The sequence below is a fragment of the Nocardia miyunensis NBRC 108239 genome (assembly GCF_001613065.1).
Lineage (GTDB): Bacteria > Actinomycetota > Actinomycetes > Mycobacteriales > Mycobacteriaceae > Nocardia > Nocardia miyunensis.
In genome coordinates this window covers 401694-458219 of sequence record NZ_BDBQ01000001.1, presented here as the reverse complement: position 1 = coordinate 458219, position 56526 = coordinate 401694, and the positions used below count along the sequence as shown (strand labels likewise).

The window sequence follows — 56526 nt, the reverse complement described above, 5'->3', positions numbered from 1 at the left end:
CAGGATCGACGATAAATACAGCTGTCGTGTCGGTCCGCGGTAGACCAGATGCGGCGCATTGTCGGACCGGTGGTCGATCCCGCCGATAAGGCGCACACATCGACCGAAATGGCGGGCGCGATAGACAGCGAATTCCGCGAACGCGATATCTACGCGGACGAACACGCATTCTCGGCCGCGAACGTCGACGCTTTCCTGTGTGAGCACGTCACACTGCACATCGCGAATTCGAGACGGACGGGATAGCCGAGTGTGACCTGTGCAGAGCGTTCGGAGAACTCGGAATCGTAGGTCTACAGATCCCCGAGGTATCCGGCGGCGATGGTCGATGACGGCGCCGGGCGGATTCGAGCTGCCCATTCAATCTTCTCGGCCGACGATGGTCGAGAGCTGCAAGAAATGAGTGAGGGAACAAGATGCGGAAGAAATACGCGGATGAAGGACGGTCGGCGGGGACACACAGGTCGTGGATGGCGAGCGGTGTCGTGATTACTGCGACGTCCACGGTGTTGGCTGCGGCTTTGGGCGTGGTTGCCGGTCCCGCTCATGCTGATTCGGTGTCCGACGGGGTGGTGAATTACCAGGCGACCAGGACGGATCGGTCTTCGATCGTCACCACCGATGCCGGGTCGATGGCGGTCGAAGACGGGGTGTTCAAGATCAAGGCTGCCAATGGGTCGGTGGTTGCCGGTACTGAGTTGTCGTTCCGAGTCGATGATTTCGTGTTCCCGATCGCGGCAGCCGTTGGTGGCCGTACCGCGACGCTTACTCCGCTGTTCGACTTGGCGCACGCGGAATACAAGCCGGTGGCATTGCCGTATGAGGACAGTGCTCCGTGGAAGACTCCGTACGACCGTGAGCAGGCTGCTTGGTCGCGTATGGCGAGCACGATCACGACGGGCGCTTCTGTCGGCGCGGTTGTCGGTGGTCTCGGTGGTGGAGCGGTGGGTTGCCTGCTCGGTGGTATCGCGGGTGCGACGATCGCGGCCGCAACGATTGTGGGTCTGTTCGGTCCCTTTATTCCCGCCGCTGCGATCGGCTGTCTCGGGGGGATCGTCGCGGTGGGTGCGCTGGGGACTCTTGCCGGTCAGTTGTTGGTGACCGCCCCACTGACGATTCTGGCGGTGGCCCAGTATTTCACCACGATCAACCAGCCCATGCCCGCTCCGGCGAAGTGAGCGAGTTCGGGTGGGCGTGCAACGCCTGACCCGATTCGCGGCATCCAGGCCACGTGGTGGCGCCGGGTGTGCTTCGTCTGGATTCTGTTGACGCCCAACCGAGATCGCCTGCGACAGGCCCGGTTTGCCCGATCCGCTCCGGATCTCCGGATCTCCGGTTCTCGGTCGACCGGTGGATGACGTGAGGGCAACCAATGCCAGGCCCACGAATCGCGGGCCTGGCGTTCCCGCGTCATCAGCCGGGCGACATTCGTCGCGTTGTTCGTCATTGGTGACACAAACGCCAGACATGACTGCTCATGTGGGAGCATTCTCTGTCCTGTTTCGGCGTATTCGGAGCAAAAGGCTGGCTCGAGCTGTGATATTGACAAGTGGTTTGTGTCACATTACTGTTCACTAGTGTCAGATGGTGCACCTCGGACGGCCGATCGGTGGCTCTGCGCACACCCTCTTGGAGGCGACGTCTATGCGATTCGACGGCAGAGTTGCCCTGGTCACCGGGGCCGGCAATGGAATCGGTGAATCATGCGCCAAGACACTGGCGGCCCAGGGCGCAGCCGTCGTGGTCTCCGATATCGACGACGACGCGGGCAGGCGTGTGGTTTCGGAGGTGATCGGTTCGGGTGGGCAAGCGTCCTACATCCACGCGGAGGTCTCCGATCACGCTGACACCGAGGCGTTGGTGGCGCATGCCGTCGAGACGTTCGGTGGCCTGCATCTCGCGGTGAACAATGCCGGAATCGCGCACTCGCTGAAGCGAATTCACGAATTGGATCCGGCAGCTTTCGACCGGGCCGTCGCGGTCAACCTCCGTGGAACATTCCTCTGTATGCGCGCCGAACTCGCGCACTTCGTCGAGCACGGCGGTGGATCGATCGTGAATATCACCTCGTGCGCCGGGCTCAAGAATGCCGACTTGATGCCCGGATATGTCGCGTCGAAACATGGGGTCGTGGGACTGACGCGAAATGCCGCTGTCGACTACGCCCTCGACGACATCCGCGTCAACGCGGTCGCACCGGGAACGATTGCGACCCCCGCGATCCTGTCGTATCCCGATGAGTTACAGCAGAAATGGGCTTCACTCATCCCCATCGGACGGATGGGGCGTCCGCAGGAGGCCGCGGACCTGGTCGCATTCCTGCTCTCGGACGAGGCGACGTTCATCACCGGCAGCACCTACGAGCTCGACGGCGGCATGATGCAGGCCTTGCCGAAGTAATCACTTTCTCGCGCGAAGGAACCTGCTGCGTCCGAAAGCGAATTCGTCGACTCCGGGGAGCTCGAAGCCGCACTGACCAGGTTCGCATAGGTGAACCGGCGGGATTCAACGCTCGAAATCGGTGACATTCGAGCCGGGTCTACTCAGAACACTGATTAGCAAGCCCCTCCAAGGATTCTGTTGGAGCACTGGATGAACGGTAAGGACGGAAGATCATGAGCAGAGCTATTGTGCTGGTCCACGGTGCGCAACATTCGTCGACGTGTTGGACTCCGACGGTCGCGGCCCTGGCCGCTCTGCGACCGGACATCGAGGTACTCGCTGTCGATCTGCCAGGGCGCCGAACGAATCCGGCGGATCTTCGGACGGTGGGGATTGCGGATTGTGTTGCCTCGGTGGTCGCCGATGTCGAACGAATCGGGGCGGACGAGGTGATTCTGGTCGCCCATTCCATGGCCGGTGTGACCGTGCCCGGTGTAGCGGAAGCCCTTGGTGCGCAGCGGGTATCACGAATGGTGTACATCGCGGCGGCAATGCCGCCCAACGGTGAGTCGGTCCTTCAGGATCTGGTCGGTGATCTCCAGCAGGATGTGACGGACAAAGTGGCGGACCCGGGCGAACCGGCGCCGTTCCCCAGAGAGTTCGCGGAGCGAATGTTCTGCAACGGGATGACGCCGGAACAGCTCGAGTTCAGTGTTGCCGGATTGTGCGCGGACAGTGACCTTCTGGCCACGACGCCTGTGGACCGCAGTGGTATGCCGACATCGATTCCGCGGTCCTGGATCCTCACCGGTCAGGACCGTGCCGTGACGCCGGACCAGCAACGGGCGCACATCGACAATCTCGGTGGCGTCGAGGACGTGGTCGAGATCGACACGTGTCACAACGTGATGATCAGTGAGCCGGAGATGCTGGCAAAGGTGTTCGCCGAATACTTCGATCGCTCCTGAACCGACGCCGCCACGGCAGCTGCTGCTGTCACGGAATCCCGCCGTCCGAACGGACGATCGTGCCGGACGTGTAACTGGATGCGTTGCTGGCGAGAAACAGTGCCGCACCGACGATCTCGGGAGGTTCCCCGATTCGTTCCAGGTGCAGCCGCTTGGACGCCTCGATGGTCTGGTCCATGTCCCAGGCCGCGGCGATATCGGTCAGGTACTGGCCGGGCATCAGTGTGTTCACCCGCACCTCGGGGCCGAGGAGGTCGGCGAAACCTTCCGTCATCGCGTTGAGTCCGTTCTTGGCCGCGGCGTAGGGGATGATCGACCCCATCGGGCGCAGCGAACCCGTGCTGCTCACGTTGATGACGCTGCCGGAACCCTGTGCCTTCATGCGGGTTCCGACGAGTTGGGTGAGTCGAAACGGTCCCTTGAGGTTCAGCCCGAGAACGCTGTCGTACATCTTCTCCGTGACGTCGGTGATACTGCCGTACGTCGGTGACATGCCCGCATTGTTGACCAGGACGTCAACGGTGCCGAAGGTGTCGTATGCCGCGTCCACGAGGCCTTCGATCTCGTCCCAATGCCCGAGATGGCAGCTGTAGGCAAGACCTCTGCGCCCGATCGCCTCGATCTCAGTCACGACCTTCTGGCAGTTCTCCAGTTTGCGGCTGGCGACGACGACGTCGGCGCCGGCTCTGGCGAATGCGAGGGCCATCTGTCTGCCCATGCCGCGACTACCGCCCGTCACCAGTGCGACCTTGCCGGCGAGGCTGAACAGGTTGAACGGCGAAACGGTGTCGGCGGCTGCGGAGTTGCTGTTGTCGTCCATACTGGTAGTCCTAAGTGTCCTATAAACAGAATCGGATTACTCAAGATGCAGAACGATACATCAGATCCGCGGCCGCCGGCAGTGGGCACCCGTGCCGCACAGGCCGCTGCCCGGCGTACCGAGCGGCGACGCAAGTCGGCCGAGGAGGAAATCGATCGACTGCTCGAGGTCACCCTGGGGCTGATCGAAAAGTCCGCTCCGGCAATGCCATCGGTGTCCGACATCGTCGCGGCGGCCGGGATCTCGAACCACACGCTGTACCGCTCGTTCCCGAGCAAGGACGACCTGGTGCTGGCAGTCCTGGAGAAAGGAGTGGCGCGGGTCGTGGAGGTCATCGACGCACGCATGAGCTGTCTGGCCGACCCCGAGGAACAAATTTCCGCATGGACACGCGGAGTCCTGCGTCAGGTCAGCAACGCCGAGGCGGCGAAGACCAGTCGCACCGTGCTCGGTCACCTGAGTCAGTCCGGCTCTGTGTCCTCGACAGGTAGTCAGCACGAGTTGCTCAGGCCGATCTCCGATCTGCTCATCGCTCCGCTGGAGGCGCTCGGCGGTGATCCGGTGCGCGATGGAGCTTGCATCTCCGATCTCGTATTCGGCGCCATGCGCCGTCACCTGTGGGATTCGACGGCGCCGAGCGACGAGGACATCGAGTGGATCAGCGAATTCGCTCTCGGCGGACTGCGCCGCGAACGGGCAAAAACCGGTCCTGGTAAGCAGACTCGGAACTGACGAAAGGACCGGCCATGGCTGTGGGTATACCGGATCTGAGCGGAAGGACCGCGGTTGTCACCGGCGGTGCAGCCGGCATCGGCTATGCGATCGCCGCCTCCCTGATCGCCCGCGGAGTCGCGGTGACGATCGCGGACGTAGAGGTGGACGCGCTCGAAGCGGCTGCGGCAGAGCTCGGGGTTCCCGGAATCGTCGCGGATGTGAGCCAGGTCGAGGACGTGCGACGCCTCGCGGATGCCGTGCTCGCCCGACACGGTCGAATCGACATCGCGATCAACAACGCCGGCGTCGCGAAGGTCGCACCGTTCACCGAACTGACGCTCGCCGATTTTCGCTGGGTGATCGACGTGAACCTGTGGGGTGTCATCAACGGGATGAACGTCTTCCTGCCGATCATCGAATCGACGTCGAGTCGAGGGTTCATCGTGAACACCGCATCCATCGCCGGGCTGCGAACGGGCCGGGGCCTGGCAGCCTACGGTGTATCGAAGTTCGGCGTGGTCGCCCTGACGGAGACGGTGAGTGATGAACTCGCCGAACGTGATTCGCATGTCGGGGTCGGAGTGCTCGTACCCGCAATGGTGCGATCCAACATCGCCGACAGTGAACGGAACCGGCCAGGTGCCCAACCTCTGGCGACCACGCGTCGGCAACCGAGCGGAATCATGGCGGCGGAGGTGGTCGGGGAGGTCGTTGCCGACGCGGTCGAGCGCGGCGACCTCTACATCGTGACGCATCCTGATTCGCTCGAATCACTGAGAACTCGGCACCGGCGAATCGAGGACGCATTCGTCGCGGCCGCACAGCGACGTGTCGATGCCAACGGATCGCATTGACAGTTGTGACAGCTGTCACTAACGTACATGACTGTCAGATTTAGTCAGGTGGACTGGCTGTCGTGCCCAGTCGGTGTCATGCGAGAGATGCCTGGCGGCGCATTCCAGTCTCGATCGAAAGCAATGGTGTCGACATGGCCGAACAGAAGGACATCGACGCAGCAGACTGGACCGATCAGGATCTGTTGACGCGCGACGAGGCCGGTGAACGGTTGGTGGCCGAAATCGAGTCGACACGAAAGCGCCTGAGCGACTTGGAATCCCGCGCCGGAGACGCGAACGTCGCTGCTTCGATCGAGATGAACCGACGTCGCCTGATCGCCATGCAGGCGCTGCAGGACTCACTGTGAGCGAGATAGAACCGGCTGGGAGCACATTGATGGGAACGAGACTGACCGGCAAGGTGGTGTTGATCTCCGGATCCACGCGCGGTATCGGCCGCTCGATGGCGGAGCACTTCGCCTCGGAGAGTGCGAAAGTGGCCGTGACGGGGCGTACTGCCGACCGCGGCAACAAGGTTGTCGCTCGGATTCGGGACGCGGGCGGCGACGCCGAGTTCTTCCCGCTGGACGTCACCTCGGAAGAGAGTATTCGTTCCGTGGTCGAATCGACCGTCGAACGCTTCGGCTCGCTCACCACTCTCGTGAACAACGCTGCCCCCACGGAGGCGGTCGCGACGACGATCAAGCCGATCTACGAGTATTCGAACGAGGAATGGCAGTCGATCATGACCGGAACCGTCACCGGCAACGTGTTCTGGGCGTCGAAATACGCCTGGCCGCATCTGGTTTCGGCGGTAGGCGCATCGATCCTGAACATCTCGTCGGGTCAGTCGGTCGCCGGATTCAAGGGCTTCGGCGCATACGGTGCAGCCAAGGCCGCGGTCAACTCGTTGACGCGTTCGCTGGCGGTCGAGGGCAGTGCCGACGGAATCCGCGCGAACTGCATTCTGGTCGGTCGAGTGGTCTCGGGTCGGGGTGACTCCGGACATCACACCGGTGGCGGCCGGCTGACTCGAATCGGAAACCCCATGGATATCGCTTATGCCGCAACGTATCTGGTCTCGGACGAGGCGGCGTTCACAACGGGCTCGCTGGTCACTGTGGACGGTGGTTTCTCGATCAACGGGGATGCTGTTCAGGACGCGGAGAATGCGGCCGCGGCCGCCGTCGGCTGATCACTCCCGTTCGCCGGATCGCCCCGGCAGCCGGCCGATGATGTCGGCTGCGGGGGTTACCCGGGTGAGCATTGCCAGCATGTTAGCGACCATGAATTCGTGTGTCTCCGTTGAAGATCCGGCGGTGCAGTCCTCCGCGAGCACGACCGAGTAGCCGCGGTTCACGGCCTCGAGCGCCAACCCCGGCAGCGCGACGTTGGTGGAAATGCCGGCGAGAACCAGCGTCTCGACTCTCTGGAGCCGCAGCATGGCGTCGAGATCGGTGCCGTAGAACGCGGTCAGCCCGGTGGCGCGCGAGCTGACGATGTCGCCCGGCTCGGGACCCAGTTCGGCGGGGATCTCGACGTCGGTCGTGCCGGCCGTCATCGATTTGTGCCTGAGCGCCATCGCGCCCAGCCACGAGTTGGCCAGCAGGCCTTTCTGGTCGTCGCGGTGCTCGATGATGCAGTGCACGACGGGGAGTCCGCGGGATCGGAACTCGCCCGCCAGCTCGGCTGTGCGGGGGACTATCCGGCGGGCGGCGGCCAGCCGTGCGAGTCCGGCCGAGATCGAGCGGCCGGGTTCGAGGATTCCGCGTTGACACTCACTGATGATCAGGGCGGGGGAGGCGTAGGGCGCATTGCTCACGAGGGGTGCGGCCTTTCGGATCGAGGTGCGTCGCCGGTCGGTACGCAAGGTGACGATAGAGCCAGTTATTCGATCGCGCATCGTTATCAATGTTCCATCATTCCCCTGCTCGGGGCACTTGCCAAATAGTGACACAACTGCCAGAATCGCGAAGGTGGGTTACCGGGAGCACATCACTAGGCGGTTCCAATGATCGAAACCGAAGAGGTCGCAACGCCTCTCAACGACCTGAACTGGTGGCAGAACAACCCTGCCGAGCGTGACGAGGTGTTCGCAGACCTGCGACGCAATCACCCGCGGGTCTTCGTTCCCGTGGGAGCGCCCGGCGCCGAGCCCGTCAAGGGCTTCTACGCACTGACCCGCCACGCCGACATTCTCGAGGTCAGCCGTCGGTCGGAGGACTTCGTGTCGGGCGAGGGAACCCAGATCTTCGATCAACCGCAGCAGCTCCGAGACTATCGCGGGTCGATCATCGATATGGACAACCCGGAGCACGCGCGCATGCGCAAGATCGTCTCGCGCGGATTCACGCCACGGAGTCTCGAAGCTCTGCGCGACGAGGTGGAAGGCACCGTCCGGGAGATACTCGACGAGATGCCGTCCTCGGGGGAGTGCGATTTCGTCAGCGATTTCGCCGCGTTGCTTCCGCTGCGCATCATCGACAACCTGCTGGGCATCCCGCGGGAGCACGAGAAGTTCATCCTCGAAGCAACCAACACGATCCTCGGTGCATCCGACTCCGAATACATCCAGGATCAGACTGCCGTCGGCATCGGCAAGGCGGTCACCGCTGCCAGCGAGGGTTTGATCACCTTGCTGCGGACCCTCGCCGAAGAACGTATCGCCGACCCCCGCGACGACCTGATCACGAAACTGGTGGCCGCGACCGAGGGGGACAATCTCACCCCGCAGGAGATGGCGAAGTTCTTCATTCTGCTCGTCGGAGCCGGAAACGAGACCACTCGAAACGTCATCACCCACGGACTCTCGGTACTCACTCGAAATCCCGATCAGCGTGATATGTGGATGAGTGACTACGAGGACTACTCGGCCGGAGCGATCGAGGAGATGCTGCGCTGGGCGAGTCCGGTGGTGCATATGCGCCGGACGGTCGCCCGTGACGGAATTCGACTCGGCGACAAAGAGTTCTCGAAAGGCGACAAGCTCGTCCTGTGGTACACATCGGCCAATCGGGACGAGACGGTGTTCGACGATCCTTACACATTCGACATCGCCCGGGATCCCAACCCACATTTGGCTTTCGGTGGGCCCGGCCCGCATTTCTGTCTCGGCGCCCATTTGGCGCGGCTCGAGTTGGCTGTCGCCTTCCGTGAGCTGTACACGCGCTATCCGGACATTCGCGCGGTGGGGGAGCCGGCCATGCTGCGCTCGAACTTCCTCAACGGCGTCAAGCATCTCCGGGCGACGTACAGTGCGGGCTGAGCAGCTAAAAATGACGACTATGTCAGATATGTGTATTCAACGAGTCCGTTCCATCGGCTCGGTAGGGAGACTGCGATGACCGGGACGGTCGCCGACCAGAGCCGGAGCACAGCGATCCTGTCGGCGTTGTCCGGCGGGATCTTGACGATCACCCTCAATCGGCCGGATGCCGCGAACGCGATCCGCCCGGACGACCGCAATGCCTTGATCCGGCTGTTCTCGGACGCGGACGGCGATCCCGACGTCCGGGTGGTCGTTCTTCGGGCCAATGGTCGTCACTTCTGTGCCGGCGCCGATGTAGCCGTACTCGCCGACGGTCACGCCAGGAACGTCAAGCGCGTCACCGGTCCGATGCGGACGATCATGACCGGGGCGCAGAGACTCGTTGCCTCCGTGCTCGACTGCGGCAAGCCGGTGATCACGGTGGTGCAGGGCGCCGCGGCCGGTATCGGGGCACATCTGGCCTACGCCTCGGATCTCGTGGTGGCCGGCGATGCTGCCTACTTCGCCGAGTCCTTCGTCAAGCGCGGCCTGGTCGTGGACGGTGGCGGTGCGTACCTGTTGCCACGTCGAATAGGTATGCAGAAGGCCAAGGAGATGGTGTTCTTCGGTGAGAAGCTCACGGCGAGCGAAGCGTTCGACCTCGGACTGGTCAATCGGGTCGTGCCGGCCGCTGAACTCGATGCAGCCGTCGCCGATTTCGCGGATCGGCTTGCTGCCGCTCCCACCAGTGCGATCGCGTTGACCAAGCGGCTGTTCAACGACTCGCCTGATTCGGATCGCAGTGCGTCGTTCGTTGCCGAGGCGATGGCGCAGGAGATCCAGTCGTACGCGCAGGACTCGAAGGAGGGCGTGCGCGCCTTCGTGGAGAAGCGCCGCGCCGATTACGTGGGATGGTGATCGGCCATGGCTGAGAACGCGACCGCCGGGCCCGCGGTGGATAAGCCCCGCGCCGATCTGCCGACGATCGAGGACGCGAGCCGGCCGTATTGGGACGCCGCGAAACAGGGCAGGCTGCTGATCGCGAAGTGCGAGGACTGCTCCGCGGTGCATCACTATCCGCGCCCGTTCTGCCCCTTCTGCTGGAGCGAGAATGTGGTGAGTACCGAGGCCAGTGGTCGCGGCACCCTGTACACGTACTCCACCGTGTTCGTGAACGACCTGCATCCCTTCGCATCGCGTTTGCCCTATGTCGCGGCGGTGGTCCAACTCGACGAGGGTCCTCGGTTGATGACCAACATCGAAGGTGTCGCGCCGGAGGATCTCGAAGTGGGGATGGCCGTCGAGGTCTTCTTCCGGCCGATCACCGACGACATCTCTGCCACGGTGTTCCGCCCCGTCGTGTCCTGATCCCCGAGGGACGCACGGCTGTGGTTGGACAAAGCATTTCGTACGAAACAAGGAGACGGGAACACATGAGCGGACTGCTCGACGGCAAGGTTGCGCTGGTCACCGGTTCCGGGCACGGCATCGGACGTGGACACGCGCTCGAGCTCGCCAAGCACGGAGCCACCGTCATCGTCAACGATCTGGGTACTTCGCTCGCTGGTGAGGGTACCGGCAAGGTCGCCGATGACGTCGTCGCGATCATCGAATCGCGTGGCGGCAAAGCCATTTCGGACTTCTCGGATGTCGGCGACGAGGCGCAGGTCGACGCCCTGGTGGAGCGCGCGTATGCCGAGCTGGGACGACTCGACATCGTGGTCAACAATGCCGGCATCGTCCGCGACCGTGCGATCTGGAATATGAGTGCCGACGACTTCGACCTCGTCATGCGCGTTCACGTTCGCGGCAGTTGGCTCACTACCCGAGCGGTGGCACGCAGGTGGCGCGACGAATCCAAGGCCTCGGGTTCGAAGGTGTACGGCCGAATCATCAACACCACCTCCGGTGCGGGATTACTCGGCCACTTCGGTCAGACGAATTACAGCGCAGCGAAGGCAGCGATCGTCGGTCTGACACAGACGTCGAGCCTCGAACTCGCCTCGATCGGCGCGACGGTGAACGCGATCAGCCCCGGTGGACGTACTCGGATGTCCGCGACCATGGCCGGTAGTGCGCCTGCCATCGAGCCGGACGAGCGCGGCGAGGACGAGTTCGACCCCAAGGATCCCTCGCTCGGCTCACCTGTCGTCGCGTGGCTGGCGAGTCCGGAGGCAGGGCATGTCAGCGGACAGGTCATCAAGGCCCTTGGTGAGAACATTCAGCTGTTGAAGGCGTGGTCGCCGGTAGCCGTGGTCTCCAACGGCGGAAAACGCTGGGATGCAAACAAACTCGGCGGGATTTTCGCCACCGACGTGTTCGGCACCCGTGCAGCCGGATTGCGCATGGGCGGATAGGGCCGACGTTTCCGCGCACGCTGCTCGAGGCCTCGGCCGGGCATTTTCGCGCTCGATCTGATCGCCACCGAGAGCCCGCTCGACGATCTGCCGATCGGCATGGTTGAGGACTTCGAGACTTGTACACCGTCCGGCAGTGGGCAGCCGGGGTCCTCGGCGACATCGGATCCGCCGACGTGGTTCTCGCCGCGCACAGTCTGGGTGGGAGTGTGGCCATTGCTGTTGCGGCCCAATACTCTTGACGCATCGCCTCGGTCGTGTTGCTGGATACTCTCGTCGCCGGACCCACGAGTCCGCGTCCGGAGATTCCCGAGCGGCCACCGGGCCGGACGAGTCCCTACGCTACCCGTGACGAAGCGCGATCGCGCTTCCAGTTGTTGTCATCGCAGCCTCGGCTGCCGGACGAGTTGCTCGGTCCGGTGGCCGAGAATTCGTTGCGCCGGGTAGACCGCGCATGGACGTGTAAATTCGACCGAATTGGCAGACTGGTCTTCGACTTCGACTTCGTCTTCGATTGTGCGAGAGCGTTGGATATCCCTGTTCTGTATGTGTACGGCGAGCACAGCGCTGTGGTCACCGATGCCGCAATCGCCGAGATCACAGATGTTTTCGCGCCATCGACCGCATTCGTCGAAATCGCCGGTGGACACCACCATCTCGTGCTCGACCAAGCACAGCGGTGCGCGGCGTTGATCGACGAGTTCGCGGGCGGCACGTCCGAACCGCTGACATGATGCGGCCATCGATCGACGTCGGTCCGGAATCGCCGCTTGCTCGGAATGCGGGTCTATGAGGTGGCGGATTCGCTGCGCCCATGTGTAACTACACTTTTCGCGCGGCCCGCCACTTCGTCCCCGGCAACACTCCATCCCCGGTTGACGACCGCTTCGCGTTCGACGGCGGTGGCTATGCCATCAGCGGAGACGGCGTCGTAGAGGTTCCACACGGCTGCGAGCGTCCGCGCGTCCGCGGTGAGCATGGCCTCGGCAACGCTCCATCCGCGGTCGTGCAGCTGCGCGGGCGGCACGATCTCGTTGACAACACCCCAGGCGAGTGCGGTGTCGGCATCGAGATACGCGCCGGTGGAACTCATCTGGCGGGCTCGGCGTACCCCGACGGCCTCACTGAGTCGCGCCGTCAGTCCGCCGCCGGGAACGATGCCGATCCTGCTGTGTGTGTCGGCGAACCGGGCGTCGGGTGTCGCGATGAGAAAGTCGCACGCCAGTGCCAGTTCGAATCCGCCCGTCACGGCCGGTCCCGACACGAGCCCGACGACGGGCGTCCGCACGTCCGCCAAGTGCGTGATGCAATTACCGTCGACGGATTCGGCCCCGTCGAATCCGTTCTCGGAAAGATCCTTCAGATCGACGCCGGAGCAGAAGGCACCGCCCGCCCCCGTCAGCAGGATTACCCGAGTGTCCACATCGTCGTCCGCCGAATGCAATTCGGCTACCAGCGTGTTGCTCAGGGCGACGCTCAACGCGTTGCGAACATGCGGCCGATTGAGCGTCAGCATCCGGGTGTGGCCCCGCTGCTCGATCAGTACCAGCGCGTCCTTCGGATCGGTCATGGCAGTATCTCTGCTTTCCTTGTCGGGTTTCTGGTCGCGGAGAGGGCTTCGCGACGAGTCATCGCACGAAGGCGCCTTCGCACCGTGCGGGAGGCAGCGAGCGCGTCGCCGGCGATGATGGACTCGACGAGCTCGGTGTTGCGCTGGTGCATCCATCTGCGTTCTTTGTCGGTGGGGGTGAGGCCGTGCAGTCGGGCAAGGTTGTTGCCGACGTGGATGAACAGCTCGAGTACGGAATTTCCGGCCAAACGAGCGATCTCGGTGTGCACGGTGACGGCACGTTCGCGGAAGTCGTCGGCGGCGGCTTCCTCTGCCAGGACTTGGCGGAGCCGGTCGATCCCGGCTGAATCTATTGTCGCCGTGAGGGTTTCCACGGCAGACACCTCGAGCACCTCCATGACCGCATAGACGTCGTCGGGGGCGAATCCGGCGTACTCGAGGTACAGCGACGCGTGATCGAGCACGCCCGAGCGATCCGGCGCCGTCACCACGAGGCCACCTCCCGGCCCGCGGCGCGGCTTGGCGACGTGGCGACTCTCCAGGATCCGGCAGGCCTCGCGAATCAGCGACCGGCCGACGTCGAACCGTTTCATCAATTCTGTCTCCGAACCGACGGCATCACCGACGCGCCAACCCGCGGCAACTATCTCGTCCTCGATCTGCCGTGCGACATCCGAGGCGCGGGGCCGGACACCGTTACCTGTCGTCGTCATGGCAACTCCTGAAGTTGAGATAGATCCGTGGACGGAATAGAGGATATCTGGTCTACTCCCTGGAAGGAAGTGGCTCGACTGCCGTCGATGGTCACGTATTTCGTTGCAGGAATTGGAGTAGAGGCTGATGGCTGGAGACAGTTTCCCCTTCGATGTTCTGGTCGATCCGGGTATGGGAACCGTGGCGAGCATCGCAGCCCGAGCGGAGGCGGTCGGATTCGACGCGATGTGTCTGGGCGAGACGAACCACGACCCGTTGGTGCTGCTCGCCGCCGCCTCGCAGAGTACGACCGATATTCGGTTGACGACCAGCATTCTCGTAGCCTTCGCTCGAAGTCCGATGGTGACGGCCATGGCGGCCAACGATGTCCAGGCGCTGTCCGGTGGCAGACTCCAACTGGGATTGGGCAGTCAGGTCAAAGCGCATATCACTCGGCGTTTCGGGATGCCATGGTCACGGCCGGCGGCCCGGATGCGCGAATATGTTCAGGTACTCGACGCCATCTGGGATGCGTGGGAATCGGGTATCGACCTGAGGTTCGAGGGCGAATTCTATTCGCACACGTTGATGACTCCGATGTTCGATCCAGGGCCCAATCCGCACGGGCGCCCTCCGGTTCTGATCGCCGGCGTAGGCGCGGGCATGTCCAAGGTGGCCGGCGAGGTGGCCGACGGATTCCAGGTTCATTCGTTCGTCACGGAGAAGTATCTGACCGAGGTGATCCTCCCGAGTGTCGAAGACGGTTTGGCCGCGTCGGGTCGCAGTCGTGCGGACTTCATCGTCGGTGTCACTCCCATGCTGGCGACCGGGGCCTCCGAGGACGAGATCGCACGAGCTCGCGAGTATGTGCGTGGGCAGATCGCGTTCTACGGATCCACTCCCGCCTACCGCGGAGTGTTCGAGTTGCATGGATGGTCAGGACTGCACGAGAAGCTGAACGAGTTGTCGAAGGCGAGACAGTGGGACTCGATGCCAGCCCAGATCGGGGACGACGTGCTCGCCGAGTTCGCAGTCGTGGGTCCGATGGGGGAGGCGGCGAACGAACTGCGACGCCGATGGGGGCCACTGTCGGATCGCATCAGCGTGGCAGCGCAGACGATGGACTCTCTCGAGAGCTGGCAGCCGATCCTGCGCACGCAAGGAACGTGACTCCGGCCCCGGTGCGTGTGAGCGAAACTCACCGAGCGGTACCGGGAAGCGTGCTGAGCGGTCCGGTGGACGACAAATATCTGACATTTGTGACGCTATATATCTCGATAAAACAGATGTATGCAGCGTTTCTCTACGGCATTCAGATCAGTAATCTAACGTAGTGTCACCGTCTGCGGACGTGCTGCGACGGTGATGCGCAACGGATCATGCTCGAGGAGCAGTACATGCTTGTCACAGACCAGAAAATTCTGATCGACGGCGAACTCGTCGGGGCCACCGACGGCCGGACGTACGAGGTCTTCAATCCTGCCACCGAAGAGGTAGCCGGAATCGCACCGGACGCACAGGTGGCAGATGTCGAACGGGCCATCGCGGCGGCGCGTCGAGCGTTCGACGAGACCGACTGGGCCACAGACGTCGAACTGCGGCGTCGATGTCTGACGCAGTTGCAGGACAATCTGCGCAAGATGGCCGATGAGGTGCGCCCGTTGCTGACCGCGGAGAGCGGTATGCCGCTCGCGTTGTCGTTCCCGATGGGATTGGACGGCCCGGTCGAATCGTTGGGATTCTGGCCGGATCTGTTGTCCACGTACGAGTTCGAGCGGACGCTGGCCCCGAAGCAGATCATGGGTGGTGAGTCCGTCCGCACCGTTCGCAAGGAAGCGGCCGGAGTCGTCGCCGCGATCACCCCGTGGAATTTCCCCTTCCAGCTGAACCTGACCAAGATCGGAGGAGCGCTCGCTGCCGGGTGCACCGTGGTGCTCAAGCCGGCGCCGGATACCCCTTGGTCGGGAACGGTACTTGCGGCAGCGGCTGTGGACACCGACATCCCGGCCGGGGTGTTGAACATCGTCACCACCTCGGACAACCGGGTAGCGGAGGTCCTGACGACGCATCGCGACGTCGACCAGATCACGTTCACCGGGTCCACCCGAACGGGGCGGTTGATCATGCGCAACGCCTCGGAGACCGTCAAGCGGGTCTCGCTCGAGCTGGGTGGGAAGTCTGCCGCGATCATTCTCGACGACGCCGATCTGGCATCGAGTGTCGCGATGGCAGCCGCAGCGGTGTGCATGCATGCCGGTCAGGGCTGTGCGTTGGCCACCCGGCTGCTCGTTCCGAACCATCTGATGGACCAGGTCGCGGCCATCGCCGAACAGGTTCTGTCCGGATTGCCCTGGGGCGACCCGACCGATATGGCGAACATGATGGGGCCCTTGATCAATCGCGCACAGTTCGACAAGGTGCTCGACTACATCGAGGTCGGCAAGTCCGAGGCGCGACTGGTGGTCGGTGGCGGCCGGCCCGAGAAGTACACCAAGGGGTACTTCGTAGCGCCGACTCTTTTCTCGCACGTTCCGCCCGACAGCAGGATCGCTCGCGAGGAGATCTTCGGCCCTGTCGTGGTTCTGATCGGATTCGCCGACGACGAGGACGCGGTGCGCATCGCCAACGACTCGGAGTTCGGTCTGAGCGGATCGGTGTACAGCGCAGATGTGGAGCGCGCCAAGCGAATCGCACTGCGGTTGCGCACCGGAACGATCGCCCTCAACGGAGCGCAGTGGTTCGATGTGGAGTCCCCCTTCGGTGGGTACAAGCAGAGCGGTCTCGGGCGTGAATGGGGCGTCGAAGGACTCGAGGACTTTCTGGAGACGAAGACCTTCAGCTATCCGGTGAGCTGACCGATGGCGTCGTGCGATCCTCGTCGTCCGGCTGCCCAGGCCGTCGGACGACGAAGAACGGGCTCGACGCCGAATCGATCTGCTCGCAGAGATCGATGGCGATGATGTCGGCACCCCGGCGCTATTCGGTGACGAGACGAATGGCCCTCATCGGACACGCGGACACGCCGGATTCGGCTTCGCCGAGCATGCCTTCGGGAACGTCCAGATCGGCCTCGGCGGCGTATCCGTCGTCGTCGAGGTCATACAGATCGGGCGCAGTGGCCGCACAGAGTCCGTGGCCCTCGCACTGATCGAGTTCGATGTGTATTCGCATGGTTTTACTTCCGCCGTGTTTCATGTCAGTAGTCGGTTGCGCCACAGGTCCAGGTCCGATCGTGTCGCGCCGTGGTCGACGAGCCATCCGGCCGCTCCGCCCGGCCGATCGCACAGTCGCCGGACGACCGAGACGATCGCGGCCTCGGGAGCTGTCAGCCACGCCGCCGGTAGCGGGCGCCGATGAGAACTCTTGTTGGCCTTGGCTTTCCAACGTCGACCGAGCGCGGGCATGTGGCTTGCCGTCAGCAGATAGTCGCCGATCACCGCCGCCGGCTCGACGTCGGCGGCCAGCAGCAAGGTCGCGACCGCGACACCGGTGCGATCCTTACCGGCAGCGCAGTGCAGCAGAACCGGACCGTCGGCATGCGCGACGATACCGAGCAGCGAGGCGACCCGATCCGGTGCGGAATCGAGAATCTGTCCGTACAGACCTGCCAGGTCCTGGGGGATTTCTTCGGTGGGAGCGGCACCGTCGTGCAGTGGCAGGTGATGACGTAATGTCTCCGATGACCAATCGAACGGATTCCTGTCCACCTCGGCCAGGGACCGAAGGTCGACCACCACGGTCGGCGGCCACTGTTCTACGGTCAACGGGTTCGTATCACCCATGTACGGAGCATCACTGCGATAGAGAACTCCGGTCTTCGTGGTGCGGCCGTCGATACATCGCAGTCCACCGACGTCGCGCAGATTAGCAAGCGTATCTGTATCGGTGTCGTGACTCATCGGGCCGCCGGAGGATGCGTGACGGCGAGTTCGCGCAACTTTGTTCGATCGATCTTGGACATGGCGGTCAACGGAATCGCATCGATGACGACCATATGATCGGGTGCCTTGTAGTCGCCCAGTCGCTCCTTGGCCCATGCACGCAGCTCGGCCAGTGTCGGCGGCGGCGCGTCGTCGTTCGCGACGACGAACGCCACCCCGATCTCACCGATCACCGGCATCGGATGTCCCACCACCGCAACGGCATTCACCGCGGGATGCTCGGCGAGGACGTTCTCCACCTCGACGGGATGGACGTTGAACCCGCCGCGGATGTACATGTCTCCGGTACGTCCGGCGAGTGTCAGATTGCCCTCGGCGGTGAAGCTGCCCAGGTCGCCGCTGATGAAATACCCCTCGTCGTCGAAGACGTCCCGGGTCACGGCCGGATTGTTCCAATACCCACGCATGACGCAGCCGCCGCGCACGCGCACCCGGCCGATTCGACCGACCGGCAGCGGCGTGCCGTCATCATCGGTGACGCGAACGTGCATGCCGGACTGAGGTTTTCCCACCGTGCGGAAGGCCACCTCGGGAGGATCGCCGATGTCGGTGCCACACACCGTCGGTGACTCGGTCATCGCGTAGCGCACCACCAGCGGTACCCCGATCAGCTGTGCGGTGCGTTCGATGAGTTCCGGTGCTGCCGGTGCGGTGGCGACCACACCGAGCCGCAGGTCGGGAAACGAGTTGCGCTCCAGATTCGGCAGGTCCAGCAGCTTGGCCCACTGTGTCGGCACGCCGCCGGCCATCGTGATGCGTTCACCGATCAGAATGTCGCGCATCTGCGCTGCCGACCACGGCACCGGCGAGATGACCACCGTACTTCCCCAGATGAGCTGGTCCCACAACTTGGCCATGTACCCGGCATGGGAGAACGGCGTCGAGGACAGTCGTCGGTCGTACGGCGCGCTCATCACGCCTGACGCCGCGGCGGATGCGGCCAGGTTGGCGGCATCGAACCAGGCGCCTTTGGGCATGCCGGTGGTGCCGCTGGTGAAGATGATGGTGACGGGATCGTGCGAATCCATCTCGGCGGCGACGAAATTGTCGTCGTTCGAGCTGTAGCAGGTGGCAAGTTCGGCGCGTGTGAGCACCGCGATACCCGGATCCACCTCCGGCAGACCGGCATCGGAGTCACGAATGACGAGCGCGGGCGCTGCCTGGGCCAGAATCGAATGGGTTTCTCGGGGGCCGAGTCGTGGGTTGATCCCGGTGGTGACGGCACCGACCAGTGCCGCAGCGGCGTAGCAGACCGCGTAGTCGATGGTGGACGGCAGCATCAGCGCCACGACGTCACCCTGGGCGATACCGCGTGCACGCAGGTGCGTGGCCAGGCCCCGGGCGTGTCGGTACCACTGCGCGAAACTTATTCGGGTGCCGTCCTGCTCGACGTAGGCGTCACGGTCACCGTGCGCACGCGCTGCCGCCGCCAGGAGTTCACCGGTGTTGGCGAACCTGCCCGGTAGCGGCGGCCGCGTGAACGACCTCGACGTCGTCACGGTTGTTCCGATCCCAGAAGGACGGTGCCACTGGAGCAGAACCATCCACCGGTGCCGCTGACACAGGCGATTTTCGCGTTCTCGACCTGACGGACCCCGGACTCGCCACGCAACTGCCGCGCTGCTTCGACGATGAGGAACAGACCTCGTTGGCCCGGGTGGCACGCGGACAGTCCGCCGCCGTCGGTGTTGGTCGGGAGGTCGCCGCCCAGCCTCAGTGCTCCGGATTCGACGAACTTCCCGCCCTCGCCCTTCGCGCAGAATCCGAGGTCCTCCATCGTCAGCAGGAGCATGTAGGTGAAGGCGTCGTAGATCTCGGCGACATCGACATCGGCGGGCTTCAGTCCGGCCCGTCGGAACGCCAGCGGTCCGGTGACCGAGGCGGGGCCGACGGTCATGTCGTCCCACTGACTGGTGAGCATGTGTGAGGTGGCTTCGCCGGATCCGAGTACCCAGACCGGGTCGGACTTCAGATCCTTGACACGATCCTCCGCGACGAGCACCACTGCCGCCCCGCCGTCGGAGCGGATGCAGCAGTGCAGCTTGGTGAACGGGTCGGCGATCATCGGCCCCGACAGCACATCGTCGACGGTGATCGGATCGCGGTACATCGCCTCCGGATTGTCCGCGGCGTTGAACCTGGCCGAGACGGCCACCTCGGCCAGTTGTTCGATGGTGGTGCGGTACTGGTACATGTGCCGCCGCGCTGCCATGGCGTACTTGGAGATCAGCGTGTGCCCGTATGGCGCGTCCCATTGCAGCGGGCCGCGCGATCCCCAGTTGATGTTGGCTCCCCGCAAGCCTTTTCGGATGTCTGCCCGTGCCGTGGAACCGTAGGTCAACAGCACCACATCGGCGTGCCCGGCCGCGATCGCATCGGCGGCGTGCGCGAGCATGACCTCCCATGACGCGCCGCCGACGGAGGTGGAGTCGATCCACCTCGGCCGCAGACCGAGGTACTCACCGACGTCGGTGGGCGGCAGGGTGCCCTGGCCTGTTGATCCGAGTCCGTCGACATCCTCGGGTCGAAGTCCGGCTTCGGCGAGTGCTCGCCTGCTGGCTTGCGCCATGAGTTCGTAGGCGTTCTTGTTGTCGACTTTGCCGACGTCGGACAAGGCCACGCCCGCGATGGCTACCTTCCGGCTCACTGGGCTGCGCCTTCCTCGAGAAGTTGGGCGAGCACTTCCGTCGGCTCACCGAAGAGGTGGGCATACACGTGTGCCCGTTTGAGAACGAGGTGTGCGTTGTGCTCGTACGTGTAGCCCATACCGCCGTGCACCTGAATTCCGTGCGCCGCGTTGTCGATCGCGGCGCGGGTGGCGACCGATTTGGCGGACAGGATCTGGAACGTTCTGTCGGCGCGGCCGGATTGCAGTGCGATCGCGGCGAACAGGGTCTGGGAGATCGACGCGTCGGCGGAGACGGCCATATCGGCGCACATGTGTTTGATGGCCTGGTTGACCCCGATGGGCTTGCCGAACTGGATTCGCGTGCCCGCGTGTTCGGTCGCCATGTCCCTGGCAGCCTCGGCGAGCCCGGCCAGGGACGCCGCGGCGAGGACCTGGGCTCGACTCCAGGTGGGATCGGTGTCGTCAGGAAGCCAGTGCGCGACTCGTCCGGAGACCACCGTCGAGGTGGACAACCGGATGCCGGGGTCGATCGGCGCGACGGGTGTGATGTCGGGAAACTCGCCGATTTCGACGACAGCCGCGCCGTGCCGGGCGACCAGCAGGACATGGGAGGCACCGACACAATCGATCAGATCGAACGATCCCTTGAAGCCGTCGGCATCCAGAGCGCCGTCGCCACGAAGTTCGCCCAGGCCGACCATCGCTGTGCCACTACCGATTCGCTCGGTCAGCTCCGTGTCGCCGCACAGGGCGGCGATCCGCACTGCCAGGGTCGATGCCAGGAACGGCCCGGTGGCCAATCGCTTCGTGAGCGCCGAGAACAGCAGCACTTCGTCGTCGAGCTGCCGACCGGAGCCGCCGTGCGCCTCGTCCAGTCCGAGAGTGAGGAGCCCGAGCTCGGCGCCTTCGCGCCAGACGTCGGGGTCCACCGCGCTGTCGAGTTCCGCGCGATCCCGAATGTCGGACATCGGCATTCGGGAATCAATGAAATCGACTGCGGCGGAAATGATTTCGAGCTGTTCCGCAGAGGGAAGTAGGTTCATGGTCGTTTCTCTCTCACCGTGGGAGACCGAGGACGCGTTCGCCGATGATGTTGCGCTGGATCTCCGAGGTTCCTCCGCCGATCGACTGGGAGAACGAGTACAGGTAATTGCCTACCCACCCGTTCCGGTCCCACCGGGACGAATCCCGCAGCGCGTCGACTCCGACGATGTCCATCGCCACCGCGGCCACCTCTTTGCACAGGTCGGCGTAGTGGAGCTTGAGCATCGATCCCCGCGGGCCGGGGGTATCCGACTCGAGGTTCTCGCAGATGCCGACGTAGGTCATCGCGCGCAGTGAGGCCACCGACGCTCGCACTCGGGCAAGTCGACGGGATACCTCGTCGTCCTTGATGGCGGCGCGGCGCCCGTCCGGGCCCACGTGATCGCGGGCGAACTCGATCAGGTCCTCGACGACATTCGCCAGGCGCACCTGGTTGGCGGTGAATGCTGTTCCGCGCTCGAAGGAAAGCGTGGACATCGCCACGCTCCATCCGGATCCGATGTCGCCGACGACGTTGGTCAGGGGAATTCGGACGTCGTCGTAGAAGACCTCGCAGAATTCCTCGCCACCCTCGATCGTCCGGATCGGGCGCACCTCGATGCCAGGGCTACGCATATCGCAGATCACCCAGGTGATGCCCTGGTGTTTGGTGCCGGTGTTGTCGGTCCGTACCAGCAGTTCCTGATAGTCGGCGCTCATCGCGAAGCTGGTCCAGATCTTCTGCCCGCTCACCACGAGCGAATCGCCGTCGACGATCGCCTTCATCTTCAGCGCGGCCAGATCCGACCCGGCTTCGGGTTCGGAGAATCCCTGACACCACACCACTTCACCCTGGAGGATCTTCGGCAGGTGAAAGGCCTTCTGATCTTCGCTGGCGCGGGTGATCAGTGTCGGTCCGGCATGGCTGAGTCCGACGAAGTTCGCGTCGATGCCAGGGAATCCCTGGGCGGCGTACTCCTCGTACCAGATCAATTGCTGCAACAGCGTCAGGCCACGGCCGCCGTACTCGGTGGGCCAGGCGATGCCCGCCCAACCGCCCTTCCACTGCGTGTGTTGCCATGCCATGTCGTATTCACGAATCCCCGCGTGGTCGCGCGGGCGCACCTCGCGCGGCTTGTTCTCGACCAACCATGTACGTACCTGGTCGCGGAACTCCACTTGTTCGGTCGTGAAGTCCAAATCCATCTTCGGGCCTTCCCTAGCGGCGAATCGGGTGCGATCCGCGGTCGTCTGCACTCGAGTGTAAGTGACACGACCGTCAGATTGAAGTGTTTGGCGAGGTATCTCCCGTGGTGCGGTAGCGCCGCGCCAACGCCTCGCTGCCGCGGGCGAGGATCGTGACGTCGGCGCCGACGAGAACGAACCGAGCCCCGGCGGCCAGGTACCTCCGGGCGATCGGCTCGTCGAACGCGTTGACGCCCGCCGCGGTGCCACAGGCGGCAATATCTGAAACAGCTTGCTCTACAGCAGCGATAACCTCGGGATGCTGTGGTCTCCCGAGATGTCCCATAGACGCGGCGAGGTCGGCAGGTCCGATGAACACCGCATCGACTCCCGGGGTCGACGCGATGTCCTTCAATGCGTCGAGTCCGGCGACGGACTCGACCTGCACGGTCAGCGAGATACTGTCGTCGGCGATGTTCAGATAGTCAGAAATGCGATTCCAGCGGGAGGCGCGCGCGAGAGCGCTACCGACCCCTCGGATGCCGTTCGGTGGGTAACGCGTCGACGCCACCAGCGCAGCGGCCTGCTCGGCCGACTCGACCATCGGCACGATCAAGTTGGTGACACCGACGTCGAGCAGTTGCTTGATCACCACCGGGTCGCCCGATGCCGGCCGCACGAGCACCTCGACCGGGTAGGCGGCGACGGCCTGCATTTGGGCGAGCGTCGAACGTAGATCGTTGGGTACGTGCTCCTGATCGAGCATCAACCAGTCCACCCCGGACCCCGCACAGATCTCGGCAGTGTAGGCATTGCCGGAGGCGATCCACATGCCGATTTGTGGCGCACCGCCCTCGAGTGCGTCGCGCCACCGATTCGCCGATGTCATCGGTCCTCGCGCTCGAAGTAGATCGACACCGTTCCGAGTGGGCCGTAGTCCGCCACGAACGTGTCCCCGGGCTCGGCGAACACCGGCTTGGTGAACGACCCCGCGAGGATGATCTCGCCCGCTTGCAGCGTGACGTCGTGCGGTGCCAGGCGGTTGGCCAGCCAGGCCACACCGTTCGCCGGGTGATTGAGCACGGCGGCCGCCAGTCCCGACTCCTCGATCGACGCGTTCCGCAGCAGCAGTGCTCCCACCCACCGCAGGTCGACATCGAGTGGACGAACGACGTTGCCGCCGAGCACGATTCCGGCATCGGCGGCATTGTCGGCGATGGTGTCGACGATCGTCCGGAGATGGCCGGTGGCCGGATCGCTCATCTGGACCCGTGCGTCGAGGATCTCCAGTGCCGGGGTCACGTATTCGCTCGCGCGCAGTACGTCGTACAGCGTGGCTCCCGGGCCCTTCAGCGTCTCGCCGAGCACGAAGGCGAGTTCCACCTCGACGCGCGGACGAATGAAGCGCCCGGCGGGGACCACACCACCGTCATCGAAGAACATGTCGTCGAACAACACGCCGTAGTCCGGCTCCGAGATCGAGACCGCACGCTGCATGACCTTGGAGGTGAGTCCGATCTTGCGTCCCCGAACGGTGCGTCCGTCCGCGATCTTCAGATCGACGAGCGCGCGTTGCACGGCATACGCATCCTCGATCGTCATGGCCGGATATTGCAGCGACAGTTGCCCGATGGGCGAACGGGTCTTCTCGGCGTCGTAGAGACGTACTGCGGCGTCGGCGACGGCGGACTCGTCCAGCGTCTCACTCATCGGCTTGTGCCGACTTCGCGAGGAAGGCGAGAGCTGCCGGGTTGAAACTGTCCGGATCCTCGAAATGCGGCCAGTGGCGAACGTCGGCCATTTCGAAGATCTCGGAGTTCGGGATCAACCGTGCGACCGTTCGAGCGGTGCTCTGGTACTCGCCGTGGTCCTTGCCCGACGCCACGATCATGGTCGGAGCGGTGATGTTCGCCCACTTCTCCTCGGGGATCAGGTTGCGATCGCGGGCAGCCGCGTCTTGCAGGATCAGCAGGTGCTCGATCGTGGTGCGCGTGTCCTCGCGGCGATAGATGGCTTGGCGCAGAGCGATCAGGTCCGGAAGACGGCGCGACTCGTCCGCGATGAGATGTTCGAAGACCTTGTGGATGGACTCCCATGTCGGATTCTCGACGGCCGCAGTGCGTTCGGCGCGAATTCTGGCCATGTTCGACGCAGTGGCGACCAGCCCCGCGGGAGACATCAGAATCAATGTGTTCACGCGAGCGGGGTGCTGGACGGCGACGGCGGCGGATACCCACGCGCCGAGGGACATGCCGATGAAGTGAGCCTTGTCCATACCGAATCGATCCATGACGGCCACGATTTGGCGGACGTACACGGCGATCTCGTAGTCGTAATCGGGTTTGTCGGAAAAGCCGTTGCCCACCAGATCGACCGCGACGCAGTGATAGTGCTCGCTGAGCGCGGCAAGGTTGGCTGCGAACGTCTCCCAGTGTCCACCGGTGCCGTGCAGCAGGATCGCGTGTGGTTTGTCCGGCGATCCGGCTTCGGCGTATCGGGTCCTGACGCCGTCCACAACGAGGAAGCCCTGACGGAACTCGAGTTCGCGGAGGTAGCTCCAGATGCTCTGGTATTCGACGGTGCCCACCGCGGAGTCCGGTGTGGCTGGAGGGTCGATCGTGGTCTCTGTCATCGGGAGCCTTCCCTGTTGTCGAGTTCGTCGCCAGCGGTCGATGTGGTCTGACGCTCTGTACCCGTTGGATGCGAAACTATTCATAGTGTGCATCTTCGTTGTCCGTCAGTCCAATGCGCTGAACTGGGGCTGTATCCTATGTGTCGGCGGATTATCATCGATCATCACCATTGTTTCTGACACTCGCATACGATATGCATATGAGGGTGGGCACGTCGATCGACATGCCGCTGCGTGAGTTGGTCGACCACCTGCTGGTCATCGAAAGAGTTGAGGTCAATGTCCGAGGAAGTAACGGCTCGCCGTCCGGCCAGGCGGCGGCAACTGGCGCAGTTGTCCAACGAGTTCGCGGTGGTTCGCGTCTCGCTCGATGACACGGGTAACGGTCCGCGCTTGCTGGTCGAGGATGCCGAGACCGGCGACCACGTCTTCCTGTCACCGCTCGAATTGGCAAGTCTGTGCCTGGCCACACCGGAGGATCGCGAGGAATGGATCCGGGTGGGCAACTACCGGGACGAGCGTCGGGATCGGTCACTGGGCCCGATCCGGGGATCCGTACGATGACCGCTCCCGCGATCGTAGGCTTCGGAATGACCGAGATGTCATTGAAACCCGGCGCGTCCCCGCTGGCGCTCGCCTGCATCGCGACTCGCTCGGCGGTTGCCGACGCCGGTCTCGACCTCCCCGACATCGACGGCCTGCTGGTCGGCTCCTCACAGGGCATTCGCCCGGACCGTCTCGGAGTGGCGTTCGCCGCTCAGGGCGGATTCGCCGACCTACGACTGCTCGAACACATCGAAATCAAAGGCGCGACAACCATCGCGATGATTCAGCACGCGCGGGGCGCGGTTGCGTCCGGAGCGGCTCGGGCTGTGGTCTGCGTGTTCGCCGACGCGCCCCTCGTCGCGGGCAAGGCAGCGGGCTCGACGTATGCGCACAGCGGTGGTCAGCTCGGTGCCCGCGGCCTCGAACGCGCATCAGGGGTACTCGGCTCCGTGCCGACCTATGCGCTGTTGACCAACCGCTGGATGCACACCAGCGGGGGAAGTGCCGACGATCTCTGCGCCGTCGCCACCACCACCCGCTACTGGGCGCAGCGCAACCCCGACGCCGTCGTGCGTTCCCCGCTCGACCGCGACGGGTACTACGCCAGCCCGATGATCGCCGATCCGCTCCGCCGACTCGACTGCGCACGGCCGGTCAACGGCGCCGTTGCGGTCGTCGTCTCCGCGGACCCGGCCATCGGCACCGGCCCCCGCGTCGCGATTCGGGGAGCTGGGCGTGATCATCCGGTTCGGCACCGACGATCCGGGCGTGAATCCTGGTTCGGCGGTGGCCGCCGTGCGGTGGACGACGCCCTGGCCGAAGCCGGTATGACCCGCGACGATCTCGACACCGCACAGCTCTACGACCCCTTCTCGGCGGTGACGCTGATGTTGCTCGAGGAATACGACCTGATCGGCGGCGCCAGGGCCGGTGATTTCGTTCGAGGCGGCGAAACCGGCCCGGGTGGTGCACTGCCGACCAACACCGGCGGCGGCCAGCTCTCCGGCTTCTATCTCCAGGGGATGACGCCGTTGTCCGAGGCTGTCGTGCAACTGCGCGGCCGGGGCGGCGAGCGTCAGGTGGACGGCGCGAATATCGCCCTGGTCGGAGGCATCGGCGGCCGCGTCGACCACCACGCCGCACTCGTACTCGAGCGTGCCGCATGACCGTTACCACCGGAACCGGTACGTCGACCGACTGGCTTCTGGACGACGGGCTGGCGCCGCAGTCCGACGGGGATCCGATGGCCCCGCTGTATGACGGAGCGGCTCGCGGAGAGTTGGTGCTGCCCTTCTGTGTCGGCTGTGACGTCCCGCTCGATCTCGAACAGCAGGTGTGCGATCGGTGTGGCTCGTTCGAAAAAGACTGGCGATCAACCGAACTCGTGGGAACTGTCCACTCGTCCACCGTGATGCACCGTCTGGAAACCGGATTGGTCAAGGCGACCACGCCGTACCCGATCGTCGATGTGGAACTGGCCGGTGGTCACCGGCTGATCATGACGACGATCGACCCCACCTCGACGGCACCCCGAATCGGTGATGCCGTGGTCGTCGGATTCCGCAAGCTCGGCGGCGTATCGATTCCCGCTGCCAGCATCAATCCCGCTCCACTCGATACGGAGGCCCGCTCATGACCACATTCGAACCGACGGTGGCTCGTCCGGCGCCGCTGCACGCTGCGAAGGACTCGGACACGTTCGACGTCGCAGACGTTGTACAAGGCGACCGGGTACACGGATCGGTGTACACCTCGCCGGAGATCTTCAGGCGGGAAATGGACACCATTTTCCGCACCGGCTGGGTGTACGTGGCCCATGAGAGCGAGGTGAGTGAGGAAGGGGACTATCTGACTCGCGTCATCGGCCACGATCCCGTCGTTGTGGTGCGCGGCAAGGACGGCGTCGTGCGCGTCCTGCTGAATCGTTGCACGCACCGCGCCAACAAGCTGTGCAACGCGGAATCGGGTAACGCCAGCAACTTTCGGTGCCCCTACCACGGTTGGACCTTCTCCAACGACGGCTCGTTGGCCGCGGTCCCCATTCGTAACGGTTACGGGGACGCATTCAAGAAGGTGCGCTCGGAACTGGGGATGGCCGAGGCGCCACGCGTCGACAGCTACGGCGGTTTCCTGTTCGCATCGTTGTCCGCTGACGGCGTGTCGCTGAAGGAACATCTCGGCGGGGCCACGAGAGCGATCGACCGTGTCCTGGACTTGTCTCCCACAGGCACGATCGACCTGCGGTCGAACTGGATGAAGCACCTGCACCACGCGAACTGGAAGATGGTGGTGGAGAACAACGTCGACGGCTATCACGCCCTGTTCACGCACGCGTCGGTCTACGACGCCATCAAGCCCGCCAAGGTCTCGCACATTCCCTCCAAGGTCGAGGTGGTCGTGCGCGATATCGGCGACGGGCACTCCGAGATCGACTACTCCGCCGAATACCGAAAGCTGGACGAGGAATTCGTCTGGTACGGACGTACGCCACGGGAGAAGCTGCCGGAATACGTTGCCGCGCTGGAGAAGGCGCACGGCGTGGAGAAGGCGCACGACGCGCTCGTGGTGGGGCCCGCGCACACCCTCATCTGGCCGAATCTCTTCCTGGCCGAGATGAACGTGATGTACGTCGAGCCCATCGACGTGGACCGGACGATCGCGTACACCACCGCGGTGATGATCCCCGGACAGGACAAGTTGAACGAGCGCACGCTGCGGCGCTCCGAAGGCGCAATGGGGCCCGCCGGTTTCCTCATCGCGGACGACGGCGAGATCGGGATGCGCAACCAGGCCGGACTGGCCGCGCGGAAACCCGAATGGCTACGCCTTTCGCGCGGCCTCGAGACCGACGAGACCGACGAGACCGGCATCGTCAACAGCGACAAGAGTGCGGAAACGCCCCAGCGCGGGTTCTACCGCCAGTGGGCCGCCGTTGTGGGACAGGAGATCTGACCGTGGTGACCACCGAAGACAGCACAGCGACCCCCGCGGCGGCCGATGTCGCGAGCACGTTCACACCGCTGCCGCTGCCCGCGCCGGACGCCGACGTGGCCAGCTTCCTGTATCTGGAGTCCCGTCTCGCCGACGAGGGACGATACTCCGAGTGGGAATTGCTGTGGGCCGATGACGCACTCTACTGGGTGCCGATGCATCCGGATACCGATCCGCGGACCCAGCTGTCCTACATCTACGACAACCGTCGGCGCATCAAATCTCGTGTCGCGCAGCTCAATACCGGAAATCGGCACTCGCAGACGCCACCGTCGGTCATGCGACGCATATTGAGCAACATGGAGGTGCTGGAGTCCACCTCCGACACGGTGACGGTGGGTTCCAATTTCGCGGTGTTCGAGTATCGCCACACCCAGCGCATCTGGGCCGGACGGGTGATCCACACCGTGCGCCGCATCGGCAGCGGGTTCGAACTCGTTTCCAAGACAGTGCATCTCGTCGGTGCGGGGGGACCGCTCGACACCCTCGCCTTCCTGATCTGACCCGATTACCCGATACACCGAAGGTGCGAACCTTCCTGAAATATTTGCGAGGAACTGTGCTGGTAGGCGACATTCCGCGGAATAACGCGCGACGTTATCCCGGCAAGACCGCAGTCGTCGAGGGCGGACGCACGCACACCTGGTCGCAGGTGGACGAGCGGTCCGGCCGGTTGGCCCGATATCTCGTCGGTCAGGGCTTGCGGAAGGGCGACCGCGTGCTCGTGCTCGCCCGGAACTGTCTGGAGTGGCCCGAAGCGACGTTCGCGTTGGCCAAGGCGGGATTGGTCGCGGTGCCGGTGAACATACGGCTGGCGCCCGACGAGTTGGCGCATGTGCGCGACGATTCCGGGGCACGCGTGGCAATCGTGCACACCGACCAGATCGAGCGGTTCGGCGGTGAGCTCCGCGACCTCGACCTGATCGTCAGGATCGGGAGCGACGACGACGCGAATACCGCTGTCGGACAGGAATACGACGCCGCCCTCCGCCAGGGTCAGCATGCTGTGTTGCCGTCGGTCGACCCGGACGACATCTTGTTCCTGCTCTATACGAGCGGTACCACCGGTAGGTCCAAGGGTGTGGTGAACACGCACCGCGCACTGCTCGCGCAGGCGGTCGACACCAATCTCGTCACCGAGGGGAACCGGTCGGACGTCTTCCTGGCCACCACACCGTTCTTCACGGCGGGCGGGATGGTCCGGACCGTGTCGTGGACGTACCTCGGTCAGACCATGGTGATCCACAAGAAGTTCGACCCGCAGGCGGTCATCGACGAGATCGAGCGCAGCGGAATCACATTCACCACATTCATTCCGACCATGCTCCAGCGCACACTGCGCATCCTCGAGGACGGCCCGCCTCGCGACATGTCGAGTCTGCGCCGGATCAGCTACGGCTCGTCACCGGTACCTCCCGGACTGGCGCGTAAGGCGATGGACCTGCTCGGTTGCGAACTGCAGCAACGGTACGGGCTCACCGAATGCGGTGGCCAGGCGACGATCCTCACGCCGCAGGACCACAGAGACATGGTCGCGGGCAAGACGTCGATCCTCACCTCCTGCGGTCAGGAGACGCCGATGGTCTCGATACGCATCGTCGATGCCGAAGGCGAAGAGGTCCAGGCCGGCGAGATCGGTGAGATTGTCATCGAATCCGACGCCAACGCGGTCGGTTACTGGAACCGGGCCGAGCAGACCGCGCAGACCTTCCGGCCCACCGGTCTGTGGTCGGGCGATCTCGGATTCCTCGACGAGGAGCGGTACCTGCACATCACCGGTCGTAAGACGGACATGATCATCTCGGGCGGATTCAATGTCTATCCGGCGGAGATCGAACGCGTCATCGGACGCCACGGCGCCGTGGAGATGGTGGCGGTCGTGGGTGTTCCGGATCCCGAATGGGGCGAAACTCCCGTCGCGGTCGTGGTTCCGCGCGGCGACATCGACACCGATGTGGTCACCGGCGAACTCACCACGCTCTGTCGAGCCGAACTCGCCGGCTACAAGCAGCCTCGGCGTTTCGTGTTCCGAACCGAATTGCCGCTGGGTCCGGCGGGCAAGATCCTCAAGCGCGTCATCGCCGACGAACTTCGCGCGATCGCAGCCGAATAGGGGCACGCGATGAGTGATGTGGTGGACAGTGTCGGCCGTGCCGCACACAACGAGATGCTGCGCGCGGCGACGGTGTGGGAGTTGGTCGCCGAACGAGCCGAGGTGAGTCCCGAGGCGGAATTCGCCGTGGACGAGCACCGTCGGCACTACACGTTCGGTGGCTTCCGGGAACTGGCCGACGGTATCGCGGCGACGCTGTACGCGCGCGGGGTTCGGCCCGGAGACGTGGTGTCGTGGCAGCTGCCCAACAGCGTCGAGACCATGGCGATGGCCGCCGCGCTCTCCCGTCTGGGTGCGATACAGAACCCGATCATTCCGGTTTTGCGCGATGCGGATGTCGAGTTCATCACCGACCAGGTGCGGGCGTCACTGTTGATCGTTCCGCGCGAGTTCCGTGGATACGCGCACGGCGAGATGGCGCAACGGGTGCAGGCCTCGGTCGAGGGGCTCGAGGTACTGATCGTCGACGATGCCTGGGAACTGGGTGATCCGGCACAACTACCGCCACGCGAGCAGTCGGACCGCGTCGGGGACGAGATCGATTGGATCTTCTACACGTCAGGAACCACGGCCGCTCCGAAGGGGGTCAAACACACCGATCGCGGATTGATCGCTGCCGCAAGGACATTCGTGTCCAACCTCGAGGTCGGACCGGAGGACCGCTGTGCGGCCTTCGTGCCCATCGCCCACGTCGGGGGCATCGCGCACATTCTGCACGCGTTCCTCATCGGGCATGCGCTGATCGTGAGCGCTGTATTCGATCCGGAACGCAACGCCGATCAACTCATCGAGGGCCGCGCGACGCTGGTGGGGTCGGGTCTGCCGTTCACCAACGAGTACCTGCGGATCGCCCAGGAGCGCGGAGCAGCGCCGCTGTTCCCGTATTCGCGAGCCACCCTCGGAGGTGGTTCCGGTAGGCCGGCATCGCTCAGCGACCAGGCGCGGGAGTTGCTCGGGGGTGTGGGAATCATCTCCGGCTACGGGATGACCGAGTGCCCCTACATCACGTGGGGCACTCCACACGACACTGCCGTCCAGCACGCGGAATGCGAGGGCATCCCCGGTGCGGGCGGCGAGGTGCGCATCGTCTGCGATGGCGAGCGGGTCGCGGACGTCGGTGAGATCGGCGAAATCCGTGTCCGCGGGCCGCAACTCTTCCGTGGGTACGTCGACAGTGCACTGGATGCGGATGCACTGGACGCACACGGTTTCTTTCGCACCGGCGACCTGGGCTATCTCGACGGCGACGGCCGGCTGGCGGTGACGGGACGGATCAAGGACATCATCGTGCGGAAAATGGAGAACATCTCCGCCCGTGAGGTCGAGGAGACGTTGATCGATGATCCGATGATCGCGGATCTCACCGTGATCGGCCTTCCGGATGCGGTGTCGGGGGAGCGGGTGTGCGCGGTCGTGGTCGCGGCCGATCACAGCAACCCGCCGACGCTGGAGTCGGTACAGAACTACCTGCGGACCACCCCGTTGAACATTCGCAAATTCCCCGAACAGGTCGAAGTGGTGGATGCCATTCCCCGCAATCCGCTGGGAAAGATATCCAAACCCGCGCTGCGACAGCGATACATCGCCCGGAACGCCGACGAGAAGGTGGCCGCCATGACCTCCGAGAGTGACCTCACCGAGTTCACCACCATCGAATTCGATGTGGCCGACCACATCGCGACGATCACCTTGAACCGGCCCGATCGCATGAACTGCTTCAACGAGGTGATGGCCGGGGAGATGGTTCGGGTGTGGGCGCGAGTCCGGGACGACGACGACATCCACGTGGCAGTACTGCGCGCCAACGGAGAGCGCGCGTTCTGCACCGGAGTCGATCTGAGCGCGGGTGCGTGGTGGGCGGATCGCAACCGGTGGATTCAGGAAGATCCCGGAGTTTCGCTCGGGCCGCGGCAGCATCGCGTCTGGAAGCCGGTGATCTGCGCGGTGCAGGGCATGGCCGCGGGTGGGGCGATGTATTTCATCAACGAATCCGACATCGTGATCTGTTCCGACGACGCGACGTTCTTCGATCCGCACGCCAACGGTGGCATGGTTTCCTCGTTGGAGCCCATCGGAATGCTCGCTCGCGGCGTCGCGCTCGGCGAGGTGATGCGATGGGCGCTGCTCGGTAGCGACGAACGGATGACCGCGGACACCGCACTGCGGGCCGGGATCGTCACCGAGGTCACGCCGGCATCCGAACTGAGAACCCGTGCGCATCAGCTGGCCACCGAGATCGCCGCGCGTCGCCCCGAGGCGATTCAGGGAACTGTGCGCGCGATCTGGGAGTCCATCGACATGACGCCCTCGATGGCACTGCGAAACGGCTTGTCGTACACGCAGATCGGCAATCGGGGTGAAGGTCGCACCGACTCGCGCAAGAACAAGCGCGCGCCTCGTTTCCGGTGAGTTGCGATGAGCGTGAGGTCTATCAAGGAGATTCGAAGTGAGCAGCAGTAGAAGTGGATCCCCCGCAGCAATCTCGACCGAGACCGAGCTCGCTCGATTCTCGTTGCTGATCGGTGGAGTGGACGTCGAGTCGGAATCCGGGCGCACCTACGACAGCACCGACCCGTATACGGCGTCGCCGTGGGCCAGAGTGTCCGACGGTTCGGCCGCGGACATCGACCGTGCGGTCGAGGCCGCCCGTGCCGCGCTGGACGGGCCGTGGGGTCGATTGACCGCAACAGCCCGCGGAAAACTGCTGTGGAAACTCGGCGACATCATCGCTCGCGAAGCCGAGAACTTGGCCGAGCTCGAGGTCCGCGACGGCGGAAAACTGTTGCGCGAGATGTCCGGTCAGATGAAGAGCCTGCCGGATTACTATTACTACTACGCCGGCATGGCCGACAAGCTCGAGGGCGCGGTTGTTCCGACCGACAAGCCGAACTACCTTGTCTACACCAAGCATGAACCGGTGGGGGTCGTCGGCGCGATTACGCCGTGGAACTCGCCACTGCTGTTGCTGAGCTGGAAATTGGCCGCGGGCCTCGCCGCCGGGTGCACTTTCGTGGTCAAACCGAGCGACTACACACCGGCCTCGACGGTTGCATTCGCGAAACTGTTCGAGGAGGCCGGTTTCCCGCCGGGCGTGATCAACGTCGTCACCGGCTGGGGGCCCGAGACCGGAGCCGCACTGGCCGCGCACCCCGGCGTCGACAAGATAGCGTTCACCGGATCGACCGAAACCGGAATCAAGGTGGGGCGAGCCGCTCTGGGCAACATGACCCGGTTCACCCTCGAGCTCGGCGGAAAATCGGCTCAAGTGGTCTTTCCCGACGCAGACCTCGACGCGGCCGCCAATGGAGTGATCTCCGGAATCTTCGCGGCTACCGGCCAAACCTGCCTCGCCGGTAGTCGCTTGCTGGTGCACGAAAGCGTTGCCGAGGAACTGGTCGCCAAGATCGTCGACCGGGCCTCGACGATCGTTCTCGGCGACCCGAAGGATCCGAAGACAGAAATGGGCCCGGTATCGAACGAGCCACAATATCGAAAGGTGCTCTCGCACTTCGAATCCGCCAGGGAGCAGGGCGCCACGATCGCCTACGGCGGTGAGGCATCGAGTGAACTCGGCGGATACTTCGTCGAGCCCACGGTGCTGACGAACGTCACCTCGGACATGCGCGCGGTCGTCGAGGAGATCTTCGGTCCCGTGCTCGTGGTCTCGACGTTCACCGACGAGGACGAGGCCGTCGCCGCTGCGAACGGAACGGAATTCGGCCTGGCAGGGGCGGTCTGGACCAAGGACGTCCATCGTGCGCACCGGATCGCCGGTCGGCTGCGCGCGGGAACCGTCTGGGTCAACGCGTATCGCGCGGTCTCGCCCAGTGTGCCGTTCGGCGGCGTCGGATCCAGCGGTATCGGCCGCGAGAACGGCATCGGCGCAGTCCAGGACTTCACCGAAACCAAAGCCATCTGGGTGGAACTGACCGGCGCTACGCGCGATCCGTTCACGCTCGGCTGACATCACCACTGCGAAGGGTACAACTATGGCGGACAAGATCAATGCGGTCATCGTGGCCGGTGCGCGCACCGCGATCGGCACGGCGTTCAAAGGCGCGCTGCGCGATACCAGCGCGATGGAACTCGCCGAAGTAGTGATCGGAGAGGTGCGTAAGCGCTCCGGTCTCGATGTCTCCCAGGTCGACGACATCATTCTCGCCGAGTCCAACTACGGCGGCGGCGACATGGCCCGGCACGCGGCCGTGGTCCTCGGCATGCCGCAGGTGCCCGGCCAAGCCGTCAATCGGCACTGCGCCGGTGGCCTGACCGCGATCGGTAACGCCGCCGGCCAGATCGTTTCCGGTGCCGAGCGGGTGATCATCGCCGGAGGTACGCAATCGACATCGACGAGCCCGATCCAGACGTGGCGTACGCCGGGGCGAGTCGACGAGTTCACCGAGAAGTGGATGCCGCCGACGCACCCCGATACGGTCGAAGCGCCGAACATGGACATGTCCATCACGGTCGGCTGGAACACTGCCAAGGAAGTCGGCCTCACGCGGGAAGAGTTGGACGCCTGGGCATTCCGGTCACATCAGCGTGCGGTCGCCGCCATCGATGCGGGCACCTTCGTCGACGAGATCGTGCCCGTGCGGGTACGCCAGGCCGACGGCACCCACACGGAGTTCAGTGTCGACGAGCATCCTCGACGCGACTCCAGCCTGGCGAAGCTTGCGAGCTTGAAGGTGCTGCACCCCGAGATCGAGGGCTTCTCGATCACCGCCGGCAATGCCAGCGGCGTGAACGACGCGGCCGCCGCTGTCATGGTGGTCGGCAGTGACCTTGCCGCCGAACGGGGACTACCGGTGCTGGCGACGGTCGAGGCATGGGCCGCGACGGCGATCGACCCCGCGCTGACGGGACTGGCTGTCCTGGATGTCATTCCCAAGGTTCTCGATCGCGCGGGTATAGGCGTCGCCGACGTAGCTCTGTGGGAGATCAACGAGGCGTTCGCCTCCGTGCCGGTGGCAGCGTGCAAGAAGCTCGGCATCGATGAATCGCTCGTCAACGTGAGCGGCAGCGGTTGCAGCCTCGGACATCCGGTGGCCGCGTCGGGCACTCGAATGGTCATCAGCCTGATGCACGAATTGGGACGCCGCGGTGGCGGATACGCCGTCGCTGCGATGTGCGCGGGCGGTGGCCAGGCCGGTGCCGTCGTACTGAAGGTTCCCGCGGTAACGAAGTGACCATCTCGGCCGCAAGGCTCCGGCGCGAAGGGCGACTCGATGAACGTTGAACCGGACACTGTCGACATATTGGGAGCAGGTGTTCGCCTGTGCGCGGATCGGTGGGAACCGGCGCCGGGTGACGCGGCGCCCCGTGGCATCGTGCTGCTGCTGCACGGGGGCGGGCAGACCCGCCATTCATGGCGCACGACAGGTGAACGACTCGGGCGTCGAGGCTGGATCGCGTATGCGGTGGACCTGCGCGGACATGGCGACAGTGAGTGGGACGCTGCCGGCGACTACGGAATGCCGGTAATGATCGAGGATGTTCGGCTCATGGTTTCCCATGTGCGGCAACGTAATCCGGGCCTCGGAATCGCACTGGTCGGCGCATCGCTCGGTGGCAAAGTGGCGCTCATCGCGATGGGGGAGGACCCGAATCTGGCCCAGGCTCTGGTGCTGGTCGACATCGCGGTGCGGGTGGAACAGGCCGGCGGGAAGAGGGTGCGCGACTTCATGCGCAGTGCACCCGACGGATTCTCCTCCCTCGAGGAGGCGTCCGAGGTTATCTCGGCCTACAACCCGCGCCGACCACGACCGAAGAATCTGGAGGGACTGAAGAAGAACCTGCGTCTGCGCGATGGGCGTTGGCACTGGCACTGGGACCCACGCGTGATGTTTCCCGCAGACGCCGAGAACCATGCCGACACCCCGGTGAGCGCCGTCATCTATGAACGCTCGAAGCGTGCTGCTCGACAGATTTCCGGTCCCGTCCTGCTGGTACGGGGTAAGGAGTCGGATGTCGTTTCCGACGACGGAGTCGTCGAGATGCGCGAATTGATCCCGCACGCACAGGTTGTGGACGTCCGAGACGCGGGCCACATGGTTGCCGGAGACGACAACGACATCTTCACGGCGAACCTGCTCGACTATCTCGATTCCGCCCTCGAACCCTCCGAATCGTACTTGTAGAAAAGAGAATTTCCATGTCCTACGATCCCGCAGTCGCCAACCGTGTCCTCGCCGGCCTGCGCCCGTTTCCCGTTGCCATCACCACCGTCGACGGCGGATTCGCCAACGGCCTGATGTCGTTGTCGGCGGGCTCGGCGAGCATCATTCCCGAGGCGCCTCGTGCAACGATCAGCCTGACCAAGTACAACAAGACCCACGACATGGTCTCGAACTCGGGCATTTTCGTCATGCACATGCTCAGTGCCGAAGACGAGCAGGTGCACAAGTCACTCGAGATTCTGATGACGCTCGGCGGTAGCTCGGGCCGTGACGGCGACAAGATCGGCAAACTTCGTACCAAGACCGGCGTGACCGGCGCGCCGATCCTGCTCGACGCGCACAGCTACGTCGAGGCTCGCGTGATGGGCACGCTCGATGTCGAGGAGAGTTCGATCTTCGTCGGTGACGTCGTCGCGACGGAGATCCTCAACGAGGGCCAGCGTCTGCGGATAGGTGATGCGTGGAGCAAACTGCCTGCCGACTGGATCGCCCAGTACGACGCGAACCATGAACCACAGCTCGCCAACGCTCGCGCCCGCCGGTTCGGCGCGAAAGCCTAGGTACGGCGTCGATGACGACCATCGAACAGAAGTCCGTCACCGGTGCCTGGGAGCTTCCGGAGGAGTTTCGACTGCTCCGCGAGACGGTGCGCCGATTCATGGAGGCCGAGGTACGTCCGCTCGAGGACTCCCTCGCGCACGATGTCGCCGGTCTGCCGCGCGCACAGCTTCTTCCGTTGCAGGCCAAGGCGCGTGCTCTCGGGCTGTGGGCGTTGCAGACTCCCGAGGAGTTCGGCGGCGCCGGACTCAGTGTGCTGGGTCAGGCGGTCGTTGCGGAAGAAGCGGCGAAATGCCGTATGGGAGCCTTCTTCCCAGCTCTCGGTGCTTTCGGCGGGAACCCTCCGAACATCATGTTCAAGGCGAGCCGAGCGCAGTTCGAGAAATTCGCGCGGCCGATCATCGATGGCACGATGACCAAGGCGTACACCGCGATCAGCGAGGCGTCCGGTGGCTCCGACCCGGCTCGCGCCATCAAGCTCAGAGCGGTTCGCGACGGTGATCACTACGTGCTCAACGGCAGCAAGATGTGGACTTCGCATGCGGAGAACGCGGACTGGGGCGTCGTCTACGCGCGTACCGGTGAAGGCCGCGGCGGCATCTCGTGCTTCATCGTCGAGAACGGTACTCCCGGACTGACGTTCAGCCGCATCGGCGTGGTCGCCTCGTTCTCGCCGTACGAACTGCACTTCGACGATGTCCGCATTCCGGTGAGCAACCTCGTCGGCGAAGAAGGCGGCGGATTCTCGCTGGCCAGCGACTTTCTCGTGCACAGTCGAATCATCTACCCGGCCGGGCCGATCGGAATCGCCCAGTCGGCCCTGGACATGGCGTGCCGATGGGCCAGGGATCGCGACGTGTTCGGCGGAAAGCTGGCCGACAAGCAGGGAATTCAGTGGATGCTGGTCGAGTCGGAGGTGGAATTGCGTGCCGCACGCCTGCTCGTGTACCAGGCGGCCTGGAACGCCGATCTGGGCAAGGACGTCAAGGTCGACGCATCGATCGCGAAGATGTACGGCACCGAGAAGGCCTATGACGTGATCGACCGTTGCATCCAGATTCACGGAGCGCTCGGTTTGGCCGACGAGCTTCCGTTGGAGCGATGGTTCCGCGACCTCAGGGTGAAGCGTCTGGGTGAGGGGGCCACCGAGGTGCAGCGCGTCATTATCGCCCGAGAGCTGTTGAAGTGAGAGAACGTATGAAGTTCAATCTGATTTTCCCGATGCGGGCGGTCAAGCACTATCCGCGGTGGATCGGCGAGTCCGACTTCGGCGCCGTGGCGAAGTTCGTGGAGGATGCCGGATTCGATGGCCTCTCGGTCAGTGAGCATCCGTATCCGGACAAGAAGTGGCTGGCCAACGGCGGCCATCATGCCTTCGATCCGTTCGTCGCGCTCAGCGTCGCCGCCCAGGCCACCAGCCGGCTGCGGCTGATCACCTATGTGATGGTCGCGGGATATCGCAGTCCGTATCTGGGTGCGAAATCGGCGGCGTCGCTGGATCTGATGTCCGGCGGGCGGCTGACGCTGGGCCTGGCCGCGGGGTATCTGAAGTCCGAATTCGAGGCTCTCGGGGCCGATTTCGCGCGTCGCGGGGCGCTGCTGGACGAGGCGATCGCGGCGATGCGGGCGAGTTGGGCCGGGGTCGACCACGATGGCCCGGAATTCGGTGTGGCGGACCATATTTCGCTGCCCGCGCCGGATCAGCCGGGCGGGCCCCCAATCTGGATCGGCGGTAACAGCGCCGCGGCGCGCCGCCGCGCGGTCGAACTCGGTGACGGCTGGCTGCCGATGGGGCAGTCCGCGGAGATGGCCGCGATCACCCGATCGCTGCCGCTGGAAGATATCGGTACGTTGCGCACGATGATCGGCGAGCAGAACGCCCGGCGCGCGGAGCTCGGTAAGTCCGCGCTGGACGTTTCTTTCGTGCCGTTCGAGGCGAGTCTGCTGCGTAGCGGCGACACCGCCGCGTTCTGCGATGCGGTGCAGCCGCTGCTGCCGGAGTACGCCGATGCCGGGGTCACCTGGATCACCATCGAGCCGGCCAGCCGCAGTATCGACGATTTCCGGGTCGACGTCTCGATGATCGCCGACCGGCTGCTCGAGCCGAATCGGTAAGAGCCGCTGATGGTTTCGCAGCTATAGAGGAGGGTAAAATGGCCGTGGCAGATCGGCTGGTCGTGTGTGCCAGCCACAGTCCGGGGATGATGCGCGATGTGGAACACGCCTTCGGCCTCGAATTTCGTGCCGGATTGGCCGAGGTTCGCGCCCTGGTCGGTGAATTCGCGCCCGATATCGTGGTGCTCTTCGGTGGTGACCATCGCCGGGCCTTCCGCAAGGTCGTGCCGGCGTTCGCGGTGGCGCTGAGCGCCGGCATCATGGCCGAGGCCGGTCAGCCGGGCGGCGAGCTGCGGGTACCGGCCGATGTGGCGCGAGGGCTTGCGGACCATTTGCTCGAGGTCGGATTCGATATCAGCGTTTGCCGGGAGATCGAGCTGGATCACGCCTTCGCGCAACCCCTGCGCGATCTGTCGGCGAGCCTGGACGCCTATCCGGTCATCCCGGTGCCGATCAATTGCGCCACCGCGCCGCTGCCGACTCCGGAGCGCGTACTCGAATTCGGCGCCGCTGTCGCAGAGTTTCTGGACGGTATCGATCAGCGTGTACTCGTGATCGGCACAGGTGGCTTGTCGCACTCTCCGCCGAGCCTGGAGGTCGACACTCACGATATGAGCGACGAGGAGCGAGCACGGATCATCGCCGCCGGCTACGCGGCGGCAGAGAAGAAGATCAAGCCGGTCTGGGATCAGGCATTTCTCGACGCTCTGACCTCGTGGGACACCTCCCGGCTGGCGGAGTTGGCCACGGTTGCGCACGAGCAGGCCGGTGTCGGGGCCAACGAAGTCCGGACGTGGCTGGCCGCCGGTGCGGCCGGTGGTGGCGAGCCGTTCGAACGCATTGCCTACGAACCGGTGCAGAAATGGATCACCGGTATGGGGCTCGCGATCTCCCGGCGATGAATGCCGCCGGGTTCGCGAACCCTCTCACGATCGGAATGAGGAAGTAGTGAGTGGACCGCTCGCAGGTGTGCGCGTTGTCGAAATGGCGGGCAAGGGCCCGGGTCCCTTCGCGGCGATGCTTCTGGCGGACATGGGTGCCGACGTTGTCCGTATCGACCGGGCAGGTCATACCACCGTCGGTTCAGGGCCTACCGGCCGTGGCCGGCGTCATGTCGAGGTCGACCTGAAGCAGCACGAAGGCGTTGAATTCGTCCTTCGATTGCTCTCCGGTGCGGACGTTCTGATCGAGGGATTCCGCCCGGGCACGATGGAGCGGTTGGGCCTGGGCCCGGACGAATGTCTGTGCCGCAATGAACGATTGGTTTATGCGCGCATGACCGGGTGGGGGCAGACCGGGCCGCTGGCCCGCGCCGTCGGCCACGATATCAACTATGTCGCGATCGCGGGGGCGCTCGGTTCGATCGGCCGGCGTGACGCGCCGCCGTCGGTGCCGCTGAACCTGGTGGGTGACTACGGCGGCGGTGCCCTCTATCTGGTCTACGGGATCATGTGCTCGCTCTTCGAACGCACGCGTTCGGGCAAGGGGCAGGTTGTCGATGCTGCCATGGTCGATGGCGCGGCGAGCCTGATGACGACATTCCACTGGGATCGCTCTGTCGGCCGGTGGTCGGATCAGCGCGGCACCAATCGGCTGGACTCCGGTGCGTTCTTCTACGACGTGTACGAGACATCCGACGGTGGCTACATGGCGGTCGGGTGCATCGAGCCCAAGTTCTACGAGGAGTTCCGTACCGTGCTCGGACTGGTGGATCCGAAATGGGATTCCGCGCAGACGGATGTCGCGTCGTGGCCGGAGCGGAAGGAGGAGCTGGCCGCGCTGTTCCGCACGCGGTCACGCGACGAGTGGTGCGAGGTGTTCGATGGCGTCGATGCCTGCGTAACCCCGGTTCTGGCCTTGGACGAGGTATCCACCCATGCTCACAACCGGCGGCGCGGGCTTATTCGGGAGTTCGGGGACGGTCTCGTGCCCGGGGTGGCACCGAGGTTGTCTCGCACTCCCGGTGCTGTCGCTGCGCGCCCCGAGGGTGGTATCGGTGAGCTGATGTCGGAATGGGGCATCGCGGTCTCAAAAGAGGCGTCTACGTCGTCGGCCCTAACTCCGATCCAGCACTCGAGGTAACCGCTTGCGCTGCGGGACCTCGTGTCGCAGAACTCGCTGACATCCCGGCCCGGTCGGGTAATCGTGCTGAACGACAAGGCGTCTCATGCCTCCGTTCGTCAGCAGGCGGGGCAGGCTCACGATGAGCCGGTTGTGTTGCCGATGTTAAAGTGAGAACATCATTTCGAAATTGTGGTTCTGACATCGGGGGTGGCTGGCGTGACCGGAGGCTGCGGGGAGGGCGCTGAATCGGTGCTTTCCGGCGGGCGTCATCTACGCCGGGCTGCGAATCCGGCCCGACAGGCGCTCTACGACGGTGAAGTGGAGAAATTGATCCGGACCGCCGAAGAGGTCATGGTCCGCAAGGGGCGTACGGAGATGCCCACGGTTGCCGAGATCGTCGGCGCGGCCGGGATGACGAATCAGGCGTTCTATCGGCATTTTCGCAGTCGCGACGACCTGATCGTGGCAACTTACGAGCAGGGGCTGCTGACGCTGCACAGTTATCTGCGGCATCGTGTATCGAAGTGCTCCGGCGTGCGCGATCGGATTCGGGCCTGGATCGACGGGGTGCTCGCGCAGATCGAGGATCCGCGACTATCGGAACTCAGTGCGGTGATCCTGTGGAATGTCGGCCAGATCGCCCGGGACAAGAGTGAGATCGAACCTGTCGGTTATGCGCGGATTCTCGACCTGCTCGCCGGAATCCTGTCCGAGGCCGGAGTCGCCGATCACGACCGCCACGCGCTGTTCGTGCAGACGTTGGTGCTCGGGATGACCGCCCGCTATCACGAGTCGGGTACGGTGCCGACGGCGACCGATCGTGCGCATCTGCTGCGGTTCTGCCTGGGCGGCATCGGAATTGCGTGAGCCCGACCTACGGCCTGGCTCGGCGGTGTTCGTCTTCGCGTAGTGCGCGGACCAGGACGGGAACCTCCGCGAGCGCTCGCATCGCGTCGTTGAGGTGGGTGCAGCCCTCGGTTCCGGAGAACTTGTCCAGCACGACGGTTCGGAGCTCGGAAAGTGGTGTGCCGAGCGCCTTTCCGACGTTGCGGGAGGCCAGGGGGCACTCATCGTAGGGTAGTACCCGGGGATCGGCGTCGATGGTGAGCAGCTCCCCGGTGTCCGGATCCGCGGTCGCCGTGAGCCGGTACTCGTGCACCGCCACGCGTCCCCCGGTGGGCACCGTCGAGCTGTCCTGGAACATCGAGTCGATGGTGATCACGTCGCCCACGTGCACGTCGATACGGCGGGCTCGGCGCATGGCCATATCCGTGATCTCTTCCAGCGCATGCCAACTCAGTGGATCGCCGCCGAGGGGGAGTGGCTGCACGGGCTGTACCTGATGGGTCCACTTGGAGGAGCCGTCGGGCATCAGGGCGCCGGAGCCGGGCTGGAATCCCGTGCAGATGCCGGTCATGTCGCGGACTGGCCGGGCGCTGATCTCCTGCATGAGCAGGTCGCGGTCGATCCAGCGGGAGTAGGCGAATCCGGCGATGAGGGAGGCGCCGGCGATGTCGTCGAGCAGAAGGTACAGCGGGGTTCCCGCGGCGGCCTCGTCGGCCATCGCCTCGGCCAGTGTCGCACGTGAGTTGCCGCCGCCTCGCGAACCGATCAGTTTCGTCACGTTCGGGCGGGTGGGGTGCGCCTCGATTTCTTCGATCGTGCGGGTGGCGGAGTTGATGCCCGCACGCATGGTGTCTTCGCGCAGCACCACCGGATCGCCACCGTTGTCGGGTGTCAACAGATCTCGTGCGCGCCCGACGAGCCGGAGTTGGGTTCCCGGTCCCGCGGGCCATCGCATATCGATGGTCGAGGTGCGCCGAACGGATCCAGGTCGACGCGGGGGAGTGGGCTCGGCCGGTCCTCTGGCAACGAGGCCAACCGGTATCTCGACCGTCAAGTCGATGCCTCCTTCGAGTCGTTCACACCGCAGTTCGTGCACGGCGTGGCCGGGCCGATACGCCAGCACGAGGTGCACCTAGTAATATATCACTTCTGGCCCGAAGGCAGGCCCGGGGATGGATGTCACCGTTGTGGTCGGTGATTCGCTCGGGCATGACTCAAGGGGCGACTTGTGCTCTGCCGCCGTGGATTTCGATACGCTGGCCGGTGATCTGGGCGGCCCGCTCGGAGACCAGGAACGACACCAGATCCGCAACATCGTCCGGTCGGGTGACCCGGCCGAACGGCATTCCGGCATCGAGGCTCGCGGCATTCTCGGCTCCGGTCACGGCATGCGCGAGACGGTCGCCCATCTGGGTGGTGACCAATCCGGGGGCCACGATGTTGACCCGAATGCCGTGTGTTCGTTCTTCGAGTTCCAAGGTCCGGCCGAGCGCCTCGAGCGCGGTCTTGCCCATCATGTACGGCGCGCCGCCCTCCTTCGGATTGGTTGTGGCGACACTGGATATCAGTACGACCGCGCCCCGTCCGCTCGTTCGCAGCAACGGCGTCAGGCCCGCGCACAGATAGAAGGCGCCGAGTGCGTGCACCGACAGCACGCGCACGACTTCGGCCGGATCGGTATCGGCGACGAAACGGCCCCGCTGGCGATGCCCGCATTGTGCACCAGGGCATCGGCCCGGCCGAAGTCTGCTGTCACGGATTCGACGAAAGCGGCCGTCGCGGCCTGGTCGGCGGCATCCACCCGGTACATGCGACCCTGTTGACCCAGTTGCTGTATCAGTTTCGTCGTTGTTTCGGCCGCCGCCTCGTCGCGGTTCCAGTGCCGGCGATGTCGAAGCCGTCGGTGGCAAGACGCACGGCGATCGCGCGACCGATGCCGCGGCCCGCGCCGGACACGACCGCAACGGGATTCTCGTTTGTCATGGCGCTCAACGGTTTTCGTAGATGGGGGTGCGGCGTTCGATGAACGCTGCCATCGCCTCGGGCTGGTCTGTGGTCGCGGTGGTGAGCACCTGCTGCCGGTTCTCCATCTCGATCGCGGTGTCCAGTGACGGCATCTCCAGCGCGAGCCACATGCCGCGCTTTGTCAAGGCCAGCGACATCGGCGGCGCGGCGAGTAGTGCGTCGATCGCGGCGTCGGTTCGTTCGAGTAGTTGTTCACCCGGAACGACATCGGCGAGCAGACCGATGCGCAACGCCTCCTGCGCATCGAAACGGCGTCCGGTGAGCATGAGCTCGTGAGCCCGGCCCGCTCCCACCAGCCGCGGCAGCATCCACGAGGTGCCGATATCGCAACCGGAGAAGCCAACGCGGATGAATGAGACCGCGAATTCCGCACTGTCGGAGGCGATTCGGATGTCGCAGGCGCTCACCAGAGCGAGCCCGCCGCCCGCCGCCGCGCCGTTGACCGCCGCCACGAACACCTGGGGTAGCCGCCGGATCTTCTGCACCAGTGTGGCGATCCGGGTCTGCACCATCATCGAGGATTGGACCGGGCCCAGTTCCTCCGAACCGGGAACCTCACCGAATCCGCCGAGGTCCAGGCCCGCGCAGAAACCGCGACCGGCGCCGGTCAGCACGACCACGCGGCACCGGTTGTCGGCGGCGAGTCGATCGAGTTCGCTGTGCAGCGCGTCCACCAGTTCGACCGTCATGGCGTTCAGTCGGGCGGGTCGATTGAGCCGCAGGACGGTGACGCCGTCTCTCGGCTGTTCGACCTCGATCAGCGGTTCGGGAGATGTGGGCATGCGCACACCATACATATCTAACCTAGATTAACAGGTTGTAGGTAGGCTGATTCGTGTCCACCCGGCTGGAACTCACCGAGGAGTGCACATGACCGAAGCGACAGCGGAGCCGATCCTGCTCACCGAACAGCGCGGTGGGGTCCGCATTCTCACCCTGCATCGCCCGGCCGCGCGAAATGCGTTGACCAGCAGTCTGATCGAGGCGTTGCGACGTGAACTGGCCGCCGCGGACAGCGACGATCGGGTGGATGTGATCATCTTGACCGGTACGGATCCGGCGTTCTGTGCGGGGTTGGACTTACGCGAACTCGGCGCGACCGGCGACAACGCCGCGCGGATCGCCGATGCGGAGGTCCCGGTGGGACATCCGTGGCGTCCGCTGTCGAAGCCGATCATCGGCGCGGTCAACGGTGCGGCTGTCACCGGGGGCCTGGAACTGGCCCTCGCCTGCGACTTTCTCATCGCCTCCGAGCGTGCTCGATTCGCCGACACCCATGCCAGGGTCGGGGTGCTGCCCGGGTGGGGCCTCACCGCCCGGCTGCCCGCTGCGGTGGGGCGTGGCTTCGCCCGCCGGATGAGCCTGTCGGGAGACTTCGTCGATGCCACGACCGCGCTGCGCGCGGGCTTGGTGACCGAGGTGGTCTCGCACGACCAGTTGCTGCCGACCGCGATGGAGGTGGCGGTCTCGGTGGTGGGCAACGATCAGGCCGGCGTCCGGACCCTGCTCGAGTCGTACCAGCGCGCCGAGGAGCATCTCGTCGATCCCGCCCTGACCGTCGAGGACGCGACATCGCGAGCTTGGATGACGGAGTTCGATCCGTCCAGGGTCGCCGATCGCCGCGCCGCGGTCATCGACCGGGGCCGCGCGCAGAACCGGGGCACGCCGCGCGGGTGAGGGTTCCGCCCCGGACGTGTGCGTCGGTCAGGCCTTCTTGGCGCTCAGTCCGGAGCGCTCTACTCGACGGGCGAAGTCGGCCGAGGTGAGCCGGTGGGACTGCAGCCGTGCACAATCGCGGAGATACGCCTCGTCCGGCAGTCCGGTTCGGGCGAGCTGGACGTACCCGGCCAGGGCCGCTGTTCCCGCGCGCGAGAGCGCCGTCGCGAACTCGATCGCCGTGCCGACGGGATCCTCGACGACCTCCGCGATGCCGTGTGTGGCGGCTTCTTCGACGGTGAGTTCTCCGTCGGTACCCAGCAATTTCCAGAGCAGACCGGGTGCCAGCCGCTCGAGCAGTGCGGCACCGCCTGTTCCTGGAATCAGCCCCATCCGTGCCCAGCCCTGGCCCAGCCGCGCCGACCGGGCCACGAATCGCCGATCGCACCACAGGGCGAGGTCGAGTCCGAGACCGATCGCGGCGCCGTTCACCGCGGCGACCGTGGGAATGCGGCATCCGCGCAAGGCCCGGGCGAGCTTCTGAAAGTGCTCGTACACAATGCTTTCCACGTCCGCGGGGGTAGCGCCGTCGATCGCCGACAGGATCGAGGGCAGATCACCCCCGGCGCAGAATGCCTGTTCTCCGGTCAGCACCAGCGCGGCGGCGCCGCTGCCGGCCGCGGTGTCGATGGCGTCCGCGACTTCGTCGGCTTCCTGTGGTCCCAGGGCGTTTCGACGCTCGGGCCAACGCAGGGTGACGATGGCAGCATGCTCGGATAGGTCGATCGTGACGCTCATTCATTCTCCTCGTACCGCGTGAGTGCCCGTGGTTGTATCCACCACACATAGATAACTTAGATTACCAAGTTGTAGGCAGTGGTGGGTGGTTACCCGTTCGGGGTCCGGTCGACCGTCGCGCACGTCGTCGCTCTGCAGCTCGCAGCCGTGCCTAGAGTTTGCCGAATATTGCTCGTCTGGCTTGGGCTCGGGTGGTGTCGGGTGTGGTGGCGGTGATCGTCGTGAGCAGCAGCTCGACTATCGGGGCCACGTTGTCCTCGATATGCTCGGCCGCAGTGGCGCGTTCGGCCGCGGTGAGTGCGAGGATGTGCATCAGCACGGTGCCGTAGAGCGCCTCGGTGATGGTCCGGATCGGTGCGTCCGGAGCGAGTTCGCCGCGCTCGATCGCGCGCTGGAACAGAGCGGTCGCGGCATCGCGGTGCATCGTCACGAGGTACGCGTGCACGTTGTCGAGACCGGTGGGTTCCGCGGCTTCGTCCATCGTGATGCGGAGCGACGCCCATCCCGCGGGGGACAGGAAGTAGCGCATCAGGCCGGCGGCCAGCGCCGTGGCGTCCTTGCGCAGCGAACCGTTGTCGGTGAAGGTGAGCGGTTTGGAATGTTGCTCGATTGCGTAGCGGATCAGCGCTTCCTTCGATTGCCAGCGTAGATACAGGGTGGACTTGCCGACGCCGGCGCGGCGTGCAACCGCGTCCATCGTGAAACCGCTCCATCCGGTACGGCCGTATTCCTGCAACGCTGCGGCAACCACTCGTTCCTCCATGTCGGGATCCCTGGGCCGACCGGCCCTCGGCCGTGACGTCTTCGCCACCGATACCACCTCCTGCTCCTGATCCGATGGTTTACCTAGTTAGTTTGGAGAATCTATTGCGGACGATAATTGTCGGTATTACCCTGATCACACTGCGCCAGTAGCGTGGATCATCCGCGAAGGAGGAACTGTGCGGGTCGACGTCGATCCCCAGCGCTGTCATGGGCACGCATTGTGCGCCGCCACGGCGCCCGATCTGTTCGATCTGGACGAACGCGGATACGCGATCGCCGCGAACGAGTTCGTGCCGGACGAGCACGCCGATGCCGCGGTGGCGGCCGCCGCGAGTTGCCCGGAGCAAGCCGTCGAGATCATCCGCTGACACGCTCCGGCGTCGTCTCATCACAGCACGTGGAGATTCCCCATGACCAATGTTTCTTTTGATCATCATTCGACCGAATATGCCAGGGATTGGCGGCGGATCAACGCCGACCTACGCGAGCGCTGCCCGGTCGCGCATACCGATGCGCATGGCGGGTACTGGGTTGTCAGCCGGTACGCGGACGTCGCGGAGGTCGTGCGCGATGACGAGACCTTCTCCTCGTATCACGAACTGCCCGATGGCTCCCACAACGGGGCCACCATCCCGGTGGGTCCGATGCGGCAGGTTCCGATCGAAATGGATCCGCCGGAGTTCTTCGAGTACCGCAAGCTCCTCACCGGTTACTTCTCGCCCGCGGAGGCCAGGAAGTGGGAGCCCTTCGTCCGGGAGGCCACCACCTACTGCATCGACTCGATTATCGAGTCCGGCCGCAGTGACGTGATTCTCGACATCGCCTCGCCGGTGCCGGCCATCTTCACCATGGCTCTGCTCGGTCTGCCGCTCGATGGCTGGCGGGTGTTCTCCGACGTGACGCACTCGATCATCCATTCCACACCCGGAACGGACGAGAACAACGCGGCCCTGGCCAATCTCCTGACGATTCTCGGTCAGGTCAACGAGGTTATCGCCCAACGCCGTGCGGAGCCCGCCGACGACCTGCTCTCTCATCTGGTGCACGCACGGATCAACGGCGAACCGCTGTCCGATGAACGGCTGATCGAGATCATCACGCTCGTGATCTTCGGCGGTGTCGACACGACCGGAAGTTTGATCGGTAACGCGCTGGAATGGCTGTACCGCAATCCGGAACAGCGTGATCTGTTGCGTACGGACCCCGAGTCGATCCCGAAGGCGGTCGAGGAGTTCCTGCGGTACTTCTCGCCGATCGCCGGTCTGGGGCGTACGGCGACCCGGTCGTGCACCGTCGGCGGTGAGAAGATCGACGCGGGCGAGCGGGTGTTCGTGTCCTGGTCGTCGGCGAACTTCGATCCCGAGGTGTTCGACGATCCCGACGAGATGATCCTCGATCGCTTCCCGAATAAGCATCAGGCGTTCGGCCTGGGGATCCATCGTTGCCTCGGATCACATTTCGCGCGGTCGGAAGCCCGGATCGTGCTCGAAGAGGTGCTGCGCCGGATGCCGGATTATGTCGTGACCGCTGCGGAGCCCTATCCTTCGATCGCCGTGGTGAACGGCTTCATCGGTCTTCAGGTCACCTTTACGCCCGGTTCTCCCGTCGGTTCCGAACTGAAGCTGTGAGCCCGCTCCGACCACCTGCTCCGACAGGGAATTTCGCACAGTCGCTGTGCTGGTCGAATATGCGAAACCGGCATCGGATCGGATCCAATTCGGTCGGGCCTCATCTGAATGGCGGTCTTCGAAACTGGTTCCGGCACGGTCGTTCTCGCCGCCGACGGCCCAGAAGTCGTCTCGGCAACTTCGGACCACCCGCGGCGTGGATGCTCTGGCCGATGATCTTCAGGTTCGCTGATCGTGCTTGGCCTGGTCCACGATCCAGACCGCGATCTGCGCGCGGGAGGTGAAGCCGAGTTTGACCAGGATATGTTCGACGTGGCCTTCGGCGGTGCGTTGCGAGATCACCAACTTTGCTGCGATCTGCTTGTTGGTGAGTCCTTGGGCAACAAGGTCTGCGACCTGCAGTTCACGCTTGGTCAATGTCAATTCTGCACTGCGTGGGCCTGCGGTTGGCGGCTCTCCGAGCGCGTAGGCCGCTGCTGCGTTCATCTCCATGACCCGGCCGCGCTGGAACGCCGCATCGAATCGTCGGTCGCCGAGCGCACGACGCACCGCGTGCTCGCATCCGTCGCGGAAGTGGGATAGCTCCGGGAAGGAAGTCGAAACACCAGAGCTGGACCGCAACAGACTTTCCGCGGCACCCATCAGCACGGCCGCGCGCTCGCCATCGCCATCAGCGACAGTCCAGGCCAGCGCCTCGAGATCCAACGCCGCGACGACCGGGCTGCGCATGCGCTGGTTGACTCGCAACGATTCCCGCAGCAACTGTTGTGCGTGGGACCGCTCGCCTTGCTGCCATACGGCAATGCCCAGCCCCCACAGCGCACTCGACCGAAACAGCGATTCGCCGCACGCTTCGGTGATCGAAAGTACTTGCTCGTGATACTCGAGCGCACGCCGTGCATCGCCCTGCAGCGCGTGTGCCCAACCGAGCAACATCAAGGCAGCAATGTGCAGGTGTCCTCGCCTGTTCGAGCTGAATACCTCGACGGCACGCTCGAAGAAGGACACTGCCCGAGCAGGTTCGTCTCGAAACAGCGCCAGGCTGCCCTCGGCGTAGTCGAGCAGCGCCTCGTTCATGGGACTGCGATCCTGCTCGGCGAGGGTGCGCCCTTGTTTCAGTAAGGCAGCCGCCGACTGAAAGTCCCGCTGCGCTGCCGCCATGATGGTGTTGGCATAGAGCGCCCGGATACGGTCGGGAACCGAACGCGCGGTGGGGTGCGCGAGGGCACGATCGAACCAGCGTCGACCCTCTCCGAACAGACCGCGGAAGCTCCAGAGCATCCACAGCGCGGTGGCGATGCGCAGCCCGGCCTCGGCCGAGGCCGCGCTCCCGTCGGACATGGAGAACTCGAGCGCCTCCCGGAAGTTCGGCTGCTCGCGCTCGAGCCGGGCCAGCCAGTCGCGCTGGCGGTCGCTGATCCACCCGGCCTCGGCATCCAGCGCCAGCCGCTGGTACCAGTCGAGGTGCCGACGACACAGATCCTGGAACTCTCCGGTCTCCTGCAACTGTTCCCGCCCGTAGGCGCGCACGGTCTCGAGCATCCGGAAACGCACGGCGTCATCCGGTTCCTCGCGGATCACAATCGACTTGTCTATCAGGGAGGACAACGCGTCCAGCATGCTCTCCGAGGCCGGGTCGGCACCGCACACCTGCTCGGCGGCGTCGAGTTCGAAGCCGCCGGCGAATACCGACAAGCGGGCCCACAGCCGCTGCTCGTCCGGCGTGCACAACTGGTAACTCCAGTCGATACACCACCGTAGCGTCTGTTGTCGCTGCGGCGCGGTGCGGCTCGCGCGGGTGAGCAGCGCGTACCGGTCGGTCAGCCGTGCCAGGATCTGTTCGGGCGACATGGTACGCATCCGAGCCGCGGCAAGTTCGATCGCCAGCGGCAACCCGTCCAGTCGGGAACAGATCGCTGCCACAGCGGTCTTGTTGTTCTCGGTGACCTGGAAACCTGGCACAGCCGCCGCGGCGCGATCGGCGAACAACGTCACCGCGTCGTATTTGGGCAGTCCCCGCAGTGTCGGCTCACCGTCGGGGTCTGGAACGGTCAGCGGCGACACCCGCAGCACCGCTTCCCCGGCGATGCCCAACGGCTCGCGGCTGGTGGCTAGAATCCGCAGGCCAGGACTAGCCGACAACAATGTCTCGACCAGGTTCGCCAACGCTTCCACGACCTGCTCGCCATTGTCCACAACGACCAGCACGTCCCGGGAACGCAGGAACTCGAGCAACACTTCCAGCATCGGCTGGGCCGAATCATCCCTCAGACCCATACCGGCCGCCACGACATCGACCAGCAGCGCCGGATCGTGCACGTCGGCGAGCTCGATCACCCACACCCCATCGGCGAAATCGCGTCGAGTATTCGACGCCGCCCGCAACGCCAGCCTCGTCTTGCCGACGCCACCGATCCCGGCCAACGTCACCAACCGCGACACCGACAGCAGGTTCTTGATCTCCGACATCTCGGCGCGGCGGTCGACGAAACTGGTCAACTCCAGCGGCAGCTCACGGGTGCTCCCGCGTTCTGCCGCGGTCCGTGGTGGCGTGCGATCCCGTATCGGCGGCGTGTGATCTCGCGGCCCGGGGACCGCGGCGGCCGTGCCGTGCACGGCCATCTCGCCAACCCGGTATCCGTGGTGCCGCTGCACCTGCCGGAGGGCCTTTCCTACCTCCACCGCCGATGGCCGCTTCTGCGGATCCCGGCTCATCGCCGATTCCACCACGGCCGACAAGTCATCGGGGATGCCGACCTCGTGCAGATCTGGCACCGACTCGCTGGTGGTCCGCAAAAACTGAGCCACCACCTGCTCACCGCTGCGGCGTTCGAACGCGGCACGCCCGGTCAGTGCGCAGAGCAGGGTCGCACCTAGACCGTAGACATCCGCGGCCGGTGTCGGGGCGTCGCCACCGAGCACTTCCGGGGCGGTGAACGCCGGAGACGCGGTCAGGATGCCCGTAGCCGTCTCGAATCCGCCGACGACGCGCGCGATACCGAAGTCGGTCAGCGCCGGCTCGCCGTAATCGGTGAGCAGAATGTTTCCCGGCTTCACATCCCGATGCACGATCCCGAGCCGGTGTGCGCTCTCGAGTGCACCAGCGATCTTCACCCCGACCGACAACACGGTCTCGGCCGGCATCGCACCCTGCCGACGAATCCACGCGTCCAACGAATCCAACGGGTGATACGGCATCACCAGATAGGGACGTCCGCTCGCGGTGACACCCACCTGCAACACCGTCACGATGTTCGGATGCCCGGTCAGCCTGCCCATTGCCCGTTGTTCCCGAAAGAACCGCGCCTGATCGTCCTCGCCCAACTTCCCGGTCAGCACCTTCACCGCCACCGTCCGGTCCAAGGCCACCTGCGTGCACCGATACACCACACCGAAACCGCCACGACCGATCTCTTCGGCATCCTCGAACCCGGACGCACCCAAATCCACCGCGACGGGCATACTCACGTCCCGGCGGGTCCGCAGCGGATCATCATCGACCATCAGCGGCAGGTAATCCACTCAGCATGTGCACGAACACAGGCAGCATGCGCTCACCTTTCGACAATGCCCAGCGTATCGCCGACGACGGTTAACAGCCGCTCCGCCGGACCGCACGTTCTCGGCGCCGAGCTAGCAATACCGACCGTGACGGGAAACCCGTCCGTGGCGAGGCTTCTTTCCAGCGGGGACGCCACGTTCGAGTCAGCGATCGGGCGCGACAGATCCGCCTCGGCAGGTTGCGCGAATACCGGCTCGCCCCGAATCCGAACTCTTCGAGGCCCGAGGTCAGCTCGGTCTGACCTCACTGCCACTCGAATGGGCCGAGCGCTGATTCGGCCACCTGCAGGGGATCCAGCCAGCGTGGTCGGGCGGTTCAGTGATGGTCGAGTAGTTCGACGGGGACCTCGACGATGCGGGCGCGCAGATATTCGCTGACCGCCTTTCCGATGCTGTCGAGCCGGAGGTTGCTCGAGCCGCCGCGGCCCAGTAGTCCGGGCAGTACGAAATGCACGGCACGCAGATGCGGGAATTCGTGGCGAAGTACTGTCCCGGCGGCGGCCTCGGGCAGTAATTCGGTGAGGCGTTCGGTGCTCAGAAATGATCGCAACCACGGCCAAGCCTGCGGATTATCGGTCCAGATCCCGACGTTGCTATTGCCGCCCTTGTCACCGCTGCGCGCGAAGGCGATGCGCCCCAACGGTACTCGCTCGGTCGCTCCCGGCTCGTAGGCACCGGGTTCCTCGTGGACGGGCTGGCCGGTGAACTGCTCGGTCTTCGCTGGAGGGAAGATGCTCTGCTGGTCGCCGTTGCCGAAGACGACTCGATGATGCAGCGCAGTTTGGGGGAGCAGGCCCGGCCAGTATTCGACGATCGTTTCGGCCCGGTGGAGTCGCCGCCCATGTATCCGGGAACGCTGCTCAGGCCCGGCGCATTGGAGGATCGCTGGAGGTGGAACAGCGGCTCTCGGGTGGCCGCAGTGGCCGCGATCCGGACGCAGACGGTCGCGGCGTTCTGATCCTGCGGATCGGCGACGGATTGTCCCAGACGCGACACCGCGAGGTCGCCGATTTCGGTGCCGGCGGTCAGGCCCTGGAGTTGGGCGACCAGGAGGTCGAATTTGGCGTCGATGTCCAGGACGGTCAGGTAGGTGTTGATGGCGATCGGGAAACCTGGAGTGAGAAATCGCGGCAGCGCGGTGAAGCCCGCGAAATTGCCGCCGACGGCCTGCGCACCGCACTCGATGATATGGCCGGCCACCACCGCGCCGGCGAGTTCGTTCCACGAGTCGGGAGTCCAGTCGTGCCATCAGGCTGCGGGACCGAGGACGAGGGAGGAGGCGTCGGTGACCCGGCCGCAGATGACGATATCCGCGCCGTCCGCGAGGGCCGCGGTGATACCCCAGCCGCCGAGATAGGCGTTGGCCGCCAACGGATTGGCCGCCAACGGATTCTCGCCCTCCCCGGTGAATGGTTCGTCGGTGTCGAGATGTCCGAACGAGTGCCCGGCATCGCGAAGTTCGTCGAGACGGTCGAGCAGATCATCGCCGTCGATATGCGCGACGGCGAGAGAAACTGCGGCAGTGTCGATTTCGGCGCGAACCGCGTCGGCCAACCCCTCCGGATCGAACGCGCCGGCGTTGACGACCACTTTGATTCCGCGTCCGGCGATCGTGCGCAGATGCGGGCGGAGCTGTCGAGGAAGTACTTGGCGAAGAAGCCGCCGAGGGCCTTGGGATCCGAGGTGAAGCCGGCGGAGACGGCGGCCATCGTGATCTCGGCCAGATAGTCGCCGACGAAAACGTCGACCGGATCGCCGGCGAGTGCTTCGCTCAGGGCGGTGAAGCGGTCGCCGAGGTAGCCCGAGAAATTCGCGATGCGTACGGAGTTTTCGCTCATATCAATGACTTTCAGTTCGCGTGATTGCGTGGCAGCCACTCCGGTCGGCTCGATCCGCGGGGGACCAGAACTGTGCGGTAACGACCGGGTGTCCGCGACATCACCACCTCGTCGGCTACACCGGCGTGCCGGCGATGGCGGCCGTGAGCCGGGCGGTCAGCGCATCGGTCATGTCAACGCCTGGTACGAGAGGTGGCGAGTCGCAGTAGGCCCTCCTGCATGGTGCTGGCCACCAGGACGCCGTTGCGGTTGTAGAGGTGGCCGCGCGCGAGTCCGCGGCCACCACCGGTCCACAGGCCTTCTTGTTCGTAGAGGTGCCATTCGTCGGCGCGGAAATCCTCGTGCAGCCATACCGAGTGATCGAGGCTGGCCAGTTGCATACCGGGTTCGTCGATGGTGACGGCGTGCGGGGGGAGCGCGGAGGAGAGCAGGAACAGGTCCGAGGTGTAGGCGAAGCCCGCTGCCTGGGTCAGGTGGTCCTTGGCGAGCCGGGTGCTGGTGCGGACCCAGGCGCGTTGGCGTGGTGGACGGGATTCACCGCGCGCGTTGGCAATTCGCGGATACTCTTCCGGGAATCGGAAGTCGACTGCGATATTCGCGCGCAGGTGTGGCAGCCAGTCGGCTTCGGCCAGATAGACGGGGTCTACCGAATCGTCGAATTCCGGAAGCTCTTCCGGTGCGGGTGCGGCGGTTTCCAGGGCCTGATGGGAGAACCCTCGCTCGGGCCGCTGGAAGGATGCGGTCAGCAGGAAGATGGTCACCCCGCCCTGTGTCGCCCGAACCGAGCGGGTCGTGAAACTTCCACCGTCTCTGACTCTTTCGACGTGGTACAGCACGGGCTCGCGCGGGTTGCCGGGGTGGATGAAATGGCCGTGCAGCGAGTGCGCCCGGCGTTCCTGGGTGACGGTCCGGCCCGCGGCGATCAACGCCTGGCCGACGGCCTGGCCGCCGTAGATGCGCAGGGCCGCGTCGTTGTAGGAGCGGCCGAGGTAGAGGTCGGCGTCGACCTGCTCGAGGTCGAGGATGCGCCCGAGCGGTGGGCGGGGACCGCGCGGCGGGTCGGCCACGCCGGCCTCGAGAGTGCTGGACATAGTTTTAGTATATTACTAGGTAATACTTGTGACGAACCGGTGGTATTCGCGATATGGGCCCCGGCATCGAATGATGCCGGGGCACAGCCGATCTCGTGACAACCGCGCTCAGCGTGCGATCTGCTCGCGCGGCAGCCCGAGCAGCCGCTCGGCGATCACATTGCGGTTGATCTCCGACGTGCCGCCCGCGATGGTGTGCGCCCGGCCGAACAGATAGTCGCGGCCGACCTCCGGGAGCTGGCCGGTCACCGCGGCCTCGCCGGCCAGGCGCATACCGGCCTCGGCCGTGTGCTGCAGGTGCTCGGCCGAGAGCATCTTCGTGACACTGCCCTCGGGACCGGGGGCCGCGCCCGTGACGGCCCGCGCGACATGCCGCAGGTTCAGCACCCGCAGTGCCTGTTCCGTGGCGAGCAGGCCCGCGACCTCGCGTACCGCGGCAGGGTTGTCGCCGCCGACGTGGACCAGATCGATCAGATCGAAGGGGGTGCGGCCGTGTGCCATGCCGCCGATGGAGACGCGTTCGTTGCCGAGGGTGGCGCGGGCGACGGTCCAGCCGTTGTTCACCTCGCCGACGACGTCGGCGTCCGGGACGAAGACGTCGTCGAAGAACACCTCGTTGAACACCGCGTCACCGGTGATCTCCCGCAGTGGCCGCACCTCGACGCCCGGTGCCTGCAGATCGATCACCATCGCGGTGATGCCCCTGTGCTTCGGCGCGTCCCGATCGGTCCGGATGGTCGCCAGACCGCGATTGC

General features: G+C 64.8%; 58 protein-coding genes and 3 pseudogenes (2 of these 61 running past the window's edge). 36 read left to right on the top strand and 25 right to left on the bottom strand.

The window, feature by feature from the left end:
- The 5 genes from NM2_RS02115 to NM2_RS02095 form a co-directional block, all read left to right on the top strand.
- On the top strand, positions 1-15 hold the 3' end of the coding sequence (locus NM2_RS02115; RefSeq protein WP_067662988.1) for an AMP-binding protein. It extends 1563 nt beyond the left edge of the window; only the last 15 of its 1578 coding nucleotides appear in the window; its start codon lies beyond the left edge, outside the window; it ends in the stop codon at positions 13-15.
- A 33-nt stretch (positions 16-48) separates the two neighbouring features.
- Complete coding sequence (locus NM2_RS02110; RefSeq protein ID WP_067662985.1) at positions 49-246, top strand: hypothetical protein; 198 nt, start codon at positions 49-51, stop codon at positions 244-246.
- A gap of 224 nt (positions 247-470) precedes the next feature.
- On the top strand, positions 471-1178 hold the full coding sequence (locus NM2_RS02105) for a DUF8020 domain-containing protein (protein WP_067663333.1): 708 nt from the start codon (positions 471-473) through the stop codon (positions 1176-1178).
- A 466-nt stretch (positions 1179-1644) separates the two neighbouring features.
- The gene (locus NM2_RS02100; RefSeq protein ID WP_067662982.1) at positions 1645-2400 is read left to right on the top strand and encodes an SDR family NAD(P)-dependent oxidoreductase; all 756 of its coding nucleotides are present in this window, start codon (positions 1645-1647) and stop codon (positions 2398-2400) included.
- Between the two features lie 215 nt (positions 2401-2615).
- Complete coding sequence (locus tag NM2_RS02095) at positions 2616-3350, top strand: alpha/beta fold hydrolase (protein ID WP_067662979.1); 735 nt, start codon at positions 2616-2618, stop codon at positions 3348-3350.
- Between the two features lie 28 nt (positions 3351-3378).
- Here the strand turns inward: NM2_RS02095 and NM2_RS02090 are convergent, their stop codons facing one another.
- A complete protein-coding gene (locus tag NM2_RS02090) occupies positions 3379-4170 on the bottom strand; it encodes an SDR family NAD(P)-dependent oxidoreductase (protein WP_067662976.1) in 792 nt (263 codons plus the stop codon).
- Positions 4171-4215: 45 nt separating this feature from the next.
- Between NM2_RS02090 and NM2_RS02085 the strand changes: the two genes are divergently transcribed.
- The 4 genes from NM2_RS02085 to NM2_RS02070 all read left to right on the top strand — a co-directional run bounded on the left by NM2_RS02085 (position 4216) and on the right by NM2_RS02070 (position 6915).
- A complete protein-coding gene (locus NM2_RS02085; RefSeq protein ID WP_067662973.1) occupies positions 4216-4902 on the top strand; it encodes a TetR/AcrR family transcriptional regulator in 687 nt (228 codons plus the stop codon).
- Positions 4903-4916: 14 nt separating this feature from the next.
- On the top strand, positions 4917-5738 hold the full coding sequence (locus tag NM2_RS02080; protein ID WP_067662970.1) for an SDR family NAD(P)-dependent oxidoreductase: 822 nt from the start codon (positions 4917-4919) through the stop codon (positions 5736-5738).
- Between the two features lie 134 nt (positions 5739-5872).
- On the top strand, positions 5873-6088 hold the full coding sequence (locus tag NM2_RS02075; protein WP_067662965.1) for a hypothetical protein: 216 nt from the start codon (positions 5873-5875) through the stop codon (positions 6086-6088).
- 29 nt (positions 6089-6117) lie between these two features.
- Positions 6118-6915: an SDR family NAD(P)-dependent oxidoreductase gene (locus NM2_RS02070; protein ID WP_067662964.1), complete on the top strand. Its 798-nt coding sequence runs from the start codon at positions 6118-6120 to the stop codon at positions 6913-6915.
- On the opposite strand, the gene NM2_RS02065 is transcribed toward NM2_RS02070, so the two are convergent.
- A complete protein-coding gene (locus tag NM2_RS02065) occupies positions 6916-7623 on the bottom strand; it encodes a cysteine hydrolase family protein (protein WP_084530378.1) in 708 nt (235 codons plus the stop codon). It lies immediately after the preceding gene.
- Between the two features lie 108 nt (positions 7624-7731).
- Between NM2_RS02065 and NM2_RS02060 the strand changes: the two genes are divergently transcribed.
- The 5 genes from NM2_RS02060 (at position 7732) to NM2_RS02040 (ending at position 12058) form a co-directional block, all read left to right on the top strand.
- Entirely contained in the window at positions 7732-8985 is a 1254-nt protein-coding gene (locus NM2_RS02060; protein ID WP_067662963.1) for a cytochrome P450, read from the top strand.
- A 75-nt stretch (positions 8986-9060) separates the two neighbouring features.
- Positions 9061-9885, top strand: coding sequence for an enoyl-CoA hydratase/isomerase family protein (locus NM2_RS02055; RefSeq protein ID WP_051193101.1), 825 nt, complete (start codon positions 9061-9063; stop codon positions 9883-9885).
- 6 nt (positions 9886-9891) lie between these two features.
- Entirely contained in the window at positions 9892-10335 is a 444-nt protein-coding gene (locus NM2_RS02050) for a Zn-ribbon domain-containing OB-fold protein (protein WP_067662961.1), read from the top strand.
- A 65-nt stretch (positions 10336-10400) separates the two neighbouring features.
- The gene (locus NM2_RS02045; RefSeq protein ID WP_067662958.1) at positions 10401-11324 is read left to right on the top strand and encodes an SDR family NAD(P)-dependent oxidoreductase; all 924 of its coding nucleotides are present in this window, start codon (positions 10401-10403) and stop codon (positions 11322-11324) included.
- Positions 11325-11581: 257 nt separating this feature from the next.
- Positions 11582-12058 carry an alpha/beta fold hydrolase gene (locus NM2_RS02040; protein WP_157120834.1) on the top strand — a complete coding sequence of 159 codons (477 nt, stop codon included), beginning with the start codon at positions 11582-11584 and terminating at the stop codon, positions 12056-12058.
- A gap of 53 nt (positions 12059-12111) precedes the next feature.
- On the opposite strand, the gene NM2_RS02035 is transcribed toward NM2_RS02040, so the two are convergent.
- Complete coding sequence (locus NM2_RS02035; RefSeq protein WP_084530377.1) at positions 12112-12894, bottom strand: enoyl-CoA hydratase; 783 nt, start codon at positions 12892-12894, stop codon at positions 12112-12114.
- On the bottom strand, positions 12891-13607 hold the full coding sequence (locus NM2_RS02030) for a FadR/GntR family transcriptional regulator (protein WP_067662952.1): 717 nt from the start codon (positions 13605-13607) through the stop codon (positions 12891-12893). The genes NM2_RS02035 and NM2_RS02030 overlap by 4 nt, the downstream gene beginning before the upstream one ends.
- A gap of 127 nt (positions 13608-13734) precedes the next feature.
- On the opposite strand from NM2_RS02030, the gene NM2_RS02025 reads away from it, so the two are divergent.
- Positions 13735-14757, top strand: a complete 1023-nt coding sequence (locus tag NM2_RS02025) for a TIGR03617 family F420-dependent LLM class oxidoreductase (protein ID WP_067662950.1) — start codon at positions 13735-13737, stop codon at positions 14755-14757.
- 227 nt (positions 14758-14984) lie between these two features.
- Positions 14985-16442: an aldehyde dehydrogenase family protein gene (locus tag NM2_RS02020; RefSeq protein ID WP_051193229.1), complete on the top strand. Its 1458-nt coding sequence runs from the start codon at positions 14985-14987 to the stop codon at positions 16440-16442.
- 121 nt (positions 16443-16563) lie between these two features.
- On the opposite strand, the gene NM2_RS02015 is transcribed toward NM2_RS02020, so the two are convergent.
- The 9 genes from NM2_RS02015 to NM2_RS01975 all read right to left on the bottom strand — a co-directional run bounded on the left by NM2_RS02015 (position 16564) and on the right by NM2_RS01975 (position 24997).
- Complete coding sequence (locus NM2_RS02015; protein WP_067663324.1) at positions 16564-16758, bottom strand: ferredoxin; 195 nt, start codon at positions 16756-16758, stop codon at positions 16564-16566.
- A gap of 20 nt (positions 16759-16778) precedes the next feature.
- Positions 16779-17486: a tyrosine-protein phosphatase gene (locus tag NM2_RS02010; protein ID WP_067662946.1), complete on the bottom strand. Its 708-nt coding sequence runs from the start codon at positions 17484-17486 to the stop codon at positions 16779-16781.
- Positions 17483-19027, bottom strand: coding sequence for a class I adenylate-forming enzyme family protein (locus NM2_RS02005; RefSeq protein WP_067662944.1), 1545 nt, complete (start codon positions 19025-19027; stop codon positions 17483-17485). The genes NM2_RS02010 and NM2_RS02005 overlap by 4 nt, the downstream gene beginning before the upstream one ends.
- Positions 19024-20175, bottom strand: a complete 1152-nt coding sequence (locus NM2_RS02000; protein WP_067662942.1) for an acetyl-CoA acetyltransferase — start codon at positions 20173-20175, stop codon at positions 19024-19026. Before NM2_RS02000 ends, NM2_RS02005 begins: the two co-directional genes overlap by 4 nt.
- The gene (locus tag NM2_RS01995; RefSeq protein WP_067662939.1) at positions 20172-21200 is read right to left on the bottom strand and encodes an acyl-CoA dehydrogenase family protein; all 1029 of its coding nucleotides are present in this window, start codon (positions 21198-21200) and stop codon (positions 20172-20174) included. The genes NM2_RS02000 and NM2_RS01995 overlap by 4 nt, the downstream gene beginning before the upstream one ends.
- 13 nt (positions 21201-21213) lie before the next feature.
- Entirely contained in the window at positions 21214-22386 is a 1173-nt protein-coding gene (locus NM2_RS01990; RefSeq protein ID WP_067662936.1) for an acyl-CoA dehydrogenase family protein, read from the bottom strand.
- 73 nt (positions 22387-22459) lie between these two features.
- Positions 22460-23254, bottom strand: coding sequence for an aldolase/citrate lyase family protein (locus NM2_RS01985; RefSeq protein ID WP_067662933.1), 795 nt, complete (start codon positions 23252-23254; stop codon positions 22460-22462).
- On the bottom strand, positions 23251-24075 hold the full coding sequence (hpaH, locus tag NM2_RS01980; RefSeq protein WP_067662929.1) for a 2-oxo-hept-4-ene-1,7-dioate hydratase: 825 nt from the start codon (positions 24073-24075) through the stop codon (positions 23251-23253). Before hpaH ends, NM2_RS01985 begins: the two co-directional genes overlap by 4 nt.
- The gene (locus tag NM2_RS01975) at positions 24068-24997 is read right to left on the bottom strand and encodes an alpha/beta fold hydrolase (RefSeq protein WP_067662926.1); all 930 of its coding nucleotides are present in this window, start codon (positions 24995-24997) and stop codon (positions 24068-24070) included. The genes hpaH and NM2_RS01975 overlap by 8 nt, the downstream gene beginning before the upstream one ends.
- A 279-nt stretch (positions 24998-25276) precedes the next feature.
- On the opposite strand from NM2_RS01975, the gene NM2_RS01970 reads away from it, so the two are divergent.
- The 17 genes and pseudogenes from NM2_RS01970 to NM2_RS01895 all read left to right on the top strand — a co-directional run bounded on the left by NM2_RS01970 (position 25277) and on the right by NM2_RS01895 (position 42430).
- Complete coding sequence (locus tag NM2_RS01970) at positions 25277-25561, top strand: hypothetical protein (protein WP_067662924.1); 285 nt, start codon at positions 25277-25279, stop codon at positions 25559-25561.
- Positions 25558-26709, top strand: coding sequence for a thiolase family protein (locus NM2_RS01965; RefSeq protein ID WP_067662921.1), 1152 nt, complete (start codon positions 25558-25560; stop codon positions 26707-26709). Before NM2_RS01970 ends, NM2_RS01965 begins: the two co-directional genes overlap by 4 nt.
- Positions 26706-27179, top strand: coding sequence for a Zn-ribbon domain-containing OB-fold protein (locus NM2_RS01960; protein WP_067662916.1), 474 nt, complete (start codon positions 26706-26708; stop codon positions 27177-27179). The genes NM2_RS01965 and NM2_RS01960 overlap by 4 nt, the downstream gene beginning before the upstream one ends.
- A complete protein-coding gene (locus NM2_RS01955) occupies positions 27176-28495 on the top strand; it encodes an aromatic ring-hydroxylating oxygenase subunit alpha (RefSeq protein ID WP_084530375.1) in 1320 nt (439 codons plus the stop codon). The genes NM2_RS01960 and NM2_RS01955 overlap by 4 nt, the downstream gene beginning before the upstream one ends.
- Before the next feature lie 68 nt (positions 28496-28563).
- Positions 28564-29037, top strand: coding sequence for an aromatic-ring-hydroxylating dioxygenase subunit beta (locus tag NM2_RS01950; RefSeq protein ID WP_067663319.1), 474 nt, complete (start codon positions 28564-28566; stop codon positions 29035-29037).
- Positions 29038-29093: 56 nt separating this feature from the next.
- Positions 29094-30647, top strand: coding sequence for a class I adenylate-forming enzyme family protein (locus NM2_RS01945; protein WP_067663316.1), 1554 nt, complete (start codon positions 29094-29096; stop codon positions 30645-30647).
- Between the two features lie 9 nt (positions 30648-30656).
- A pseudogene (locus NM2_RS51295) lies at positions 30657-32186 on the top strand (AMP-binding protein); the annotation flags it as partial.
- 75 nt (positions 32187-32261) lie between these two features.
- A complete protein-coding gene (locus tag NM2_RS51290; RefSeq protein WP_245717803.1) occupies positions 32262-33056 on the top strand; it encodes an enoyl-CoA hydratase/isomerase family protein in 795 nt (264 codons plus the stop codon).
- A gap of 37 nt (positions 33057-33093) precedes the next feature.
- A complete protein-coding gene (locus NM2_RS01935; protein ID WP_439956822.1) occupies positions 33094-34611 on the top strand; it encodes an aldehyde dehydrogenase in 1518 nt (505 codons plus the stop codon).
- A gap of 25 nt (positions 34612-34636) precedes the next feature.
- Positions 34637-35836 carry a thiolase family protein gene (locus NM2_RS01930; protein ID WP_067662914.1) on the top strand — a complete coding sequence of 400 codons (1200 nt, stop codon included), beginning with the start codon at positions 34637-34639 and terminating at the stop codon, positions 35834-35836.
- A gap of 39 nt (positions 35837-35875) precedes the next feature.
- Positions 35876-36787, top strand: a complete 912-nt coding sequence (locus NM2_RS01925; RefSeq protein ID WP_067662911.1) for an alpha/beta fold hydrolase — start codon at positions 35876-35878, stop codon at positions 36785-36787.
- A gap of 14 nt (positions 36788-36801) precedes the next feature.
- Entirely contained in the window at positions 36802-37386 is a 585-nt protein-coding gene (locus NM2_RS01920; protein WP_067662908.1) for a flavin reductase family protein, read from the top strand.
- An 11-nt stretch (positions 37387-37397) separates the two neighbouring features.
- A complete protein-coding gene (locus NM2_RS01915; protein WP_067662905.1) occupies positions 37398-38573 on the top strand; it encodes an acyl-CoA dehydrogenase family protein in 1176 nt (391 codons plus the stop codon).
- 8 nt (positions 38574-38581) lie between these two features.
- A complete protein-coding gene (locus NM2_RS01910; RefSeq protein ID WP_067662902.1) occupies positions 38582-39499 on the top strand; it encodes an LLM class F420-dependent oxidoreductase in 918 nt (305 codons plus the stop codon).
- Between the two features lie 38 nt (positions 39500-39537).
- Positions 39538-40401, top strand: coding sequence for a 3-carboxyethylcatechol 2,3-dioxygenase (locus NM2_RS01905; RefSeq protein WP_174575588.1), 864 nt, complete (start codon positions 39538-39540; stop codon positions 40399-40401).
- 46 nt (positions 40402-40447) lie between these two features.
- Positions 40448-41581, top strand: coding sequence for a CaiB/BaiF CoA transferase family protein (locus NM2_RS01900; RefSeq protein WP_084530373.1), 1134 nt, complete (start codon positions 40448-40450; stop codon positions 41579-41581).
- A 198-nt stretch (positions 41582-41779) separates the two neighbouring features.
- Positions 41780-42430, top strand: coding sequence for a TetR/AcrR family transcriptional regulator (locus NM2_RS01895; RefSeq protein ID WP_067662896.1), 651 nt, complete (start codon positions 41780-41782; stop codon positions 42428-42430).
- 7 nt (positions 42431-42437) lie between these two features.
- Here the strand turns inward: NM2_RS01895 and NM2_RS01890 are convergent, their stop codons facing one another.
- From NM2_RS01890 to NM2_RS01880, 4 genes and pseudogenes are all read right to left on the bottom strand, one after another.
- Positions 42438-43304, bottom strand: coding sequence for a DUF2889 domain-containing protein (locus tag NM2_RS01890; RefSeq protein WP_218025825.1), 867 nt, complete (start codon positions 43302-43304; stop codon positions 42438-42440).
- 319 nt (positions 43305-43623) lie between these two features.
- A complete protein-coding gene (locus NM2_RS50830; protein ID WP_439956827.1) occupies positions 43624-44169 on the bottom strand; it encodes an SDR family NAD(P)-dependent oxidoreductase in 546 nt (181 codons plus the stop codon).
- Positions 44166-44237: pseudogene (locus NM2_RS53330) on the bottom strand (hypothetical protein); the annotation flags it as partial. The gene NM2_RS50830 and the pseudogene NM2_RS53330, both read right to left, overlap by 4 nt.
- 160 nt (positions 44238-44397) lie before the next feature.
- Positions 44398-45216 carry an enoyl-CoA hydratase/isomerase family protein gene (locus tag NM2_RS01880; RefSeq protein ID WP_067663300.1) on the bottom strand — a complete coding sequence of 273 codons (819 nt, stop codon included), beginning with the start codon at positions 45214-45216 and terminating at the stop codon, positions 44398-44400.
- Positions 45217-45304: 88 nt separating this feature from the next.
- On the opposite strand from NM2_RS01880, the gene NM2_RS01875 reads away from it, so the two are divergent.
- Positions 45305-46111: an enoyl-CoA hydratase gene (locus tag NM2_RS01875; protein ID WP_067662894.1), complete on the top strand. Its 807-nt coding sequence runs from the start codon at positions 45305-45307 to the stop codon at positions 46109-46111.
- Between the two features lie 27 nt (positions 46112-46138).
- On the opposite strand, the gene NM2_RS01870 is transcribed toward NM2_RS01875, so the two are convergent.
- The gene (locus NM2_RS01870) at positions 46139-46888 is read right to left on the bottom strand and encodes an enoyl-CoA hydratase/isomerase family protein (RefSeq protein ID WP_067662893.1); all 750 of its coding nucleotides are present in this window, start codon (positions 46886-46888) and stop codon (positions 46139-46141) included.
- A gap of 151 nt (positions 46889-47039) precedes the next feature.
- Positions 47040-47651: a TetR/AcrR family transcriptional regulator gene (locus tag NM2_RS01865; protein WP_051194386.1), complete on the bottom strand. Its 612-nt coding sequence runs from the start codon at positions 47649-47651 to the stop codon at positions 47040-47042.
- A 178-nt stretch (positions 47652-47829) separates the two neighbouring features.
- On the opposite strand from NM2_RS01865, the gene NM2_RS01860 reads away from it, so the two are divergent.
- Entirely contained in the window at positions 47830-48021 is a 192-nt protein-coding gene (locus NM2_RS01860) for a ferredoxin (RefSeq protein WP_067662890.1), read from the top strand.
- Between the two features lie 42 nt (positions 48022-48063).
- Positions 48064-49281: a cytochrome P450 gene (locus NM2_RS01855; RefSeq protein ID WP_067662889.1), complete on the top strand. Its 1218-nt coding sequence runs from the start codon at positions 48064-48066 to the stop codon at positions 49279-49281.
- Between the two features lie 219 nt (positions 49282-49500).
- Here the strand turns inward: NM2_RS01855 and NM2_RS01845 are convergent, their stop codons facing one another.
- From NM2_RS01845 to NM2_RS01830, 6 genes and pseudogenes are all read right to left on the bottom strand, one after another.
- The gene (locus tag NM2_RS01845) at positions 49501-52785 is read right to left on the bottom strand and encodes a protein kinase domain-containing protein (protein ID WP_067663297.1); all 3285 of its coding nucleotides are present in this window, start codon (positions 52783-52785) and stop codon (positions 49501-49503) included.
- 373 nt (positions 52786-53158) lie between these two features.
- The gene (locus tag NM2_RS51285) at positions 53159-53482 is read right to left on the bottom strand and encodes an AtuA-related protein (RefSeq protein ID WP_245717805.1); all 324 of its coding nucleotides are present in this window, start codon (positions 53480-53482) and stop codon (positions 53159-53161) included.
- Entirely contained in the window at positions 53377-53892 is a 516-nt protein-coding gene (locus NM2_RS53325; RefSeq protein WP_439956826.1) for a hypothetical protein, read from the bottom strand. Before NM2_RS53325 ends, NM2_RS51285 begins: the two co-directional genes overlap by 106 nt.
- A gap of 108 nt (positions 53893-54000) precedes the next feature.
- Positions 54001-54680 (bottom strand): annotated as a pseudogene (locus NM2_RS51275) (acyclic terpene utilization AtuA family protein); the annotation flags it as partial.
- A 173-nt stretch (positions 54681-54853) separates the two neighbouring features.
- Positions 54854-55771 carry an acyl-CoA thioesterase gene (locus tag NM2_RS01835; RefSeq protein WP_084530372.1) on the bottom strand — a complete coding sequence of 306 codons (918 nt, stop codon included), beginning with the start codon at positions 55769-55771 and terminating at the stop codon, positions 54854-54856.
- Positions 55772-55879: 108 nt separating this feature from the next.
- Positions 55880-56526, bottom strand: partial view of an acyl-CoA dehydrogenase family protein gene (locus tag NM2_RS01830; protein WP_067662883.1) — the final stretch only. The gene runs 1495 nt beyond the window's last position; only the last 647 of its 2142 coding nucleotides appear in the window; the start codon falls outside the window, past its right edge; its stop codon occupies positions 55880-55882.

Coding starts and splice junctions, on each gene's coding strand:
- NM2_RS01865 (WP_051194386.1), bottom strand. CDS start 47,651: ATGGAGGAACGAGTGGTTGCCGCAGCGTTGCAGGAATACGGCCGTACC.
- NM2_RS02090 (WP_067662976.1), bottom strand. CDS start 4,170: ATGGACGACAACAGCAACTCCGCAGCCGCCGACACCGTTTCGCCGTTC.
- NM2_RS01960 (WP_067662916.1), top strand. CDS start 26,706: ATGACCGTTACCACCGGAACCGGTACGTCGACCGACTGGCTTCTGGAC.
- NM2_RS01880 (WP_067663300.1), bottom strand. CDS start 45,216: ATGCCCACATCTCCCGAACCGCTGATCGAGGTCGAACAGCCGAGAGAC.
- NM2_RS02110 (WP_067662985.1), top strand. CDS start 49: ATGCGGCGCATTGTCGGACCGGTGGTCGATCCCGCCGATAAGGCGCAC.
- NM2_RS02055 (WP_051193101.1), top strand. CDS start 9,061: ATGACCGGGACGGTCGCCGACCAGAGCCGGAGCACAGCGATCCTGTCG.
- NM2_RS02080 (WP_067662970.1), top strand. CDS start 4,917: ATGGCTGTGGGTATACCGGATCTGAGCGGAAGGACCGCGGTTGTCACC.
- NM2_RS02070 (WP_067662964.1), top strand. CDS start 6,118: ATGGGAACGAGACTGACCGGCAAGGTGGTGTTGATCTCCGGATCCACG.
- NM2_RS02095 (WP_067662979.1), top strand. CDS start 2,616: ATGAGCAGAGCTATTGTGCTGGTCCACGGTGCGCAACATTCGTCGACG.
- NM2_RS02010 (WP_067662946.1), bottom strand. CDS start 17,486: ATGAGTCACGACACCGATACAGATACGCTTGCTAATCTGCGCGACGTC.
- NM2_RS01845 (WP_067663297.1), bottom strand. CDS start 52,785: ATGGTCGATGATGATCCGCTGCGGACCCGCCGGGACGTGAGTATGCCC.
- NM2_RS02105 (WP_067663333.1), top strand. CDS start 471: ATGGCGAGCGGTGTCGTGATTACTGCGACGTCCACGGTGTTGGCTGCG.
- NM2_RS01925 (WP_067662911.1), top strand. CDS start 35,876: ATGAACGTTGAACCGGACACTGTCGACATATTGGGAGCAGGTGTTCGC.
- NM2_RS01930 (WP_067662914.1), top strand. CDS start 34,637: ATGGCGGACAAGATCAATGCGGTCATCGTGGCCGGTGCGCGCACCGCG.
- NM2_RS01915 (WP_067662905.1), top strand. CDS start 37,398: ATGACGACCATCGAACAGAAGTCCGTCACCGGTGCCTGGGAGCTTCCG.
- NM2_RS01985 (WP_067662933.1), bottom strand. CDS start 23,254: ATGACATCGGCGAATCGGTGGCGCGACGCACTCGAGGGCGGTGCGCCA.
- NM2_RS02065 (WP_084530378.1), bottom strand. CDS start 7,623: ATGCGCGATCGAATAACTGGCTCTATCGTCACCTTGCGTACCGACCGG.
- NM2_RS02050 (WP_067662961.1), top strand. CDS start 9,892: ATGGCTGAGAACGCGACCGCCGGGCCCGCGGTGGATAAGCCCCGCGCC.
- NM2_RS02020 (WP_051193229.1), top strand. CDS start 14,985: ATGCTTGTCACAGACCAGAAAATTCTGATCGACGGCGAACTCGTCGGG.
- NM2_RS01855 (WP_067662889.1), top strand. CDS start 48,064: ATGACCAATGTTTCTTTTGATCATCATTCGACCGAATATGCCAGGGAT.
- NM2_RS02045 (WP_067662958.1), top strand. CDS start 10,401: ATGAGCGGACTGCTCGACGGCAAGGTTGCGCTGGTCACCGGTTCCGGG.
- NM2_RS02060 (WP_067662963.1), top strand. CDS start 7,732: ATGATCGAAACCGAAGAGGTCGCAACGCCTCTCAACGACCTGAACTGG.
- NM2_RS01870 (WP_067662893.1), bottom strand. CDS start 46,888: ATGAGCGTCACGATCGACCTATCCGAGCATGCTGCCATCGTCACCCTG.
- NM2_RS01920 (WP_067662908.1), top strand. CDS start 36,802: ATGTCCTACGATCCCGCAGTCGCCAACCGTGTCCTCGCCGGCCTGCGC.
- NM2_RS01995 (WP_067662939.1), bottom strand. CDS start 21,200: ATGAACCTACTTCCCTCTGCGGAACAGCTCGAAATCATTTCCGCCGCA.
- NM2_RS01970 (WP_067662924.1), top strand. CDS start 25,277: ATGTCCGAGGAAGTAACGGCTCGCCGTCCGGCCAGGCGGCGGCAACTG.
- NM2_RS02100 (WP_067662982.1), top strand. CDS start 1,645: ATGCGATTCGACGGCAGAGTTGCCCTGGTCACCGGGGCCGGCAATGGA.
- NM2_RS02030 (WP_067662952.1), bottom strand. CDS start 13,607: ATGACGACGACAGGTAACGGTGTCCGGCCCCGCGCCTCGGATGTCGCA.
- NM2_RS01975 (WP_067662926.1), bottom strand. CDS start 24,997: ATGACAGAGACCACGATCGACCCTCCAGCCACACCGGACTCCGCGGTG.
- NM2_RS01875 (WP_067662894.1), top strand. CDS start 45,305: ATGACCGAAGCGACAGCGGAGCCGATCCTGCTCACCGAACAGCGCGGT.
- hpaH (WP_067662929.1), bottom strand. CDS start 24,075: ATGAGTGAGACGCTGGACGAGTCCGCCGTCGCCGACGCCGCAGTACGT.
- NM2_RS01835 (WP_084530372.1), bottom strand. CDS start 55,771: ATGTCCAGCACTCTCGAGGCCGGCGTGGCCGACCCGCCGCGCGGTCCC.
- NM2_RS51290 (WP_245717803.1), top strand. CDS start 32,262: ATGACCTCCGAGAGTGACCTCACCGAGTTCACCACCATCGAATTCGAT.
- NM2_RS02015 (WP_067663324.1), bottom strand. CDS start 16,758: ATGCGAATACACATCGAACTCGATCAGTGCGAGGGCCACGGACTCTGT.
- NM2_RS01905 (WP_174575588.1), top strand. CDS start 39,538: ATGGCCGTGGCAGATCGGCTGGTCGTGTGTGCCAGCCACAGTCCGGGG.
- NM2_RS02035 (WP_084530377.1), bottom strand. CDS start 12,894: ATGACCGATCCGAAGGACGCGCTGGTACTGATCGAGCAGCGGGGCCAC.
- NM2_RS02075 (WP_067662965.1), top strand. CDS start 5,873: ATGGCCGAACAGAAGGACATCGACGCAGCAGACTGGACCGATCAGGAT.
- NM2_RS01990 (WP_067662936.1), bottom strand. CDS start 22,386: ATGGATTTGGACTTCACGACCGAACAAGTGGAGTTCCGCGACCAGGTA.
- NM2_RS01965 (WP_067662921.1), top strand. CDS start 25,558: ATGACCGCTCCCGCGATCGTAGGCTTCGGAATGACCGAGATGTCATTG.
- NM2_RS02085 (WP_067662973.1), top strand. CDS start 4,216: ATGCAGAACGATACATCAGATCCGCGGCCGCCGGCAGTGGGCACCCGT.
- NM2_RS01910 (WP_067662902.1), top strand. CDS start 38,582: ATGAAGTTCAATCTGATTTTCCCGATGCGGGCGGTCAAGCACTATCCG.
- NM2_RS01955 (WP_084530375.1), top strand. CDS start 27,176: ATGACCACATTCGAACCGACGGTGGCTCGTCCGGCGCCGCTGCACGCT.
- NM2_RS02025 (WP_067662950.1), top strand. CDS start 13,735: ATGGCTGGAGACAGTTTCCCCTTCGATGTTCTGGTCGATCCGGGTATG.